General features: G+C 63.5%; 55 protein-coding genes and 1 pseudogene (2 of these 56 running past the window's edge). 30 read left to right on the forward strand and 26 right to left on the reverse strand.

Annotated features, from left to right (window positions below):
• Nucleotides 1-409, forward strand: partial view of a DUF5996 family protein gene (locus J1M86_RS00925; protein ID WP_206508396.1) — the end only. Its footprint begins 488 nt before the window's first position; 409 of the gene's 897 nt are visible here — the last part of the coding sequence; its start codon lies off the left edge, out of view; its stop codon occupies nt 407-409.
• Nucleotides 410-415: 6 nt separating this feature from the next.
• On the opposite strand, the gene J1M86_RS00930 is transcribed toward J1M86_RS00925, so the two are convergent.
• From J1M86_RS00930 to J1M86_RS00965, 8 genes are all read right to left on the reverse strand, one after another.
• Complete coding sequence (locus J1M86_RS00930; protein WP_206508398.1) at nt 416-1912, reverse strand: VWA domain-containing protein; 1497 nt, start codon at nt 1910-1912, stop codon at nt 416-418.
• The gene (locus J1M86_RS00935) at nt 1912-2958 is read right to left on the reverse strand and encodes a MoxR family ATPase (protein ID WP_206508400.1); all 1047 of its coding nucleotides are present in this window, start codon (nt 2956-2958) and stop codon (nt 1912-1914) included. The genes J1M86_RS00930 and J1M86_RS00935 overlap by 1 nt, the downstream gene beginning before the upstream one ends.
• Before the next feature lie 32 nt (nt 2959-2990).
• Entirely contained in the window at nt 2991-4262 is a 1272-nt protein-coding gene (mdo, locus tag J1M86_RS00940; protein WP_075840997.1) for an NDMA-dependent methanol dehydrogenase, read from the reverse strand.
• Between the two features lie 158 nt (nt 4263-4420).
• On the reverse strand, nt 4421-5242 hold the full coding sequence (locus tag J1M86_RS00945) for a CoA ester lyase (RefSeq protein ID WP_206508402.1): 822 nt from the start codon (nt 5240-5242) through the stop codon (nt 4421-4423).
• Nucleotides 5239-5721, reverse strand: a complete 483-nt coding sequence (locus tag J1M86_RS00950) for a MaoC family dehydratase (protein ID WP_331284339.1) — start codon at nt 5719-5721, stop codon at nt 5239-5241. Before J1M86_RS00950 ends, J1M86_RS00945 begins: the two co-directional genes overlap by 4 nt.
• Entirely contained in the window at nt 5718-6884 is a 1167-nt protein-coding gene (locus J1M86_RS00955; protein WP_206508408.1) for an acyl-CoA dehydrogenase family protein, read from the reverse strand. Before J1M86_RS00955 ends, J1M86_RS00950 begins: the two co-directional genes overlap by 4 nt.
• Before the next feature lie 9 nt (nt 6885-6893).
• Complete coding sequence (locus tag J1M86_RS00960) at nt 6894-8888, reverse strand: biotin carboxylase N-terminal domain-containing protein (RefSeq protein WP_206508410.1); 1995 nt, start codon at nt 8886-8888, stop codon at nt 6894-6896.
• Nucleotides 8885-10462, reverse strand: a complete 1578-nt coding sequence (locus J1M86_RS00965) for a carboxyl transferase domain-containing protein (protein ID WP_206508411.1) — start codon at nt 10460-10462, stop codon at nt 8885-8887. Before J1M86_RS00965 ends, J1M86_RS00960 begins: the two co-directional genes overlap by 4 nt.
• A gap of 118 nt (nt 10463-10580) precedes the next feature.
• On the opposite strand from J1M86_RS00965, the gene J1M86_RS00970 reads away from it, so the two are divergent.
• Entirely contained in the window at nt 10581-11210 is a 630-nt protein-coding gene (locus tag J1M86_RS00970) for a TetR/AcrR family transcriptional regulator (protein WP_206508412.1), read from the forward strand.
• Here J1M86_RS00970 and J1M86_RS00975 read toward each other — a convergent pair.
• Together J1M86_RS00975 and J1M86_RS00980 are read right to left on the reverse strand one after the other, a co-directional pair.
• Nucleotides 11188-11754 carry a hypothetical protein gene (locus tag J1M86_RS00975; RefSeq protein ID WP_241259391.1) on the reverse strand — a complete coding sequence of 189 codons (567 nt, stop codon included), beginning with the start codon at nt 11752-11754 and terminating at the stop codon, nt 11188-11190. The two genes, J1M86_RS00970 and J1M86_RS00975, sit on opposite strands and share 23 nt — an antisense overlap.
• Before the next feature lie 27 nt (nt 11755-11781).
• A complete protein-coding gene (locus J1M86_RS00980; protein WP_241259392.1) occupies nt 11782-12396 on the reverse strand; it encodes a TetR/AcrR family transcriptional regulator in 615 nt (204 codons plus the stop codon).
• 124 nt (nt 12397-12520) lie between these two features.
• On the opposite strand from J1M86_RS00980, the gene J1M86_RS00985 reads away from it, so the two are divergent.
• The 3 genes from J1M86_RS00985 to gdhA all read left to right on the forward strand — a co-directional run bounded on the left by J1M86_RS00985 (nt 12521) and on the right by gdhA (nt 15587).
• Complete coding sequence (locus tag J1M86_RS00985; protein WP_206508415.1) at nt 12521-13972, forward strand: MDR family MFS transporter; 1452 nt, start codon at nt 12521-12523, stop codon at nt 13970-13972.
• Between the two features lie 29 nt (nt 13973-14001).
• Nucleotides 14002-14142 carry a hypothetical protein gene (locus J1M86_RS00990; RefSeq protein WP_206508417.1) on the forward strand — a complete coding sequence of 47 codons (141 nt, stop codon included), beginning with the start codon at nt 14002-14004 and terminating at the stop codon, nt 14140-14142.
• 101 nt (nt 14143-14243) lie between these two features.
• Nucleotides 14244-15587 carry an NADP-specific glutamate dehydrogenase gene (gene gdhA / locus J1M86_RS00995; RefSeq protein WP_206508419.1) on the forward strand — a complete coding sequence of 448 codons (1344 nt, stop codon included), beginning with the start codon at nt 14244-14246 and terminating at the stop codon, nt 15585-15587.
• Between the two features lie 98 nt (nt 15588-15685).
• Here the strand turns inward: gdhA and J1M86_RS01000 are convergent, their stop codons facing one another.
• The 3 genes from J1M86_RS01000 to J1M86_RS01010 all read right to left on the reverse strand — a co-directional run bounded on the left by J1M86_RS01000 (nt 15686) and on the right by J1M86_RS01010 (nt 18303).
• Nucleotides 15686-16132 carry an Hsp20/alpha crystallin family protein gene (locus J1M86_RS01000; protein ID WP_206508647.1) on the reverse strand — a complete coding sequence of 149 codons (447 nt, stop codon included), beginning with the start codon at nt 16130-16132 and terminating at the stop codon, nt 15686-15688.
• A 191-nt stretch (nt 16133-16323) separates the two neighbouring features.
• On the reverse strand, nt 16324-17628 hold the full coding sequence (locus J1M86_RS01005; RefSeq protein WP_206508421.1) for a DUF2254 domain-containing protein: 1305 nt from the start codon (nt 17626-17628) through the stop codon (nt 16324-16326).
• Between the two features lie 99 nt (nt 17629-17727).
• On the reverse strand, nt 17728-18303 hold the full coding sequence (locus J1M86_RS01010) for a TetR/AcrR family transcriptional regulator (protein WP_206508425.1): 576 nt from the start codon (nt 18301-18303) through the stop codon (nt 17728-17730).
• Between the two features lie 76 nt (nt 18304-18379).
• On the opposite strand from J1M86_RS01010, the gene J1M86_RS01015 reads away from it, so the two are divergent.
• From J1M86_RS01015 to J1M86_RS01025, 3 genes are all read left to right on the forward strand, one after another.
• A complete protein-coding gene (locus tag J1M86_RS01015) occupies nt 18380-19003 on the forward strand; it encodes an NAD(P)H-dependent oxidoreductase (RefSeq protein ID WP_206508427.1) in 624 nt (207 codons plus the stop codon).
• A gap of 71 nt (nt 19004-19074) precedes the next feature.
• Nucleotides 19075-20568, forward strand: coding sequence for an amidase (locus J1M86_RS01020; RefSeq protein ID WP_206508429.1), 1494 nt, complete (start codon nt 19075-19077; stop codon nt 20566-20568).
• Nucleotides 20569-20588: 20 nt separating this feature from the next.
• On the forward strand, nt 20589-21248 hold the full coding sequence (locus tag J1M86_RS01025; RefSeq protein WP_206508431.1) for a TetR/AcrR family transcriptional regulator: 660 nt from the start codon (nt 20589-20591) through the stop codon (nt 21246-21248).
• On the opposite strand, the gene J1M86_RS01030 is transcribed toward J1M86_RS01025, so the two are convergent.
• Genes J1M86_RS01030 through J1M86_RS01040 form a run of 3 tightly spaced genes read right to left on the reverse strand, consistent with a single transcriptional unit; the run spans nt 21192 to nt 24543 of the window.
• A complete protein-coding gene (locus J1M86_RS01030) occupies nt 21192-22970 on the reverse strand; it encodes an FAD-dependent monooxygenase (protein WP_206508433.1) in 1779 nt (592 codons plus the stop codon). The two genes, J1M86_RS01025 and J1M86_RS01030, sit on opposite strands and share 57 nt — an antisense overlap.
• Nucleotides 22967-23893, reverse strand: a complete 927-nt coding sequence (locus J1M86_RS01035; protein WP_206508436.1) for a fumarylacetoacetate hydrolase family protein — start codon at nt 23891-23893, stop codon at nt 22967-22969. The genes J1M86_RS01030 and J1M86_RS01035 overlap by 4 nt, the downstream gene beginning before the upstream one ends.
• Before the next feature lie 14 nt (nt 23894-23907).
• On the reverse strand, nt 23908-24543 hold the full coding sequence (locus J1M86_RS01040; RefSeq protein ID WP_206508441.1) for a VOC family protein: 636 nt from the start codon (nt 24541-24543) through the stop codon (nt 23908-23910).
• 129 nt (nt 24544-24672) lie between these two features.
• Between J1M86_RS01040 and J1M86_RS01045 the strand changes: the two genes are divergently transcribed.
• The 3 genes from J1M86_RS01045 to J1M86_RS01055 all read left to right on the forward strand — a co-directional run bounded on the left by J1M86_RS01045 (nt 24673) and on the right by J1M86_RS01055 (nt 26616).
• Nucleotides 24673-25314, forward strand: coding sequence for a TetR/AcrR family transcriptional regulator (locus J1M86_RS01045; RefSeq protein WP_206508443.1), 642 nt, complete (start codon nt 24673-24675; stop codon nt 25312-25314).
• 88 nt (nt 25315-25402) lie between these two features.
• Nucleotides 25403-25894: a DUF2231 domain-containing protein gene (locus J1M86_RS01050; RefSeq protein ID WP_075840986.1), complete on the forward strand. Its 492-nt coding sequence runs from the start codon at nt 25403-25405 to the stop codon at nt 25892-25894.
• Nucleotides 25891-26616 carry a VIT family protein gene (locus J1M86_RS01055; RefSeq protein WP_075840985.1) on the forward strand — a complete coding sequence of 242 codons (726 nt, stop codon included), beginning with the start codon at nt 25891-25893 and terminating at the stop codon, nt 26614-26616. Before J1M86_RS01050 ends, J1M86_RS01055 begins: the two co-directional genes overlap by 4 nt.
• Before the next feature lie 22 nt (nt 26617-26638).
• Here the strand turns inward: J1M86_RS01055 and J1M86_RS01060 are convergent, their stop codons facing one another.
• From J1M86_RS01060 to J1M86_RS01070, 3 genes are all read right to left on the reverse strand, one after another.
• Complete coding sequence (locus J1M86_RS01060; protein WP_206508444.1) at nt 26639-27556, reverse strand: M56 family metallopeptidase; 918 nt, start codon at nt 27554-27556, stop codon at nt 26639-26641.
• Entirely contained in the window at nt 27553-27936 is a 384-nt protein-coding gene (locus tag J1M86_RS01065) for a BlaI/MecI/CopY family transcriptional regulator (protein WP_075840983.1), read from the reverse strand. The genes J1M86_RS01060 and J1M86_RS01065 overlap by 4 nt, the downstream gene beginning before the upstream one ends.
• 288 nt (nt 27937-28224) lie before the next feature.
• A complete protein-coding gene (locus J1M86_RS01070) occupies nt 28225-28821 on the reverse strand; it encodes a TetR/AcrR family transcriptional regulator (RefSeq protein WP_206508448.1) in 597 nt (198 codons plus the stop codon).
• A 130-nt stretch (nt 28822-28951) separates the two neighbouring features.
• Between J1M86_RS01070 and J1M86_RS01075 the strand changes: the two genes are divergently transcribed.
• The 9 genes from J1M86_RS01075 to J1M86_RS01115 all read left to right on the forward strand — a co-directional run bounded on the left by J1M86_RS01075 (nt 28952) and on the right by J1M86_RS01115 (nt 38556).
• Nucleotides 28952-30196 carry an aminotransferase class III-fold pyridoxal phosphate-dependent enzyme gene (locus tag J1M86_RS01075; protein ID WP_206508450.1) on the forward strand — a complete coding sequence of 415 codons (1245 nt, stop codon included), beginning with the start codon at nt 28952-28954 and terminating at the stop codon, nt 30194-30196.
• An 88-nt stretch (nt 30197-30284) separates the two neighbouring features.
• Entirely contained in the window at nt 30285-31703 is a 1419-nt protein-coding gene (locus tag J1M86_RS01080; protein WP_206508452.1) for an APC family permease, read from the forward strand.
• An 89-nt stretch (nt 31704-31792) separates the two neighbouring features.
• Complete coding sequence (locus J1M86_RS01085; RefSeq protein ID WP_206508454.1) at nt 31793-32344, forward strand: TetR/AcrR family transcriptional regulator; 552 nt, start codon at nt 31793-31795, stop codon at nt 32342-32344.
• 100 nt (nt 32345-32444) lie between these two features.
• Nucleotides 32445-34043, forward strand: coding sequence for a GMC oxidoreductase (locus tag J1M86_RS01090; RefSeq protein WP_206508456.1), 1599 nt, complete (start codon nt 32445-32447; stop codon nt 34041-34043).
• Nucleotides 34044-34063: 20 nt separating this feature from the next.
• Nucleotides 34064-35359 (forward strand): lipase family protein, encoded by a 1296-nt coding sequence (locus J1M86_RS01095; protein WP_206508458.1) that lies wholly within the window; start codon nt 34064-34066, stop codon nt 35357-35359.
• Nucleotides 35360-35538: 179 nt separating this feature from the next.
• A complete protein-coding gene (locus J1M86_RS01100; protein WP_206508462.1) occupies nt 35539-36414 on the forward strand; it encodes an SDR family NAD(P)-dependent oxidoreductase in 876 nt (291 codons plus the stop codon).
• Between the two features lie 39 nt (nt 36415-36453).
• Nucleotides 36454-37026 carry a TetR/AcrR family transcriptional regulator gene (locus J1M86_RS01105; protein WP_241259395.1) on the forward strand — a complete coding sequence of 191 codons (573 nt, stop codon included), beginning with the start codon at nt 36454-36456 and terminating at the stop codon, nt 37024-37026.
• 116 nt (nt 37027-37142) lie between these two features.
• Nucleotides 37143-37979: an alpha/beta fold hydrolase gene (locus J1M86_RS01110; RefSeq protein WP_206508465.1), complete on the forward strand. Its 837-nt coding sequence runs from the start codon at nt 37143-37145 to the stop codon at nt 37977-37979.
• Complete coding sequence (locus J1M86_RS01115) at nt 37972-38556, forward strand: TetR/AcrR family transcriptional regulator (RefSeq protein WP_206508469.1); 585 nt, start codon at nt 37972-37974, stop codon at nt 38554-38556. Before J1M86_RS01110 ends, J1M86_RS01115 begins: the two co-directional genes overlap by 8 nt.
• Before the next feature lie 90 nt (nt 38557-38646).
• Here J1M86_RS01115 and J1M86_RS01120 read toward each other — a convergent pair whose 3' ends face one another.
• A complete protein-coding gene (locus tag J1M86_RS01120; RefSeq protein ID WP_206508470.1) occupies nt 38647-39060 on the reverse strand; it encodes a helix-turn-helix domain-containing protein in 414 nt (137 codons plus the stop codon).
• A gap of 58 nt (nt 39061-39118) precedes the next feature.
• On the opposite strand from J1M86_RS01120, the gene J1M86_RS01125 reads away from it, so the two are divergent.
• From J1M86_RS01125 to J1M86_RS01145, 5 genes are all read left to right on the forward strand, one after another.
• Nucleotides 39119-39841 carry a carotenoid oxygenase family protein gene (locus J1M86_RS01125; protein WP_083668152.1) on the forward strand — a complete coding sequence of 241 codons (723 nt, stop codon included), beginning with the start codon at nt 39119-39121 and terminating at the stop codon, nt 39839-39841.
• A 212-nt stretch (nt 39842-40053) separates the two neighbouring features.
• Nucleotides 40054-41538 carry a class I adenylate-forming enzyme family protein gene (locus J1M86_RS01130; RefSeq protein WP_206508472.1) on the forward strand — a complete coding sequence of 495 codons (1485 nt, stop codon included), beginning with the start codon at nt 40054-40056 and terminating at the stop codon, nt 41536-41538.
• Between the two features lie 95 nt (nt 41539-41633).
• Complete coding sequence (locus J1M86_RS01135; RefSeq protein ID WP_075840973.1) at nt 41634-43511, forward strand: DUF3556 domain-containing protein; 1878 nt, start codon at nt 41634-41636, stop codon at nt 43509-43511.
• Nucleotides 43508-44941 (forward strand): NAD(P)/FAD-dependent oxidoreductase, encoded by a 1434-nt coding sequence (locus J1M86_RS01140; RefSeq protein WP_206508474.1) that lies wholly within the window; start codon nt 43508-43510, stop codon nt 44939-44941. Before J1M86_RS01135 ends, J1M86_RS01140 begins: the two co-directional genes overlap by 4 nt.
• Entirely contained in the window at nt 44938-46254 is a 1317-nt protein-coding gene (locus J1M86_RS01145; protein ID WP_206508476.1) for a CdaR family transcriptional regulator, read from the forward strand. The genes J1M86_RS01140 and J1M86_RS01145 overlap by 4 nt, the downstream gene beginning before the upstream one ends.
• A 2-nt stretch (nt 46255-46256) precedes the next feature.
• Here J1M86_RS01145 and madM read toward each other — a convergent pair whose 3' ends face one another.
• The 3 genes from madM to J1M86_RS26185 are packed head-to-tail and all read right to left on the reverse strand — an operon-like array spanning nt 46257 to nt 50313.
• A complete protein-coding gene (gene madM / locus J1M86_RS01150; RefSeq protein WP_206508478.1) occupies nt 46257-47021 on the reverse strand; it encodes a malonate transporter subunit MadM in 765 nt (254 codons plus the stop codon).
• Between the two features lies 1 nt (nt 47022).
• Nucleotides 47023-47424 carry a malonate transporter subunit MadL gene (gene madL / locus J1M86_RS01155; RefSeq protein ID WP_206508480.1) on the reverse strand — a complete coding sequence of 134 codons (402 nt, stop codon included), beginning with the start codon at nt 47422-47424 and terminating at the stop codon, nt 47023-47025.
• A 27-nt stretch (nt 47425-47451) separates the two neighbouring features.
• Entirely contained in the window at nt 47452-50313 is a 2862-nt protein-coding gene (locus tag J1M86_RS26185) for an AMP-binding protein (protein WP_241259396.1), read from the reverse strand.
• A 156-nt stretch (nt 50314-50469) separates the two neighbouring features.
• On the opposite strand from J1M86_RS26185, the gene J1M86_RS01170 reads away from it, so the two are divergent.
• Nucleotides 50470-51132: a GntR family transcriptional regulator gene (locus J1M86_RS01170; protein ID WP_206508482.1), complete on the forward strand. Its 663-nt coding sequence runs from the start codon at nt 50470-50472 to the stop codon at nt 51130-51132.
• Between the two features lie 40 nt (nt 51133-51172).
• Here J1M86_RS01170 and J1M86_RS26950 read toward each other — a convergent pair whose 3' ends face one another.
• Both J1M86_RS26950 and J1M86_RS01180 read right to left on the reverse strand, forming a co-directional pair.
• A complete protein-coding gene (locus J1M86_RS26950; protein WP_368857260.1) occupies nt 51173-51325 on the reverse strand; it encodes a DeoR family transcriptional regulator in 153 nt (50 codons plus the stop codon).
• Entirely contained in the window at nt 51285-52523 is a 1239-nt protein-coding gene (locus J1M86_RS01180; protein WP_206508488.1) for a Fic family protein, read from the reverse strand. Before J1M86_RS01180 ends, J1M86_RS26950 begins: the two co-directional genes overlap by 41 nt.
• 253 nt (nt 52524-52776) lie before the next feature.
• On the opposite strand from J1M86_RS01180, the gene J1M86_RS01185 reads away from it, so the two are divergent.
• Nucleotides 52777-53334 (forward strand): zeta toxin family protein, encoded by a 558-nt coding sequence (locus tag J1M86_RS01185; protein ID WP_241259397.1) that lies wholly within the window; start codon nt 52777-52779, stop codon nt 53332-53334.
• A 241-nt stretch (nt 53335-53575) separates the two neighbouring features.
• Complete coding sequence (locus J1M86_RS01190; RefSeq protein ID WP_307786495.1) at nt 53576-54856, forward strand: alpha/beta hydrolase; 1281 nt, start codon at nt 53576-53578, stop codon at nt 54854-54856.
• Between the two features lie 297 nt (nt 54857-55153).
• Here J1M86_RS01190 and J1M86_RS01195 read toward each other — a convergent pair whose 3' ends face one another.
• Nucleotides 55154-55576, reverse strand: a complete 423-nt coding sequence (locus J1M86_RS01195) for a phosphate acetyltransferase (RefSeq protein ID WP_206508491.1) — start codon at nt 55574-55576, stop codon at nt 55154-55156.
• 822 nt (nt 55577-56398) lie between these two features.
• On the opposite strand from J1M86_RS01195, the pseudogene J1M86_RS26955 reads away from it, so the two are divergent.
• Both J1M86_RS26955 and J1M86_RS26190 read left to right on the forward strand, forming a co-directional pair.
• Nucleotides 56399-57025: pseudogene (locus J1M86_RS26955) on the forward strand (SIR2 family protein); the annotation flags it as partial.
• A gap of 229 nt (nt 57026-57254) precedes the next feature.
• A protein-coding gene (locus J1M86_RS26190; RefSeq protein ID WP_241259398.1) for a hypothetical protein crosses the window boundary here: on the forward strand, nt 57255-57380 show its 5' end (the start). It continues 546 nt past the right edge of the window; the window shows 126 of its 672 coding nt (coding positions 1-126); its start codon is at nt 57255-57257; the stop codon falls past the right edge of the window.

The raw sequence follows: 57380 nt of genomic DNA on the forward strand, positions 1-57380 counted from the left end.
GCAGTTTCGCGCAGACTTCCGCGGCAAGTCCAGCCCGGTCCACTTCTTCTGGGGTGCTTTCGATCTCGCGGTGACTCGATTCTCGGGCCGACCTGCACCGCAACATCCCGGAGGTGTTCCGAACTGCCCGGATTGGGTGATGCACGAGGCATACAGCGACGAGGTATCGAGTGCCGGCTACTGGCCGGGCGGCGCGGAAGAAGGCATCTTCTACGCCTACGCCTACCCGCACCCGGAGGGTTACGACACCCATCCAGGCGTGGACGCACCGGCATTCTGGGACTCGACACTGGGTGAGTACGTACTTCCGTACCATCTGGTGCGTCAGGCACCCGATCCCGAAGCGATGCTCATGCGGTTCCTGGAGCAAACTCACCGCGCCGCCGAAGAGACAGCGGGGTGGAAATAACGTCCGTCAGCGCAGGGCGTTGCCCAGTTCGGGCGCCTGTTCTATCAGCTGACGGGCGTCACGGGCGGTGACGACGCCGTTGCACACCTTCGCGTAGTCGCCCATCGCGCACGAAGCCTGTGTCCAGTACCGCTCCTGCTCCGGCGTCACCCAGGCCAGGCGGTGGACCTTACGGGCCAGTTCCTCGAGCTTGTCCACCCGCGGCGGCAGCCCGTTGCATCGACCGTCACCGACGATGAGCACCGACGTCCGCGCGGTCACCTTCGATCCGTGTGTGGTGAGCAGCTCTTCGAGGGTTCGGCCGTAGTCGCTGCTCGCGGTGAGATCGAGTTCGGGGGCCGCGAGCACGGATGCGAGCGCGTCGTCCCCGGTGCTACGGGCCAGCAGGTCGGTCACGTCGACGGGACGGTCCACGAAGGCCAGCACCGTGCACCTGTTGGTGCGGTGCCGCATCGCCTGCGCGAGACGCAGGGTGAAGGCAGTGATCGGCCGTACCGACAGCGACACATCCGCCAGGATGAGCAGTCGCACCCGCTCCGGCACGGGCTTGTCCACCATCAGATGGAACGGCACACCGTCGGTACCCATACTGGCCCGCACCGTGCGGCGCATGTTCAGTCGACCGTTGGTAGCCTCGCGCGGACGAGGGCGCGGTGTACCGCGCATGCGGCGCAACACTTCCCGGCACGCGTTGTTGACCTCCGCCCGAGAGGGAATCTCGGCGGCGGGCGCCATCGACGGCGTCGCCACCTCTCGTCCGCTGCCGGCGACAGCTGCGACGAAAGCCTCCACCGCGTCGACCAGTCTCTCGAGCTGCGCTGCGGTGAGTTGTTCACCGCTGCTCTGGCCACCGTAGAACGCGTTGGGGTCGTAGGCGTCCAGCCAACCCAGAATCCCCTCGGGATCGTCCCATCGGAGCGTGCCCTGCGAGACCATCGCCTGGGCCGACGAGAGGTCACCGACCACCGCGGAGTCGGCATGGTCGACATCGACGGTGAAGGACACTCCGCGGCGGCCACTGTCGCTTTCGGTATCGACTGCCAAATTGGAGTCGCTTCCGGTGATGGAGAGATCGTCGTCGTCCTTGTGCGGGTTGAACCCTGCGTCCGCCTCCGGCGTGTCGAAGAACTCGCCGACCTCGGCTGCACGCTCGTTGTAGTCGGCGTAGCGCCCGGTCTCGTGATCGTCGTTCGAGATCTCGAGGTCCGTCGGCGCACCCGCCGGTGGTTCCGACCGGCTGGGCCGAAAATCGTCGAGTACCGTCACCGCTCGCGGACGAAACAGGGCCTCGAAGGCGGCGTCGAAGCCGTCCTGCTCGTGGGTGTATTTCGCGCACGTCGCCCGCAGGGCCGCTTCCAGCACGTCGATATCGCCCGCACCGAGCAGACCGAGGACGCGTCGCACCTCGATCACCTCGGCCGGCGAGGCAGCGACGCCGTATCGACGCAGCAGACGGCCGAAGACCGCCGAGATCAGGTCGAGTACGTATGCCGGAGTTCTCATTACTTACCGATCCCCCCACGATCCTTGCCACCGCGACCCCGGAATGCCGCCGTGGTGGTATTCGGAGGACGCGAGGCGACGCTCGGACGGGGCTGCTCCCGCGACGGTTCCACCGGGAGGTCGGCACGGCCGCGCACGAGGTCGACATCGCTGCCGTACTTGAGCAGAGCTGCCATCAGGATCTCGCGGGTGCGTTCGGTGTCATGGTCTTTCAAGAGCATGGCGGCTCGCGCGGCGTCGATGACCTCGGAAACCGAGGGGCTCTTTCGCAGTGGCAGCTCGCGTAGCGATCGAGCCAAGTCGACCACGTCGGCTACGGTGTTCTCCTCGACTTCGGGGGCGCGGGAGGACACGATTTCCCGCTCCTGCTCCATCGTCGGGAATCCTACGGAGAAGTGCAGACAGCGACGCTTGAGCGCCGCGGACAACTCACGAGTGTCGTTGGAGGTCAGGATGACCCACGGGTTGGATCGGGCGGTGAAGGTGCCCACCTCGGGGATGGTGATCTGCTTCTCCGCGAGAATCTCGAGCAGCAGCGCTTCCATCGATTCCTCGGTTCGATCGACTTCGTCGATGAGCAGCACGACGGGCTCCTCCGACAGGATGGCGTCGAGCAGTGGCCGTACCGAGAGGAACTTCTCGGAGTACAACCCGAAGTCCTTGCCTGCGAGTATCGCCGACGCCTCCTCGGTGCTCTCGGCATCTGCCAGTTCGACGCCGATGCGTTCGCGCAACATCTGCACGTGCAGTAGCTGTTTGGCGTAGTCCCATTCGTAGAGGGCACGGTTGTCGTCCAGGCCCTCGTAGCATTGCAGCCGGACCAGCCGGCGCCCGCCTGCGATGGCGAGCGCCTTGGCCAGTTCGGTCTTGCCGACACCGGCCGGACCTTCGAGCAGCAGAGGCCGATCCAATGCGAGCGCGAGATGAACCACGACGGCGAGATCGTCGCCCGCTATGTAGCCCGTCTCGCGCAAGCCGTCGCGGACGGTGATCGCGCTGTCGGAAAAGATCGAATCACTGTTGGTCTCGAAGCCGGCCGATGTCATGTCTGTGAAGCTCCCTGTCCGTTACTTGCGGGTCAGTAGGATTCGTTGATCGCGTGCGAAACCACGGGGATCATCGAGTCGACGGTTACTTCGCGGGGGTTGCCCGGTGTGCACCAGTCACCCTGGATGTGCTCCGAGATCCGCAGCACGGTCTTGTCGTCACCGGTGATGACGTCGCCGCGACCGGTGTACTTGCCGGTGTTCATCCGGTTCTTGTCGTACGAGTTGGTGGTCACCTGGCCGAAGTTGTCGGGGATTCCGACGTCCTTGGCCAACCGGATCGCAGCTTCCACCGCCGCGTCGGCGGCCTGCACGGTGGAGAGGTTCCTCGTGTCGACGCCGAGCGCTCCGGCAAGTTGTGCGTAGCGCTGGTAGCGGGAGGGAAGGTTGTACTCCCACACACGCGGCAGTGCGATCGCGTTGTTGAGGCCGTGGTGCGAGTCGAAAAAGGCACTGACCGCGTGCGAAATCGAGTGCACGATGCCGAGTCCGCCCGAGTTGAATGCCTGACCGGCGATGTACTGCGCGTTCATCATTCCCTCGCGGGCCTTGAGGTTGCGCGGCTCGTAGACCGCTTCCCGCAGGTTCTGCGCGACGAGTTCCACCGAGTACAGGGCGTTGCCCAGCGAAGGCGCGAAGTCGAGGCGGGAGACGAACGGCTCACTGCCGTGCGCCAACACGTCGAATCCGCAGTACGCGGTGAAGTGCTGAGGGCAGGTGTAGTAGAGCAGCGGGTCGTCGATGGCGACGGTGACGATGGACGCTTCGTCGAAGGCGACCCACTTGTGCGGGTTGTCCATATCGGAGGTGTCGGTGATGACGTATGCCCACGAGGTTTCCGAACCCGTTCCCGCCGTTGTCGATACGGCGATGTGAGGCGGGTTCTCCTTGTTCGTGGACTTGGCGAATCCCTCGAACTCGTTGATGTTGCGGCCGTCGTGGGCGATGACGATGCGCGCACCCTTTGCCGCGTCGTGGCTCGAGCCGCCACCAACGGAGATGATGCTGTCGCACTTCTCCTTCTGGTAGAGGGCCGCGGCCTCCATGACGTTGTAGTCCTTGGGGTTCGACTCGACCTTGTCGAACAGAACCACCTCGACGCCCTGGTACTCGATCTTGCCGATCAGTTCCTCGATGATGCCGGATCCGCGCAGGCCGGTGGTGACGAGCAGCGAGCGCTTGAAGCCGAGGTTCTTCGCCTCGACTCCGATGATGTCGTGCGCGCCGACTCCGAGGAGGGCGCGAGGGAAGGGGTGGAATTCCTTGATCGGGAAGTCCCAGATCTGATTGAGCTCGATAGCCATCGAATCCTCCTGGTGAGTGCTGTGTGACTCTGCTCACTCTGACGCTTCGATGTGGCGCACGACAAGACAATCTGCTGGGAACCGCCCGTCCGCGGGTCCGAACTACCCGATCGGATAGGACGGGGTACTGGCCGGACCACTCCCAGGACCTGACCGCATCACCGAGACTGCGCGGACGCCCCCCGGGCCAGGATCCTCTCCGCCTGCCGGAGCACCGGCGCGTCGACCATCTTGCCCTCGAATTCGAATACTCCCCTGTTCGAGGACACCGCGCCCAGCACCCTGCGCGCCCACGCGAGGTCCTCCTCCGACGGGGCGTAGGCCTCACGGATCACCGGCACCTGACGCGGATGGATGGCCACCTTGCCGTCGAAACCCACTGCGACGGCGTCGTCGGTTTCGCTACGCAATCGGTCGACGTTCTCGATGTCGAGTACCACCGAGTCGAGTGCGAGCAGGCCCCTCGCCTTGGTCGCCAACAGCGTCGATGTCCGTACATGACGAGCAACATCGCGGTAGCTGCCGTCGGAGAACCTGCTGGAGTTGCCGCCCAGGGCAGCCACCAGATCCTCGGCACCCCACATCGCACCGATCACGTTCTCCGCCGAGGCGATCTCGTTCACCATCACCGCACCCAGCGGGGACTCGATCAGTGCCACAACCTCGTAGCTTTCGAGTGCCCGCACCTGCTCGGCGCTCTCGGTCTTCGCCAGCATCACCCGGCGGTAGTCGGTCCGCGTCAGAACCTCCAGATCGGCCCCGAAATCACCCGTCCCGTGGGCGTTCACCCTGATCACGGTGCGATCGGGATCGAGCGAGGACGCAGCCAGCGCCTCGCGTGCTGCAGGTTTGTCCGCTGCGGCAACCGCGTCCTCGAGGTCGATGATCACCACGTCGGCGGCAGCTGCCGCCTTGCCGTACCGCTCGGGCCGATCAGCCGGACAGAACAACCACGCCGGTCCGGCGGGTTCCCACGTCACGACGCGCCCTCCTCGGCAGGTCGCATCTGGACCAGGGTCTTGCGCGTTGCGAGTGCGACGATGTCGCCGTGCTGATTGCGGCCCGTGTGCGTGAACGTCACGACGCCTTCACCGGGCCGGCTCTTCGATTCACGTTTGTCCGAGATCAGCGTCTCGGCGTACAGCGTGTCCCCGTGGAAGAGCGGCTTGGGAAACGACACTTCCGAGAAGCCGAGGTTCGCCACGATGGTGCCCTGCGTCAACTGCCCGACCGACAGCCCGACGAGGGTCGAGAGAGTGAACATCGAATTGACCAATCGCTCACCGAATGTCGTGGTCGAGCTGTAGGCGGCGTCGAGGTGCAGCGCCTGAGTGTTCATCGTCTGGGTGGTGAACAGCGTGTTGTCGGCCTCGGTCACCGTCCGACCCGGCCGATGCTCGTAGACAGCGCCGACCTCCATCTCCTCGAACCACAACCCGCGCTGCCGAATACGAGTCACAGCCCCAACCCCCGTGCGATGAGCATCAGCTGAACCTCGGTGGTGCCCTCGCCGATCTCGAGGATCTTGCTGTCGCGGTAGTGCCGAGCGACGGTGTACTCGTTCATGAAGCCGTAGCCGCCGTGGATCTGCGTGGCGTCGCGGGCATTGTCCATCGCCGCTTCGGAGCCGACGAGTTTGGCGATGGAGGCTTCCTTCTTGAAGTTCTTGCCGGACAGCATCAGTGCGGCGGCGTCGTAGTAGGCCGCGCGCGCGGCATGTGCGCGGGCTTCCATGCGCGCGATCTTGAAGGAGATCGCCTGGTTTCGGCCGATGGGCGTGCCGAACGCTTCACGCTCGCGGGCATATTTGATGCTTTCGTCCACACATCCCTGCGCGACGCCCACCGACAGGGCGGCGATCGCGATGCGTCCCTCGTCGAGGATGTGCAGGAAGTTCGCGTACCCACGGCCCTCGTCGCCGAGGAGATTCTCCTGCGGGACCCGAACGTCGGTGAAGCTCAGCGGATGCGTGTCCGAGGCGTTCCAGCCGACCTTGTCGTAGGCTGGCCCGGCCACGAAACCGGGTGTGTCCGCGGGCACCAGGATCGAGGAGATGTGCTTCTTGCCGGTCGCCTCGTCGACTCCGGTGACGGCGGTGACCGTCACCAGGGAGGTGATATCGGTGCCGGAGTTGGTGATGAACTGTTTGCTGCCGTTGATGATCCAGTCGTCGCCGTCCCGCTTGGCGGTGGTCTTGGTGCCTCCCGCGTCGCTGCCAGCACCGGGCTCGGTCAGCCCGAACGCCGCGAGGTTCTTTCCGCTCGCGAGCTGCGGCAGCCACGCCTGCTTCTGCTTTTCGGTGCCGAAGCGGTACACCGGCATCGCGCCGAGTGAGACGCCCGCTTCCAGTGTGATGGCGACGCTCTGGTCGACCTTGCCGAGTTCCTCGAGCGCGAGGCAGAGCGCGAAGTAGTCCCCGCCCATGCCGCCGTATTCCTCGGGGAACGGCAGCCCGAACAGTCCCATATCGGCCATTCCGGCGACGACCTCGTACGGAAACGAATGTTCGGCATCGTGTTTGGCCGATACCGGGGCCACCACGGTGCGGGCGAAGTCCGCGACAGTCTTCCGCAGCTGTTCGTACTCGTCCGGGAGCATTCCGGTGGAGAGATAAGAGTTCATGATGTGTCCTTAGGATTCGATGCGGTGGATGACTCGTGCGAGCAGTTGGTCGACGCGAACTTGGTCCCCGACGCCGACGAGCAGTTCGACGGTGCCGTCGGTGGGCGCGGTCAACGCGTGTTCCATCTTCATGGCCTCGACGACGACCACTGTCGCGCCGGCCTGTATGTCGTCACCATCGGCGAGCCCGACGGCGATGACCGATCCTGGCATCGGGCTGGTGATCTCGGCGTTCCCGCTATGGGCGTCGTCCTCGCGGACAGCGGCCTCCGCGACCACCCGCACCGACCAGGTTCCCGCCGATCCCGACAGCCACAGCGCGTCGCCTCCGCGCGCGAGAGCGAAGGTGGTTCGGCGGCCGCCGAGTACCACCGTCACCTCACCCGCCGCAGTGGATGCCGTGAGCGTGCGTGGCTCACCGTCGTCGACCACCACGGTCGCTGCTCCCGGAGTGCCCGTGATCTTCACGTGGGCGTCGCCGCCGCTGAACGCAAGCCGGAAGACCGTCGGCGCGTGCGCGCCGATCCGCCATCCGCTCGGTATCGACCACGGATCGGCGTCGCCGCTCGGCCACCCGGACACCCACAGCTGAGCGGCCGCGGCGATGACGTACTCCTCGGGCACCGCGGCGGGGACGAAGTCCGCGACTCGTCGATCCAGCAACCCGGTATCGAGTCGCCCTGCCTCGACATCGGTGTCCGCGAGCAGGAATCGAAGGAACTCGATGTTGGTGACGACGCCGTGGACGGCCGTGTCGGAGAGTGCACGGTCGAGCGCGCGCAACGCGGCGGGGCGGCTGTCGGCGTACGCGATCACCTTCGAGAGCATCGGGTCGTAGTCACTGCCGACAACGGTGCCGACGGACAGCCCGGAGTCGACGCGGATGCCGTCACCTGTTGGTTCACGCAGCCCCACCACGTCGCCACCCGTAGGCAGGAATCCGCGACCGGGATCCTCGGCGTAGACGCGGGCCTCGATGGCGTGGCCGGTGAGGACGATGTCGTTCTGCGCGAGGGTCAGCTTCTCCCCCGCGGCGACCCTGACCTGCCATTCGACGAGGTCGATTCCGGTCACCATCTCGGTGACGGGGTGCTCGACCTGCAGGCGGGTGTTCATCTCCATGAAGAAGAACTCGTCGGGACGGTCTGCGGAGACGATGAACTCCACCGTCCCGGCCCCCGAGTAGTCGACACTGCGCGCGGTATTGCAGGCGGCCTCGCCGATGCGCGCCCGAGCCTCGGCGTCGAGAAGCGGCGACGGCGCCTCCTCGATCACCTTCTGGTGGCGCCGCTGCAGGCTGCATTCGCGCTCACCGAGGTGCACGACGTTGCCGTGCTCGTCCGCGAGGACCTGGACCTCGATGTGGCGGGGTCGCAACACGAACCGCTCGAGGAAGAGCGTGTCGTCGCCGAAGGAGGACGACGCCTCGCGGCGGGCACTCGCGAGCGCCGCGGCGAGGGCCTCGTGTTTTTCGACCAGCCGCATACCCTTCCCGCCGCCTCCGGCCGAGGGTTTCACCAGAATGGGGTAGCCGATATCGCCGGCCGCGTCGATCAGATCGGCGTCGGTGAGTCCGGGGCGGGCGATGCCGGGGACGATGGGGACACCGAAGGCCGAGACCGCGTTCTTGGCGGTGATCTTGTCTCCCATCACCTCGATGGCGCGGGCGGACGGGCCGAGGAATGCGATACCCGCGGCGTGGCAGGCAGCCGCGAAACCGGCGTTCTCGGAAAGGAATCCGTAGCCGGGATGGATGGCCTGTGCGCCGGTTTCCACGGCAGCGGCGATCACCTTGTCGATGACGAGGTAGCTTTCCCGCGCCGACGCCGGCCCGAGCCGTACCGCGGTGTCCGCCTCACGTACGTGCCGGGCGTCGGCATCGGCATCACTGTAGACTGCCACGGATCGAATTCCCATGCGCCGCAGCGTGCGCATGACGCGTACCGCGATCTCACCACGATTGGCGACGAGGACGGTGTCGAAATTGCTTCTCACTTCACTCACATCCTGAAAACGCCGTAGGAGACCGGCTCGAGAGGTGCATTCGCACACACCGAGAGTGCCAGTCCGAGAACTTCTCTGGTATCGACGGGATCGATGATGCCGTCGTCCCACAGTCGAGCCGTCGAATAGTAAGGGTTGCCCTGCGATTCGTACTGCTCGCGGATCGGCTCCTTGAACTTCTCCTGGTCCTGCTCGGACCAGGGCTTTCCAGCAGCGTCGAGTTGGTCGCTGCGCACGGTGGCCAGCACCGACGCCGCCTGTTCACCGCCCATGACGGAGATCCGCGCATTGGGCCACATGAACAGAAAGCGCGGTGAGTAGGCGCGGCCGCACATCGAGTAGTTCCCCGCACCGTAGGAGCCGCCGATGACGACGGTCAGCTTGGGCACGCGCGCACACGCGACGGCCATCACCATTTTCGCGCCGTGCTTGGCGATGCCGCCTGCCTCGTAGTCGCGGCCGACCATGAAGCCGGAGATGTTCTGCAGGAACAACAGTGGGATACTGCGCTTGTCGCAGAGCTCGATGAAGTGCGCGCCCTTCATCGCCGACTCGCCGAAAAGGACGCCGTTGTTGGCGACGATGCCCACGGGGTGCCCGTGCAGATGCGCGAAGCCGGTGACGAGCGTCTTGCCGTATTCGGCCTTGAACTCGTCGAACTCGCCGGCGTCGACGATCCGCGTGATCACCTCTCGCACGTCGTATGGCGTCCGGGGATCGGTGGGAACGACGTCGTAGAGCTCGCTTTGATCCGCGATCGCCGGGCGCGTTGGGACTGTGCCCCAGGGACGTTCGGAACGCGGCCCGAGTGTCGAGACGATCGCGCGCACGCGCCGCAGCGCATCACGGTCGTCGTCGGCGAGGTGATCGGTGACGCCGGAGACCTTCGAATGCAGATCTCCGCCGCCGAGTTCCTCTGCGGTGACGACCTCCCCGGTGGCTGCTTTCACCAGCGGCGGCCCGCCGAGAAAGATGGTGCCCTGGTTTCTGACGATCACCGCCTCGTCGCTCATCGCCGGAACGTAGGCGCCGCCCGCGGTGCAGGACCCCATCACGGCCGAGATCTGCGCGATCCCTCGGGCACTCAGATTTGCCTGGTTGTAGAAGATTCGGCCGAAGTGATCTCGGTCGGGAAACACCTCGTCCTGCCGCGGGAGGAACGCGCCGCCGGAGTCGACCAGGTAGACGCACGGCAACCGATTCTGCGAGGCGATCTCCTGGGCCCGCAGGTGCTTCTTCACCGTCATCGGGTAGTAGGTGCCACCTTTGACGGTGGCGTCGTTGGCGACGACGACGCACTCTCGCCCCGATACACGACCGACACCCGCGATCATGCCTGCACCCGGTGATTCACCGTCGTACATGCCGTGAGCTGCGAGGGCAGCGATTTCGAGGAAGGGGCTGCCGGGGTCGAGCAACTCGTTCACGCGCTCGCGTGGGAGGAGTTTGCCTCGGTCGATATGACGCTGCCGTGATGTCTCGCTGCCACCGAGGGCGGCCCTCGCGAGTTCGTTCGCGAGTTCGGTGGCCAGCTTCTCGTGCTGTGCGCGGTGCCCGGCCGAGTCGATTGCCATGGGTCGTGCCCTCGTTTCGTTGGTCGGCGGGTCAGTTTCAGTTAATCTTGACTAACCGTATGAATAGTAAACTACGATTAACCGAGTTGTCGAGGACTTCATCGAAAGCGAGCACGAGATGACCGTCGATACCCGCGCCCCCACCAGCCGGGAAGTGAAAAAAGCCGAACGCCGAGCCGAGCTTCTCGCTGCCGCAGCCACGCTGTTCGCCGACCGCGGCTTCGCCGGCGTGCGGCTCGAAGACCTGGGCGCAGCGGTGGGCATCAGCGGACCCGCGGTCTACCGGCACTTCCCCAACAAGGAAGCGGTGTTGGTCGAACTGCTCGTCGACATTTCCGAGTACCTGCTCACCGGCGGGCAGCGGGTGGCGTCAACCGAGAAGACGCCCGCCGAGGTGCTGGGCGATCTCATCGACTTCCACCTCGACTTCGCGCTCACCTCGCCCGCACTGATCGAGATCCAGGACCGAGACCTGCAATCGCTTCCCGCCGCCGCGCACCGCAAAGTGCGCCGAATGCAGCGCGAGTACGTCGAGATCTGGGTGTCCGTGCTGCGCGGCCTCGATCCCACCCTAGAGGAATCGGACGCGCGCACCACCGCGCACGCTGCCTTCGGGCTGATGAACTCGACTCCGTTCAGCGCGAACCGCACGGTGTCCAAGCGGTCACGAATCCTACTGCGTGCCATGGCAACCGGAGCCCTCGGCATTGACGCCACCGGGAGCGTCAGTGGCCCGCGTATACCTTGATCAGCACGATGATCGCGGCCACGGCCGCTGTCCCGAACCCGGCGACCACAACGCGGAAGGTGAGCGGACGCCCCCGGAGTCGCTCCGCGACGAGCGGCAGCGTCGCGATACGAAATACCCCCACACCACCGGCGATCAACTGCGCCCAGGAAGTGGGCAGAATCCACAGCCAGGCGAGCGCCAGAATGATCGCCGGCACCGTGCCCGAGGACGCGATCGGCACGGCGTCGCGAACTTCCGCGAGGACGGACTGCTTCTTCTCTTCCTCCGTCTCGCCGTGCACCGCCTCCGGGAAGCTGCTACGGGCGACGATTTCGGCGAACACGTGCGCGACGAACGTCGTCGACGCCGTCGCGAGTACAAGCACGAAAGCGCGGCCGCTTTCGATCGATTCGGGTGAAGCAGCGACGACGGCCGTCAAGACGAGGATGTTGCCGTAGATGTACGCAGCGAGCCTCGCCGCCGCACGATCCGGGGGGAGCGGGCCGCCGGGGCGAGTGGCCAGACGCTTGTAGATCGCAGTGATCCGGGAAGTCACACTCATCCGGGCAAGCATATTGCGCACCCTTCGTCAGCGCACCACGCGGCGTAGTTCGGCCCGCGCGTTTGCATAGATCTCGCCGAAATCGGCGTCCTCGCCCGCATCGACGCGGGTGGCCCACTCGTCGAACGCGATCCGCAGTGTCATTCCGGCCGCCTCGACGAGCAACCGGGCGGGCGTAAGGAACTCACGGCCCCCGAGTTTGTCGGCGACCACGTCCGCCAGTCGGCACAGAGTAGTCGCGTCGAGGGCCATCGCCGCCGAGCGCAGGTGTGCGTCGCCCACGATCAGCCGACGTGTGCGCAGGACACGACTCTTGATCCCGTCCGAGGCCTCGACGAGGCGAGCCGCGGCGCGGGCGTAGATCGCCTCCATGCCGGCCAGGTCGACCTCGGGCGGCGCAACGGCCTCGAGCCACGCGTCGATCTCCGCGTCGATCTCGAGGTCGACAGCGAGGATCGACTCCTCCTTCGTCTTGAAATGCCGAAAGAAGGTGCTCGCGGAAACTCCCGCCGCTTTCGCGATCTCGTCGACGGTGGTAGCAGCGACACCGCGCTGCTCGAACAGATCGAGCGCAGCGAGGGATATCTCGTGGCGGGTCTCGCGGCGCCGACGCTCTCGAAGGTCCGGCACGTTCGGGTCCATCACGACCACTCCTTTTCGTTGGCGCCAACTTACCAGCGGAAATCATGTTGACAGTCACTGTCAATTGAACTCAAACTATCAACACCCACTTCGCCCGCAGTTTCCAGAAGGATCATCGACAGACATGCAGACAGACGCGATCGACTCATCGAAGAGCCAGACCGGCACCTCGGAGCTACCACCCGGCGCCGGCCTGCTCATCGGCATCCTCGTGGTGTCCTCCTTCGTGATGATCCTCAACGAGACGATCATGAGCGTCGCGCTGCCGCGCCTGATGACCGACCTCTCCATCACCGCGACCACCGCACAGTGGTTGACCACCGGATTCATGCTCACCATGGCCGTCGTCATCCCCACCACCGGCTTCCTGTTCCAGCGGTTCACGCTGCGTCAGGTATTCGTGGCATCGATGTCGCTCTTCACCGTGGGAACGTTGTTCGCCGCGACCGCACCGGGGTTCGAACTGCTCCTGACCGGGCGCATCGTCCAAGCCAGCGGCACCGCCCTGATGCTGCCGCTGCTGATGAACACCGTGCTCAATCTGGTGCCAGCCCACCGCCGCGGCCGCATGATGGGCGTGATCTCCATCGTCATCGCCGTCGCACCCGCGATAGGCCCCACGATCTCCGGCATCATCCTGCAGGCACTGGATTGGCGCTGGATGTTCTGGCTGGTTCTACCGATCGCGCTGGTCGCGTTCGCCGTCGGATTCCGCTTGGTCAAGAACGTGACACCCACCAGCAAGCCCTCGTTCGACGCCGCGTCGGTCGTGCTCTCGGCCCTCGCCTTCGGCGGTCTCGTCTACGGCCTGAGCAGCATCGGGCATTCGGCGGAGGGCTCCTCGGTTCCGGTATGGATCCCGCTCGTCGTGGGCGCCGTCGCGCTCGCTGTGTTCGTGCAAAGGCAGATTGCGCGCCAGGACTCCGACCGCGCCCTGCTGAACCTGCGCCCGTTCTCGACGCCGACGTTCAGCATCGGACTCGGCATGCTCACGATTTCCATGATGGCCCTGTTCGGGGCGCTTATCCTGCTGCCGCTCTACCTCCAGAACATCCGCGGCCTCGACACTCTGACGACCGGTCTGCTGCTGCTTCCCGGCGGGCTGGCGATGGGCGTGCTCGCGCCGTTCGTCGGTCGGGTGTTCGACCGCGTCGGACCGCGACCTCTCGTCATCCCCGGCTCGATCGTCGTCAGCCTCGCGCTGTGGCTGATGACGCTGCTCGACGCCGATTCCGCGCTCCCGATGGTCGTCGCCATCCACTGCATCCTCATGATCGGGCTCGCGACGATCATGACGCCGCTGATGACCTCGTCCCTCGGGTCGCTGCCGCCGCAGTACTACTCCCACGGCAGCGCAATCTTCAGCACCATTCAGCAGCTGGCCGGTGCGGCTGGCACGGCCCTGTTCGTCACCGTCATGTCGACGACGGCCACCTCACGGATCGCCTCGGGAGTCGGGGACGTCGCTGCGAACCAGGACGGAATCCACACTGCCTTCCTATGCGGTGGCGTCGTCTCGCTCATCGCGGTCGCAGCGTCCTTCTTCATTCGCAAGCCAACATCGCAGCCGGGTTGAAATCGTGGGCGAACGGTTATCCGCCCCCGATGACGACAAATGAGCAGGACAAGAACGACAACAGCGACGACTATGACGAGCCGAAGGCCGGTCACCCCGGCCCCACCGACACCGGCAAGGACGGCGGAATGGCGACGCGTGAGCTGGCCCCCGAGCTCACCGAGGACTGACTGCAGCACGATCCGCACTTCGAAGTCCGAGGACCATTGTCGATGACAATTGTCAGCGTGGTCCGGTATGTCCTTTATCCACCGGCAGTTAGGCGAACCCTGTGTCCACCCGCGAATTAGTGGAATCGATCTACGAGCAGGTCCGCACACGGAATGCCGGTGAACCCGAGTTCCACCAGGCGACCGCCGAAGTCTTCGATTCGCTGCACGTCGTGCTCGATCGCCATCCCCACTACGCCGACGCCGGACTCATCGAGCGCCTGTGCGAGCCGGAGCGTCAGATCATCTTTCGGGTGCCGTGGACCGACGACAGCGGCGCCGTGCACGTCAACCGTGGCTTCCGGGTGCAGTACAACAGCGTCCTCGGCCCCTACAAGGGTGGCTTGCGGTTTCATCCCAGCGTCAACCTGGGAATCGTGAAGTTCCTCGGATTCGAGCAGATCTTCAAGAATGCGCTGACGGGTCTGCCGATCGGCGGCGGCAAGGGCGGCTCGGACTTCGACCCCAAGGGACGGTCGGAGGCCGAGGTCATGCGCTTCTGCCAGTCGTTCATGACCGAACTGCACAGCCACATCGGAGAACACACGGACGTTCCGGCAGGCGATATCGGCGTCGGCGCGCGTGAGATCGGTTTTCTCTTCGGCCAGTACAAGCGGCTGACGAACCGCTACGAGTCCGGGGTACTCACCGGCAAGGGCACCGGATGGGGCGGGTCGCAGGTGCGGCGCGAAGCGACCGGCTACGGCGCGGCATATTTCGTCAACTACATGCTGGAGACCCACAACCGATCACTGGACGGCACACGGGTGGTCGTGTCCGGGTCCGGCAACGTCGCGATCTACGCAATCGAAAAGATCCAGCAGCTCGGCGGCCACGTCGTCGCTTGTTCGGACTCGTCCGGATACATCGTCGACCCCAAGGGCATCGACCTCGAGGTCCTCGAGGACATCAAGCAGGTGCGACGCGGCCGCATCAGCGAGTACGTCGACGCCCACTCGCATGCGAGCTTCACCGCGAACGGGTCGATATGGGACGTACCGTGCGACGTTGCCCTACCGTCGGCGACCGAAAACGAACTCGACGACAAGGCCGCAACCGCGCTCGTGAAGAACGGCGTCAGCGTAGTCGCCGAGGGCGCGAACATGCCGACGACACCGGCCGCGGTCAAGGTGCTTCGAGACGCCGGCGTCGCCTTCGCGCCGGGCAAGGCGGCCAACGCCGGCGGTGTGGCGACATCGGCACTCGAGATGCAGCAGAACGCATCCCGCGATTCCTGGGCCTTCCAGTACACCGACGACCGGCTCGCCGACATCATGGGCAAGATCCACAGCCGTGCCGTGGAGACGGCCGAGGAGTTCGGGATGCCCGGAGACTACGTGCACGGCGCGAATATCTCCGGCTTCATCACCGTCGCCGGCGCAATGATCGCGCAAGGCGTCATCTAGGACACACGAAATACCTGCACGGGTTGGAGCTTCCGTGCAGGTATTTGCATGTCGTACGTGTCAGGCTGCGCTGACGGAAACGCGGGAGAGCAAACAGATCAGGTGGACTGCGCCTCGATGGTCCGGGTTCCCTTGTCATCGGCGCGGGCGATATCGACTCGGCGCGGCTTCGCACGCTCAGCAAGTGGGATGGTGACCGACAGGACGCCGTTGTCGTAGGAGGCCGAGATGCGGTCGGGGTCGACTCCTTCCCCGAGAGACAGCTGACGCCGGTAGGTTCCCGCGAACCGCTCGGACGAGAGCCATTGCACCCCTTCGCTACCCGGGGCCGTGCGATGCGCGGTGATGGTCAGCGTCCCGCGATCGACGTCGACATCGATCGAACCCGGGTCGACACCCGGCAGATCGGCACTGAGAACATAGTGATCATCGACCTTGTAGAGATCCATCGGCATGAACCGTGGGGCACGGTCCGAACCTGACGACGCACCGAGCATGTTCGCGGTGAGTGAATCGAGGTCACGGAACGGATCGAAGCGAAGCACAGCAACCACCTCCTGCAACCGATGCACCCGCCCCTGTGGCGGATCGCTCTTCACTGTGCGAGTCATAAATTAGCACTCGCACCCACCGAGTGCCAAGAGTTCTTCGGCAGAAATTTTCGGCCAATGATGATGTGCGGCAGGGTTGCCCGTCCAGCCCTTCGGGACCGACTGCACGGAAAACACGTGCCGGATCAGGCTTTCGCGGTGATCGCCGAGGTAGCCGCGTCGATGCGCAGCCGGCATTTGTCCGCATCGACCGAGTCCACCTCTGCCGACCCGTACGCGTTGCGCAAAGCCGCCAGCTGCTTCACCACGGCTCCGCGAACCTCCTGGTGAACGGTCGCCAAGCCGATCCGCTCGCCCAGTTCGACCGCGGCGATCACGGCCAGCGGGTTGCCGAGCCCGTACTGACGAATTGCGTCGAAGACTTGGTCGACCAGTTCCGAGACGCTCGCACGCGAGATCGTCAACCGATAGTTCCCGTCGCCATCGTTGCGGCCGAGCAGAGGCCTGGGACGGGTGCTCAGCGGCACCAGGCCGACGGCAAGTTCGGCGAGTGCGTTGCGGGCTGTGTACGGGTCGTTGGTGCTCGGCGACATCGCCCGCACTGCCATCTCGGTGAGCTGCTGAACCGCGAACTCGATATCCTGCGTCGGTGTGCGGGTATTGCCCAGAACCACGGCGCCGCGAATTTCTTTCGCGATCTCGTCGCCGGTATTGCCGCTGACTGCGGCTATGCATTCTCCTTCGATCACATGACTTCCGGCACGAACACGCAGTTCGACGACGCTGTCCGCTTTGCATGCGGCCACGACCAACGCCTGTTCGTCGATTCTGACGACGAAGCCCGAAGCCTCGGAGTCCACATCGACGGCGGTACCGGGCAACGCACGCGCCTCGGTGGCGGCGTCGGGCGAGTCCTTCGGGTACATGGCGTCGATGACCGCCACGAGCTCTCCGCGCACCCGCGCCGACAGCGTCGAAACCTGGATGGAGTCGGCGATGTGATGGATGAAGTAGACGAGAACCGCCACGTCGATGACAGCGAGGAGTACGGCCACGTTGACCGCGATGTCGGGGACGAAGCTCACCCCATCGCCCGATTCGGAACGAATGGAGCGCAGAACCATCAAGCTGTACAGGAAGGTGGCCCCGAAGATGCCCAGGACGAACTGATTGCCTCTGTCGGACATGAAGTTCCGAACCAGTCGCGGACCGTATGTCGAGCTCGCCGTGGCCAACACCGCAATCGTGATCGAGAACGAAGTCGCCGCCACCGCCAGCATCGATCCGCCGATGGCGCCGAGAATGTCGCGACTGCCGCTCGCACCGACCCGGTACAGCAGAAAGCCCCACCCGCCGAGCTGCTTGTCGTCGATGAAGCGGTCGAGATAGATCAACGACTGGGCCAGCACGAGCGCGGCGATTCCCAGCAGCGCGGGCAGGAACCAGAACGACTCACGGGCGCGCAGGATCTGTGTTCGAAATGCCGTCATAGGTTGTCCGTCGAGTCGTAGTTCGTCAGTCGGCACACATTTTCGCAGCCCAGCCGACGATATCCGACTGCGCTGCGGCCGAGCGGCAAACTCGCAGCTTCAGGTCTTGCCGATGACCGCAACGATCAGCGTCGCGAGTTCATCCTTCGCTTGGTCGGCCGAGAGCGCTCCCGATACCGCCGCCTGCGAAAGCGCCTCCGCAGCACCGAAAATTGCCGTCATCGATGGCTGCGTCAACCGGTCTGCACTGCAGACAGGCGCGAGGATCGTCCGACATCGGTCGGAGTAGGCCTGCTCGGACTCACGTTTGACTTGCTCGAGCTCCGGCGAACCTTCCAGCGCGGCCAGCACCCCCGTGAGTTCACGCCCCTGAGCCAACGAACACCCCACGTACGAGTTTGCGATGGCATTCGCTCGCCCGACCAAGGACTCCTCAGCGGCTTCGAGGTACTCCTCGAGCATTGCCGTTTGGCGATCGTCGAACTCCCGAAAAAGCGAGGCCAGAAGGTCGGCGCGCGAGGCGAAGTGGCTGTACACCACCGGCTTCGCGACACCGGCACGTTCCGCAAGCCGACCCAGCGTCAGAGCATCCGCGCCCTCCTCTCGCACCAGACCCCAGGACACGTCGATCAGTTGCTCGTATCTGTCGGCGCGGGACAGTCTCGTCCGAACCATCGGACACCTCCTTGCGCTATGTACTAAAAGTAACCTACTCTTGGTATATATCCGTTGGCCAACAGAAGGACCTTCCATGACCAGCCTCGTCGTAGTGTCCCACCCCGACCCCAACTCCTTGACCCACCACGTTGCCCGAGCCACTTCCGATGCGATCCACGCCGCAGGCGGCATCGTCGAAATCGCCGACCTCGCTGCCGAGAACTTCGATCCGCGGTTCACCGAGGCCGATCTGGCACTCTTCAAAGGCAAGGCCGATGCCCCCGCAGATGTACTGGCCGAGCAGGAACGAATCGATCGCGCAGACCACCTGATTCTCGTGTTCCCGATGTACTGGTGGTCGATGCCCGCACTGCTCAAAGGCTGGATCGACCGCGTCTTCGTTGCCGGCTGGGCCTACGAATTCACCTCGGGAAGCGCATTCGAGAAGAAACTGGACCGCCTCACCGTCCACCTGATCCCGGTGGCAGGTGACGACGCAGAGAGCTTCGAACGCCACGGTGTCTACGAGGCTTTCCGGACACAGATCGAACGCGGAATCGTCGAATACTGCGGTGCCACGGTCGGATCGACCACCTTCGTGCACGAATCGGATACCAAGTCTCGCGGCGCCCTCGCCGCAGAAGTCCGCGACCTCAGCGAGAACATCGCCGCGCGCGTCGCCGGTCTCGAACGCGTCGGTACGGCTGCCTACTCGTAGTTGCGAGAGAAGTCCGATATATCCAAACCAAGTGGTTGACATATCTCGGCGCACGGATACGCTGCATCAGCATGCGCCCCGATGAATACCAGCGTTTCGATGCACTCGGTCTCGCCGAACTCGTGCAGACCGGTCAGGTAACGCCCACCGAGTTGCTCGACGCCGCGACCCGGCAAGCCGAGGCGGTCAACCCGGCACTCAACGCCATCGTGCGGCCGATGCAGACGCAGGCACGCGAACGCGTGAATCACGAGCTCACCGGGCCTTTCGCCGGGGTGCCGTTTCTCGTCAAGGATCTCGCCCAGGATGTCGCCGGACTTCCGTCGAGCAGCGGTTCCGCCTCGCTTGCCACCACCCCGGCGACCGAGCATTCGACCGTCGTACAGCGATGGCTGGACGCCGGCCTCGTCATCTTCGGGAAGACGAACACCCCGGAGTTCGGGGCGAAGGGGATCACCGAGCCCGAACTGTTCGGTCCGGCGCACAACCCTTGGGATCTCGGTCGTACGCCGGGCGGATCGTCCGGAGGATCCGCCGCGGCAGTCGCAGCCGGGATCGTTCCGGTGGCGGGGGCCAACGACGGCGGCGGATCCATCCGCATACCCGCTGCGTGCTGCGGTCTCGTCGGCCTCAAGCCGAGTCGCGGCCTCCTGCCGATGGGCCCGGCTCTCGGCGAAATGATGCACGGCGCAGCAGTTCAGGGCGTCGTCTCACGGTCGGTACGCGATACCGCAGCCATGCTCGACGTACTCGAGGGCGGCGAAACCAGCGGCCCGTTCCAGCCTGCCATCCCAGACGAATCGTTCCTCTCCCGGTTGGACGACGCGCCGCGCGGCCTCCGAATCGGCCTGTGCGTGAAATCGTCGATCAACCCCAACCCTCATCCGGAGTCGGTCGCAGCCGTCGAGGCAACGGCGAAAACACTCGAGGACCTCGGCCACCATGTCGACATCCTCGACAGCCCGCCGTTCGACGACGAGGCGCTTGCCCGCGACTTCCTGTTGACGTGGTTCGTCGTCCTGGCCTGGGAGTTGGACGAGGCGAAGCGTCGAACAGGTTGCAGCGAAGACAGTTTCGAATTCGACACCAGAATCATTGCCGCCATAGGACGGGCCACACCCAGCGTGGACTATGTCGACGCGGTCGCGCGTCGCCACGACCACACGCGGCGACTGTCGACGTACTTCGAAACGTACGATCTACTCCTGACGCCGACGCTGGCGGATCTGCCGCCGCGCATCGGAGAATTGGACACTCCGATGCTTCAGCGCCGGGCGGGGTCGCTGCTGCTCAAGACGCGCACCGCCGGCTTCCTGCGACACGCCCCCCTCGTCGAGCAGATGATCGACAAGAACCTGCGTTGGGTTCCGTACACGCAGCTGGCGAATCTGACGGGACGTCCGGCACTGACTGTTCCGATGCATTGGACACCGGACGGCCTTCCGATGGGCGCGCAGTTCACCGGCCAACTCGGCGACGAGGCCCTGCTGCTGCAGCTGGCCGCCCAGCTCGAACAAGCGCGCCCCTGGTTCGACCGTCGCCCGCAGATCTCGAAAACCGTGTGACTCACGGCTACCATCCCGGCATGAACACTACGAGCACGGGATCGGACGGGCGAACGCTGCGACATCAGCATCGCCGTCCCGAGCTGCTCGCGCGAATCACCGAATTCGTCTTGGAGAAAGGCACTCTCGACTGGTCACTGCGGCAGGCGGCAGAGGCAGTCGGCGTCACACACGCCACGTTGCTGCGTCACTTCGAGTCGAAGGATCTGCTGCTGGTGGAGATCGTCGACAAGATCCGGCTCGACTTGCTGGCGCGTATCGAGACGCATTTCGCTGATGGTCCGTCGAACGGTTCGATCGCCGACGAGTTGCGGCGGCTGTGGCGACTGCTGTGCGAACCCGCCGAGCGGCGGCAGTTCGCGCTCCTGTTCGCCCTCATCGCTGCTCGCCGAGGCGAGGGTGACCCCTTGGGAAGATCGGCCACCTTGCTCGTCGAGGACTTCCTCTCGCCGCTCGCGGAACGATTCCTCGCCGACGGCCACTCCCCCGCCCGAGCCCGCACGCTGGCCACCTCGGTTCTCGCCCAGATCCGCGGCCTACAACTGGACCTCGCGGTGACCGCCGACCAAGACCGAGTCGACGACGCCTTGGACCTGTTCGCGGACAAGGTGTGCGGTGGATACTCAGGCGCACTCGGTGAAGTAGGCACCCCACTGCCGGCTCAGGAAGCCGACCAGTGAGTGCCGGGCGTCCTCCGCCGACATCGTTGTACGCCAAGCCACATGGCCGTCGGGACGGACGAGCACAGCACCTACGTCACCGACCTCGTACAGTGCGATCAGAGAGTCACGATCGATTCCGGTGGGCGCATCGACGGCAACGAGCGATACGCCTGGTCCGAGGTCTGCGATATCCTCCACCACCGGCGACCATGAACCGCCATCAAAGGTGAACAGCGACAACGAATTCGGATCAAGCACGTCATGGGCCGAAACGAGCGTTCCATCGACCGAGAGAACCGCATGTGGCAACCGGGCACCCGGGTACGTCGTGGGCACGTAGTCGACCACGTCCTCTGCGGGCTTCGTGGTGGGGTCCCCGGCGATCAACGGACTGCTGTAAAGGTAGCCGAACTGCAAGCCGGTGGACACGAAGTGCTCCACCTGGAGCGGAATTGCGTCGGCGATCTGCTGCCGCAGCCGGGCCGAGCCGGGGACGTCCGGTCTCAGCAATCGTGAGCGGTTCATCTGCATACGGGTCGCGGCGGTGGCGAGTGGAGCAAGCAATCGACCGGAGATCTTGTTCAGTGGTGGCCGACTCATGGCCGCGGTGGCGCGCGCCAACATCTCGTTGGTGATGCCCACCTTCTTGCCGATGGCGTCCATGCGGAAGTGGTTCGTCACGCTCTGTTCGGCAAACTTCTCCACCACCGGGCGGCGCTCGGTGTCGTAGGTGTCCAGTAGGGACGGCGAGGCAGTGCCGGAGAGGACAGCGTCGAGCTTCCACACCACATTGTGCGCGTCCTGGACGCCCGAATTGAGGCCGAACCCGCCAGTGTGGGGGAAGCGATGTGCCGCGTCACCGAGCAGGAGGAGGCGACCACTCCGGAAACGGTCGGCGGTCTGCGAGGTCATCACCCATGCACCCGTCGACTCGAGATCGAATTCATTGTCGCCCAGCACCTTCGGCAACATCTTGCGCCAGAAGCCGCGGCTGTTCACAGCGATCTCCTGGTCCGGATGCAGGTACGCGGTCATCAGAATGTAGCGGTGGTCGGCGTGCGCGATCAGGACGCCACACAGATCGGGGGTGTAGATCCAACTCAGCAGCGGCCGGGCGTCGTCGGGAAACAGAGTTTTGGATGTAAAGAACGCGCTGCCCATGTTTGCCAGCACGGGGCCGGACAATGCAATTCCGGCCGCCTCGCGTATCGCACTGTTCGCGCCGTCGCAGGCGAGTACGTACTGGGCCCGCAACTCTGAAGGTACTCCTGCCAGAGTGACGCGGGCATCAGTGGCGAAGCTTTCGACGGACTGCACGCTCACACCGCGCCTGAACTCGATCAGTGGCTCGGCTTCGACAGCGTCCCACAGCGCGGGCATCAGAATGTGTTGCCCGATGTGCGAGACCATGAACGGGCTCTGGCTCTCGACGGCGGCTTTGCGCTCGGGATCGGAAAGCAGGTCGATCGAGCCGATGGTCTCGTCGGACAGGCCGCCGTACCAGCTGATCAGATTGACGGTCTCGTGCGGTGGCGACATCGCTGCGATCGACTTCGCCAGTTCGGGGCTGTATTCGTTCCATATCTCGAGCGTGCGGGCGTTGATCACGTGCGCGGCGGGATGGAACAGTGGGCTGCTGCGGCGCTCCACCAGGATACTTCGAATACCTCTGCGTGCCAGCAGAAGTGCGGCCGTGGTACCGGCGGGCCCGGCGCCGACGATGACGATCGAGGCGGTCATCGGACTACGGTCTCCTGTGTACCCAGGTCGATCGAACCGTCTGCGGTTCGAATGGTGGCGGTCACGACGTCGTCGACGGAAAGGTACTTCGGATTCTTCGCTTGTCGTGCGAAGAAGAACTTCCATTTCAGATCAGGCGGGATCAGTTCACCGATCTTCTGTATGACCTTCGATGGTGCCGAGATGGCGGTTCCGATCGGGGTTCCGGTGAGCAGTACGTCGCCTGCAGTCATGTTCTGGAAGCGGGCCAACCTGGTGAGTGCATCCGCTGGTGGGGTGATGAGGTCGTTGCCGATGGTCTGATCCTGGCGGGTCTCTCCGTTCACCGCCAGCGTCATGTGCAACTCCGGCAGCCGACGCAGTTCGTCGTTGTCCAGGAGTACCAGGCGCGGCCCGAGCGGGGTGAAGGTGGGATACGACTTGCTTTCGTACACCTGCACTTTGGTCAGCTGAATCTCTCGTGCCGAGACGTCGTTCGCGACGACGAAGCCCGCGACGTACGCCGACAGATTGTCGTCGGTGACCGTCGTTCCGATCGGGATGTCCGCACCGACGACGACGCCCAGTTCGATCTCGTAATCCAGAAGAGCGACCTCAGGTGGCTGACGAATGGGATCGTTCGGGCCGCTGATCGAGGCCGAGGACTTGCGAAAGAAGGTGGGCTGGAGAGTCTTCGGATCCGAACCGGCATCGATCGCGTGCGACCGATAGTTGAGCAGCTGCGCCACCACACGGCACGGGGTAGTGATGGGCGAGACCAGCTCGAGCTCGGCGAGGTGCGTCCCCGTACCCGACGCAGCATCGATGGCTTCGCGGTCGGCCAGTAGCTCGCGGGTGGTGTGCGCGGCGGTGTCGATCCGAACTGCGAGGTCACCGTCGAGACGCCACCAGCTGTCGATGGTTCGAATGATGTTGACAGGCATGACTTACGATCCCCCTACAGAGTTTTCGGAGTGATGGTCTTCTTGTTCGCAATCACAGCGCGCCCCGGTCGGGTTCCGGCCTCGCGTCGGCGCAGTTCCTCATGGGTTGCGCCGTTGCGGAGCCGGCTGAGCAGGTAGTCGGGGTCGATGTTGACGCCGATCGGATTCTTCGCGAACTCCTCGGTGAAGAAGAATGCGGCAGTGTTCTCGGGATCGAAGTTCTCGACCTGAAACTCGAGGCGGATTCCATCGGGATCTTCGTAGTAGAGCGAGATCGTGGGCCCGTGGTTGATCGACCACACAGGGAAGATGCCCTCACGCTTGAGTCGCACATAGTTCTCCAGCAGTCGCTCCAGCGAGACGAACGTCAGAGCGATGTGGTCGATCCCGTATGCCTTACGCCGGAGCTTGGCCAGCGGAAACATGAACCTCAAGGGCTTGGGGACGGCGATGATGGCGAGACGATGAGACTCGTCGTCCCAGGTCAGAAACGTGATCCCATCGTCCTGGTACGCGATCTCGGCACCGAAGACCACTCCGTACCACCGCACCATCTGCTCGGTGCGGGTGGACTTGACCACCCAGTGCGCAATGTAGTCAGGAGCCAACCGTGGCGGCTTCCGACTCTGCGCGTCCTGCGTCGTGCTCATTGAACGACCTTTCCTGGTGATCGTTGTGTGCGACCGAGGCTACGGAGACTTTGACTGCCAGTCAATATATTGATTGATAGTCAATTTTCTCTGAGATCACACGCCTGTCGGTGCACTACTGTGGCGTTGGTGTCACCGAACGCATCCTCCGGTTCTGAGCAGTCTCGGCGCGCCCGCCCTCGACGAGACCGTCGTCAGGCCCTGATCGACGCAGCCATCGAGCTGATGTCCGAAGGCAGTTCCGACATCAGCGCGGCGGCGATATCCCGTCGCGCAGGCGTGGCACACGGACTGCTCTTCTACTACTTCACAGACAAGCACGGCCTGGTTGCAGCCGCCCTGGCGCACGTGCTGTCGAAGTTGACGCAGGCCCAGGACCCCCTGGACGAGGAGCGAACCGAGCGGGCCCGCCTCGAGGGTTTCGTGCGACGTCACATCGAATTTCTTCGAGATCACCGCGCCTTGTATGTACGCGTCGTCCGGGAGGACGAACTCGGCGACAGCGGTGTCGAAACCGCGTTGAGGCAGGCGCGGGCCGAGGGTGAACGCCAGATAGCGAGGATGGTCAACCTCCCGGATCCGCAGCCTCCACTGGTGAGCGCTGCGATCTCCGGATGGACCGGCTTTCTCGATCGAACCGCGGATGTCTATTTCGATTCTGCTGGTGTCGATCTCGACGAGTTGGTCTCGTTGGTGGTCGATGCGTTCGAGGCGGTGGTCGATTCCGCAACGCGTCGTAGCCGCGGAGGTAGCGAGCCGGCGACCGAATAGTCGGCGCAGTTGCACCCGGCGCAACTACTACACGCCGTGTAGCATAAAACCGGTGCGATTCGGCGCCCCCGGACAACAAGGAGTTCGCGTGTCGACGTTCAACGGCCTACCTGTACATATCTTGCTGGTCCATTTCATCGTCGTTCTCGCACCACTGACGGCTATCCTTGCGATCGGTGCGAGCATCTTTCAGCCGGTGCGAAGTCGACTCGTGTGGCTCATCGCCGCGCTCGCGGTCATCACCCTGATTCTCACACCCCTGACCACCGAAGCCGGTGAGTGGCTGGAGGAGCGGGTGCCCGAGACCGCTGCGGTCGAAATCCATGCCGAACTGGGCGATTCGATGACTTTCTTCTCACTGGGTCTTGTCGTGGTCGCCGCTGCCCTCGTCTTTCTGCACTTTCGCGAACGACGCGAATCAACGGTCCCGCGGTGGCAGTCGCTGGTCGTGGTACTGCTCGCCGTAGTAATTGGAGCAGCGACGATGGTTCAGGTGTATCGTATCGGCGACACCGGCGCCACCGCGTCGTGGAGCGATTTCGCTGATTCCCAAGTTGTGCAAGAGGACTCGGAAGAATGACAAACGATCGAACCGGCCCCGAACCCCACGAAGCGGAACCCCACGGCAATTTCGCGAGTCGTCTCAACTGGTTGCGCGCCGGCGTTCTCGGCGCGAACGACGGAATCGTCTCGACGGCCGGGCTGGTAGTCGGTGTCGCTGCTGCGACCACCGACCGAGGTCCGGTGTTCGCAGCTGGCGTCGCGGGGCTCATCGCGGGTGCGGTGTCCATGGCGCTCGGTGAGTACGTCTCCGTCAGCAGTCAACGCGACGCCGAACGATCACTCTTGGACAAGGAGCGGCGAGAACTCCGCGACGAGCCCGATCAGGAACTCGCCGAGTTGGCCGAGATGTACCAGGCCAAGGGCCTTTCCACCGAGACTTCGTGGACCGTGGCTCGCGAGCTCACCGCACACGATCCGTTCGCGGCGCACGTCGACATCGAACTCGGCATCGACCCCGATGCTCTGACCAACCCGTGGCATGCCGCTGTGTCCTCTGCCCTTGCGTTCGTCAGCGGTGCACTTCTTCCCCTGCTGGCAATACTCCTGGCGCCGATGAACATTCGAATTCCGCTGACGTTCCTCGTCGTACTGGGGGCCTTGGCTCTCACCGGCACGGTCAGCGCCGCTTTGGGCGGCGCCCGCCGCGGACGCGCGGTGACCCGCATCGTCGCCGGTGGCGCTCTGGCAATGATCGTCACCTACGGTGTCGGTCAGCTGGTGGGGGTCGCGGGAATCTAGAGGCCCCCGCGGTCGAGAGTGGTCACCGCAGAACGGACGTGGGCGCCTCACCCGGCTCCGGGAACAACACATCCTGGGTAACGTCGAGCAGAGCCAACGACACCACCGAAAACAGCATCAGCACAACCACGCCGGCGATGACGACGACCACACGCTGGCGGCCGGGCGGGGGGCCGCTCAGAGCCCGCACCCGCGCGAGAACATCACCGCCGGTACCGGGTAGGGCGTAGGACGCAGCGCCTCTTTTTCGATCCGCACCGAGCAGCGCGGTCCGTGCGAGTGCGGTCATCGTCACGGCGCGGCCGTGCCTCGCGGCGATTTCGTCGGCGTGACGTTCCGCGGCATGGCGCACGCGGTCGACCACCGGACGCAGCAACGGATCGATCACGGCAGCTACCTCGCAGATCTGCGTCCACATCGAATGACGAAAACGCAGGTGCGCTCGCTCGTGTTCGATCACCGCCCGCAGTTCTGCACCGGACAGAGCGTCGACGAGACCGGTCGTGACCACCACTGCGCCACCACCCGACGGCACCGCGAACGCGTCGGGCTCGGGCGAATCCACGACGACCGTGCCACGTCTACTCCCCGCCTCCCTACCTGCAGCCTCCCTACCTGCAGCCTCCCTACCGAAGGCCGATGCCACGCGCGCACTGGCGACCATCTTTCTCAGATGCGCCATCGCGAGGATCAGGCGCCAGAGAAGAAAGCACACCGCCAGCACGCCGACTGCGCGGATCGGAAGAGCCGTCAAGGACAACGACACTGTGGCCACGGCTACGAGCGAGGCGACGACCGAAAGCGCCGACGCTGCAGCAAGCGTGGGGAGCGCGATCACCGCCCAGGGTGGGGTGAGATCACGATCGACGCGACGGCAGTAGACGTGCAGTGCCGCGGATGCAACCCACGGCAGAGCCACGGCGACCCCGAACCCGCTCACGACGGATCCGGGTCCTGGTTGCTGCGATCACGGGCGAGCAGCTCACGCAGGACCGCCTCGTCGTCCGGGCCCAACGCCGCCACGAAATTGGCCAGGACGTCGGCGCGCTCCTCCCTGGCGTCGAGTTCGCTACGCATCCGGATCGCCGCGCGCAGTGCGGGCAGATCCTCGTACGGGGCCTGCAGGGCATAGATGAACGAGCGACCTTTTCGCCGACGAGTCAGCAGTCCCTTTTCACGGAGCCGAACCAGCGCCGTCATCACCGTCGTATGGGCAAGATCGGCGCTCAGACGCTCGCGGACATCGGACACCGACAGCTCCTGGTGCTCCCCGAGAAGACGAAGAATCGACTCCTCGAGCTCACCAGAACCCCTACGCACGACCTCGGCCACTTCTCACGGTTTCCAGATTACGCAACCACACGCTCGAAGAGCGCTGTGGAGGACAACGAGCTTTCTGCGACGCCTGCGACAACGGTTAAGGCTGTCATTATCATCGCCAGGAAGGGGTTCGAATGACCGAGGCCACCGGAGAATCCGTGCAACTAGATAGTCCCACAGGAACAGTTCTCATCGACCCGATCCTGACCCTCTACAACGCAACGCTCGCATCCCCGATCTGAGCATTCGGAAGCGCGACAATCTCATTTTTCTACGTGCTGCGCACGTTCACGAGGACTGAACCAGGCGCGCCAGCAACGACTCAGCGAGAGCGAGCTGGCGCTCGGGTGGCATGTCATCCGGGTTCATCACCGCCTGCAGGCTGAGCGCGTCGATCAGGACCTGAATCTCGTCCAGAATGACGTCATCCGAAACACGGGTACGAATCCGACCTTCGAGCCTCCCCTCGTCGAGAAGCCTCGACCACCATCTGCGAGCCTCGGCAATCGATTGGCGTCGAACATCGTTGAGCGCGGGCGACGCGACTGCCGCTGCCCAATAGCTCATGTCCAGACGAGCCTCCCGATGCCTTTCCTCGTCGAGCGGAAGCGCTTCGAGCAGCAGCAGGCGCAACGCATCGAGTCCCGATCGCCCGTCGAGCTTCCGCGCCCAACGTTCGGCCACCTGCGCGTACGCCCGTCGGTGGACAGAGATGACGATGTCGTCGCGGCTGTCGAAGTAGTGGTCGATCACCCCGTTGGACACGCCCGCCTCCCTTGCAACCTCGCGGATCGTCATGCCGTTGAGACCGCTACGGACGATGACGCGTGACGCTGCTTCGATGATCTCGACGCGACGCTGACTGTGGTCGACAACCTTCGGCACTGGCGCCTTCTCTCTTTTATCGGACGTCTGACCTATTTTACGCGACCGGAACACCAACGAAATCTATTTAGGACAGCTGTCCTACAAACTTGGCGAAAGGCATCAGAATCACCGACCACTGAAGGACACCATGACAATCGCCATCTCACCACGCACACTCGACGCGGATGCTGCACTGCGCGCCCGGGCAGCGGCGGTCATTCCACGCGGAATGTACGGCCACCTCTCCGTCCAAAAAGTACTGCCCGAGGGATTTCCGCAGTTCTACGCCCGCGGCGAAGGCGCCATGGTGTGGGATGTCGACGGAAACGACTATGTCGACTTCATGTGCGCCTTCGGGCCGATGGTGGTCGGATACGCGAACGCCAAGGTCGACGCGGCCGCGGGCGTTCACCAGCGCCTGGGCGATGCCATCGCCGGACCCACTCCGGTGCTCGTCGAAGCCGCCGAGAATCTGGTGGACACGGTCGCTCACTCCGACTGGGCAATGTTCGCCAAGAACGGCGCCGACGCGACCAGCATGGCCGTCGTGATCGCGCGCGCCGCGACCGGACGCAAGAAGCTGCTCAAAGCCACGTCGGCATACCACGGCGCGACCCCGTGGTTCACCCCGATGCCTGCCGGTGTGACGGCCGAGGACCGCGCCAATATCGTCGAGTTCACCTACAACGATCTCGAATCCGTCAAGGCCGCAGTTGATTCGGCCGACGGCGATGTCGCTGCCATCATCCTCACGCCGCATCAGCACGACGCCATGGTCGACCAAGAGGAGGTGCGGCCCGAGTTCGCACGCGGGGTGCGAGAACTCGCGACGAAACTCGGCATCGTCCTCATCCTCGACGAGGTCCGCACGGGTTTTCGCATCGACATGGCCGGCAGCTGGGAGCCAATCGGAGTGCGACCCGATCTCACGGCGTTCAGCAAGGCCATCGCCAACGGTTACGCGTTCTCAGCCGTGACCGGAATCGACGCTCTGGCCGATGCGGCATCCGAGGTCTACGTCACGGGTTCGTTCTGGATGGGCTCCGTCGCCATGGCGGCGTCGATCGAGACAACACGCATTCTGCGCGAGGGCGGTCTGGCCGAACTGACGCGCGCCGGTGCCGACTTCAGAACCGGGCTCGCACGGCAGGCAGCGGACCACGGCTTCGACCTGGTTCAGACCGGTCCGGTCTCGATGCCCATGCTGCGGTTCGGCGATGACGACGAGCTCACCACTGCTTTCGCGTTCACCGCCGCTGCGGTGCGGCACGGCGTCATCCTTCATCCCTGGCACAACATGTTTCTCTCGTCGGCGCATACGCCCGTAGTCATCGCCGCCGCGCTCGAGCGCACTGATGCCGCCTTCACCGATCTCGCGCGCACAAGGCCATGAACCTGCGCCTCGGTCTGCCATCCACCAAACCAACTCCAGGAGCACATATGTCGACCACAAGAGTTTCATCCCCCATCAAGGCGTCCAGGTGAGCACGCAGCCCCAGCTACGGGGCAGCCTGACCACCGGGCGCATAGTCATGCTCGTCGTCGCGGCCGCGGCTCCCCTTGGAGTGGTGATCGGCAACGTGCCCATCGGCCTCATCCTGGGCAACGGAGCCGGTCTCCCGGTGGCCTTCCTGATTGCCGCAATTCTCATCGCGTGCTCCGCTGCCGGGTATGTGGCGATGAGTCGAGCCGTCCCGAGCGCCGGCGGCTTCGCGGCGTTCGTCACGGCAGGTCTCGGCCCCCGCCTCGGCCGCGGTACCGCATACGCGATCGCCGTCGCCTATTTCGCCGGAGTGCTGGCACTGGCAACCGGGTTCGGATACTTCTCCAATCTCATCCTCGCCGGACTCGGCATCGAACTGCCGTGGTTCGCGTGGACCGTAGCGGCAATGACCGTTGTCGCCGTCTTCGGCCGCCGATCGGTCGATTCATCCGCCAAGCTTCTCCTCGCCTTCATGATCGCTGAGTTCGCCATTCTGGTGGTGCTCGACATCGCCATCCTCGTCAAGCACGGCCTGCCTGCACTGCCGCTCGACGTCTTCTCTCCCGACCAAGTCTTTTCGGGGCAACTCGGGCCGGCGCTCATGGTGGGCTTCACGTCGTTCATCGGCGTCGAGTCGGCCATCATCTACGCCAAGGAGGCCAAGGAACCCGAACGGTCTATTCCGCGAGCAACTTTCGGTGCTATAGCTGCGATTGCCGCGTTCTATGTACTGACGACCTGGCTGGTGATCGGAAGCATCGGCGTCGACGACGTGGTCGCCTCGGCCACCGAAAGCGAAGGGTCGTTCATCTTCATGCTGACTGCCGCGAACGCGGGCAATCTCACACTGACAATCATGCAGATCTTCTTCTGCACAAGCCTGCTCGCATGCCTTCTCGCCCTTCACAATGCAACTACGCGCTATGTGCACACTCTCGCGGGCGAAAAGGCACTCCCCCGCACTCTGTCGGCAGTCCATGCACGCCACGCATCGCCACATCGGGCCAGCGACGCGGTCGCAGGCCTGACCGCGATCGTGCTCCTGGTGTGCGCGGTGATGGGGGCTGAACCATACATCGGCCTCGGCACGTCACTCACCGGTCTGTTCACCGTCGGCGTCATCGGACTTCAGGTACTCGTGTCGATCGCGGCGATCGTCTACTTCCGTCGCCGGCGTGATCCACGGATCTGGACCACCCTGGTCGCACCTATGGTCGGCGGCGTCGGTATCGCAGTGGGCGTGGGCTTCATCATCGCCAATTACTCCACCCTGACCGGAACCAACTCGTTGGTGGCCAACAGCTTGCCTGCGGTTCTCGGCATCGCCCTGGCCGCAGGGGTCCTTTGGGGAGTCCGTTCCCAACCAGCAGCGGGCGAGACCGAGTCGTACGAGTCCGAGGAGATCGCAACGAGATGAGCGAGTAGGAAAACAGCCAACCTGCAGGGTCGAGATGGTCCTCTCTCGGAATTCCGCAAGGATCCGGGAATGGCAGTCATAATTGGATCATGCGCTCGAGACAGAAGATCTTGGATGCGACGCTGGGGTTGATCGCCGAATCCGGTTTCGAGGACGTCACTATTGCGGCAGTGGCGCGTGCTGCGGGTGTCACGCGCCAGACGATCTACACGATCTTCACCACGCGTGAGGACATGATCTCCGAGGCGATGGTCGGACTCGTCGTCGAAGTAATCGGCGATATCCGTAAGAAGTCCGACCAGGCCGAGACGCCGACGGAGTTCGTCGTCGAGACAATCGTCGCCAGTCGCAATCTCATTCATCGGGAACCGGTACTGAACTCTTTGCTGCGCTCGGGAAATGCGAACCCACTGTTCGACGCGGACATGATGGATCGAGCCGCACCGGTGGTTCGCCAATTCCTCGACGGGTACATCGAACGCAACCCAGGTTTCGATTCGGCACTGTTCGAAGACATCGAGGGCGTGCTCGTTCGGGTGGGCCTGTCGGTCATCTTGTTCGGCGACCCGTCGATACACGACGACGACGGTCTGCGCCGCTACCTTCGGCGATGGCTGGTGCCGGTCCTGCCGTTCGACTGACGGTACAAACTTGACACTGGAACCAACTTCTGTCTAGTTTTGCACCGCGCACATGTGACCCGAGTCTCTATGCGTGCATGTCCGCAACCATGGGGGGAACGTGTCGAATCTCAACCGTCGGTCATTTTTGGGTGCAACTGCGGTTGCGGGCTTGGCTGCAATCTCGGGCACAGGTATTGCTCGGGCAGCCACCGGCAGCAGTGGACGGCGCACACAGGTACCGCTCACCCGTGAAGACCACCGTGTGATCGTCATCGGGTCAGGGTTCGGCGGTGGCGTCGCCGCGTTGCGCCTGGCCCAGGCGGGCGTACCGGTACTGGTACTCGAGCGCGGAAGGCGTTGGCCCACAGGCCCGAATGCCGATACCTTCCCTGATCCGACCGCGCCGGACAAGCGGATGCTGTGGTACGGCGGGGGTCCCAATCTATTCGGTAAGCCCGTTCCCTTCGATCCGTACGTCGGTCTGCTCGAGGCTGTCTCAGGTGACAACATGACCGCGCTGTGCGCAGCGGCTGTGGGCGGCGGATCCCTGATCTATCAGGGCATGAGTCTGCAGCCGTCCCAGGCTGTGTTCGAGGAACACTTTCCGGTCGATCTCGACTGGACCACGCTGAACGCAGTCCACTACCCTCGCGTCGCGCGGATGTTGAAGCTCGAGTTGGCTCCTGATGAACTGATCGCAACTCCCAACTACCAAGCAGCGCGGGTCTTCGCGGACAATGCGCGTCGAGCGGGCCTGCCGGTGTCGAAGATCCCGATGCCGATCGACTGGAACTACGCCCTCGACGAGACGCGTGGGGTGATGAAGCCGTCGTACACCAACGGTGCGGGCGGATTCGGAGTGAACAACGGCGGCAAGCATTCTGTGGATGTCACCTACATCGCGGCGGCCGAGGCCACAGGCCTGGCCACCGTGGCAACGCAACACAATGTCACCGGAATCGAACGCGCAGCCGACGGTCGTTGGACCGTGCTGGTGGACAGGATCGATTCCGACGGAACGGTGTTGGAGAACAAGATTCTGACCACCGGCGCGCTGATCATGGCGGCGGGAAGCCTGAATACCACCAAGATGCTCGTTCGTGCGAGCGCCACCGGGGCCATTCCAGATCTGCCGGACGAACTCGGGCAGGGCTGGGGCACCAACGCCGACCGTATCTACGTATGGTCCAGCATCGAGCAGCAATTCGGTGCGCCGCAGGGCGGCCCGGTGGTGTTCGGCAGCTTGAACTGGGACGACCCGCGTACTGCACACACCGTGATTCAGGCATCGATACCACCGCTGTCCGTCGATGCCCGCAGCACCGTGCTCGTCGGATACGGAGTCAGCAACGGTCGCGGTCACTTCGGCTACGACTCCGCGCGAGATCAGACACAGCTGCACTGGCCGGCCGAGGGAGACTCCATCATTCAGGTCGGATCGATCGATCCGACAGTTCGTCGAATCGCCGGTTCGGGCAGCATGCTGACCGACACGAATGCGCTGTTCCCGTCCACCTGGCATCCGTTGGGCGGGGCCAACATGGGCCCGGTGTGCGACCTCGACGGTCGAGTGCACGGCCAACCCGGACTGTATGTGCTCGACGGTGCGCTCATGCCCGGCAACACCGCCGCCTGCAACCCGTCCATGACCATTGCCGCGCTCGCCGAACGAGCCCTGGACAACATCGTCGCCCGCGATCTCGACACCGCCATCTGATCTTCGACAGAGAGAACCAAATGCGCTTGTATCGCAGCATGATTCGCGGCCTCGTCGGCACTGCGGTCCTTGCTACCTCGATGATCGTCCTCGGTACCTCGGCAGCGCATGCCGATCCCCTGGATGAGTTCTACGTGCCGCCGTTGCAGCTCGTCGATGACCCAGGGGCCGTTCTTCGGACACAACCGATGTCACTGTTCGCTGCTCTGCCCGGTGTGGACGGTGCGTATCCGGTGCAGGCACAGCGAGTCATGTACACCTCACGCACTCAGGACGACGCACCTATCGCGGTCACCGGTACGTTCATCGAGACCGAGGTGCAGTGGCGGGGTGCCGGACCGCGCCCGACGATCGTCGTTGCACCGGGCACGATGGGCCAGGGCGACCAATGCGCTCCATCACGCTCCTTTCCGACCGCGATCAATGCTGTAGCGCAACCACTGTCGATCTCGTTCAACCAGGAGTTGCTGTCGTCGACTCTATGGGGGTCGATGGGTGCGAACGTGTTCGTCACCGACTACATCGGATTGGGAACGCCCGGTGTGCACACGTACGTGAGCAGGCCGGAGGGGGCCCATGCGGTTCTCGACGGTGCCCGTGCCGCGAACGAACTGTCCGGTGACCCGAATGCACCGATCGGTATCTGGGGTTACTCCCAGGGTGGCGGAGCTGCGGCGGCCGCCGCCGAACTCGCGGCGGAGTACGCGCCCGAACTCGACTTGAAGGGAACGTGGGCCGGGGCACCTACCGCCGATCTACTCGACGTGCTGGGGAAGGTCGACGGGACGCTGATCGGCGGCGTCATCGGATATGCGTTGAACGGACTCGTCGAGCGAGACCCGACTCTGCGCTCGCTCGTCGACGAGAGGCTCACCGATCATGGCAAGGCGGTTCTGAACGAGCTGTCGACGGAATGCATCGGCGACACGATTCTCGAGCGACCATTTCTGCGCACGGAGTCGTTGACAAAAGACGGCAAGTCGTTGCTCGAGAATGTGCGCACCATTCCCGAGGCCGGACGTATTTTCGACGAGCAACGCATCGGCGAACGCACACCGAACGCTCCGGTCCTGATCACCAGCGGAATCAACGACGACACGATTCCGTACGGCCAGGCCAGACAGTTGGCGCTGGACTGGTGCGGCCAGGGCGCGTCGGTCGATTTCCGTAGCAATCAACTGCCCCCGATTCTGCAAGGTGTGGTGCTGCCGAACCACTTCGGGCCGCAGCTGATCGACGGTTACGGCGGTGGAGCTGCCCAGTTCCTGATGGACCGGTTCGCCGATGTCCCGCTGGCAGCATGCACCTTCGACTGATCTTCGACCGTTGGCGTTGGCGGGGAGTGCGGAGCTTCGTACAGCGCAACAGAAGCTACCCGGACGCGGCCCCGCTATCGTTTTTGGACCTGCCCTCGACAGGTCTACAGCCATGAATGCCCAGGAACGGGGCGAGCATTTCACTTGACAATGTCACAGGAGTGGCCCAGGGTATCCATATGACAACGTCACTTCAAAACGAACTCATCGTCGTGTCAGGTGCATCCACAGGCATGGGAGCAGCAACCGCGCGCGCATTGGCCAAGCAGGGCTACCACGTCCTGGCCGGCGTCCGACGCCCGCGCGATGCAGACACGATCCGCGCAGAGAACATCGAACCAGTCATCCTCGACATCACCATCCCCGAACACATCGATGCGCTCGTCGACCGAATCGACGCCGACCCTGAGATGCGAAGTCTGCGTGCGATCGTCAACAACGCCGGCATCGCAGTCAACGCTCCGGTGGAGACCTTGCCTCTCGACCAATGGCGACTTCAGTTCGAGGTCAACCTCTTCGGCCATATCGCGCTCACACAGGCGATGCTGCCGTTTCTGCGTCGAAGCCACGGCCGCGTCGTCAACATCAGCTCTGTGGGCGGAAAGGTCGCAATGGGTACATACGGTGCCTACGCCGGCGCGAAGTTCGCACTCGAAGCAGTCAGCGATGCCCTTCGACGAGAAGTCGCATCACATGGCGTTCAGGTGGTCGTCGTCGAACCTGGCGGTGTGAAGACCGAGATGACGGGCCACGGCATCGAACGCGCACGGGCATTTGTCGAGGAGATGTCACTGGACCAGCGCCAGCACTACGGCCCGCTCATGCACGCCATCATCAATCAAGCCACCGCGTTCACTGAAACCGGCGTCACCTCCGACGCCGCCGCGGTCGTCATCGCCAAAGCGGTCACAACACGGAAACCCAAGACTCGCTACACAATCGGACGTGACGCCGCAATGCTCACTCGCTTGGCCAAGATCCTCCCCGATCGCACCCTCGACCGCGTCGCCGCAGCGAACCTCCGGCCACATTTTCCGAAAGAGCCCGCACGCTGATCGCTGCTCCGTCGGCATGACAGTGTCGACTACGCTCGAATGATGGTCTCACGAGCCGAATCCGCCGCAGCGACACGAGCGGCGCTGATCGAGTCGGCGCTCGAACTGCTCAATTCTGGAGGGCCGGAGGCAGTGACCCTTCGAGCGGTAGGAGCTAGGGCGGGCGTTTCCAGGGGAGCGCCCTATGGACACTTCAAGGACAAAGAACACTTGCTCACCCAGCTTGCACTCGACGCATGGGGTGAGGTCACCCTCGCGCTGGACAGACTGATCGCCGACACCGAAGTCGACCCGGCCACCCGACTCGAACAGGCGCTCCTCACCTTGATCACCATAGGTCGCGAACGCCCACACCTGTACATTCTCATGTTCGCCCCACCCGCTGGTGACCCGACCGTTGCCGCCCAAGCGGTCGGAGCATCGCAGGACCGATTCCTCGCCATCGTCGCAAGCGTGGTGGGTGATCAGGATGCGCGTAGGTACGGCGCACTTCTCCTGTCGAGCGCGCAAGGTATTGCCAACATGGAATTGAGTGGCCACCTCGGCCAAGAGAAATGGAATACCACCGGCGAAGAACTCGTCGCAACACTGGTTCAGGCCGTCCAGCGGTAGCTGCGACACCGCAGTGCGGACGCAAAAAATTTCGCCCGGTCCGGTGGCCTTGACTTCAAAAGCTATTGGCATTAGCTTGTAGCTATGCCTATTAGCCACTCGGATCTGGAGACAAGATGAACGAACACCTGAGCATCAACGGGAACACGCTGGCCTACGAACTGACCGGTGAGGGTCCGCTCGTAGTTCTCGCGCACGGCATCGGCGACAGTCGGCACGCCTACCGCTTCCTCGCCCCTGCACTGGTGTCGGCCGGGTACCGGGTAGCGAACGTCGACCTTCGAGGTTGCGGTGAATCCAGTCTCGGATGGGACGGCTACAGCCGCACCGACATCGCTGGTGACCTGGTGACGCTCGTGCGTCACTTGGGTGGGCCGGCCGTGATCATCGGCCATTCGATCAGCGGCGGGGCCGCCACCGTTGCCGCCGCCACCGCCCCCGAGTCGATCACCGGGGTCATCGAGCTGGCGCCGTTCACGCGCGCTGTGTCCTACTCCGTCGGTGGACTGCTCACGAACAAGAGCTACCGCAGCGCGGTCATGCTGCTCGGCCAGACCGTGATGACGGGCAGCCTGAAAGCCTGGGAGAAGTACCTCGACCTGGCGTATCCGACCAAGCCCGCTGACTGGGATACCGAACTGGACCGCATCAAGGACACGCTCCGCGAGCCAGGCAGAATGAAGGCCCTTCAAGCGATGTGCAAGTCCAAGCCCACCGACGCCGGCGAGCAGCTGAAGAACGTCCGCTGCCCCGTCCTGGTCGTCGAGGGCAGCGCGGACCCCGACTGGACCGACCCCCGCGCAGAAGGAGAGAAGATCATCGCCGACCTGCCGACAGGCCTCGGGGAGCTCGCCGTTCTCGACGGCGTCGGGCACTACCCGCACGCCCAAGCGCCCGAGCAGACACTTGCGCTTACGCTGCCCTTCCTGGCTCGGACTCTCCCCCGTGCCTAGGGCCGGGCTCGCGCCGTCGTCGGTCACCGAAGCCGGGGCCGAACTCGCCGACGAGGTCGGCTTCTCGCGCCTGTCCATGGGCCTGCTCGCCGAGCGACTCGGCGTCAAACCCCCCTCGCTGTACAAGCATGTCGACGGCATGGTCGACCTCGCACACCGGATAGGTGTGCTGGCCACGACCGAACTCGCCGATGTCATTCGCGATGCCATCCAAGGGCGGGCTGGCCGCGATGCCCTCGAGTCCGGAGCGCGAGCCATGCGTGTCTGGGTCCGAGAACACCCGGGCCGGTACGCCGCCGGCAATGCGGCCGAGATCACCGGTCCCGATGATCCGCTCATCGCAGCGGCCAATCGAGTCATGGACTCCTGGAGCGCCATGCTGCACGGCTACCACATCGAACCCTCACAGCAGATCCACGCCCTACGCATGTTGCGCAGCCAGCTTCATGGCTTCGTCACCCTCGAAACAGCCGGCGGGTTCCAGGTCAGCACCGACGTCGACGACAGCTTCGACTGGATCATCGGCTTCATCGACCGCGGACTCCAGGCACCGCCCCCTCAAACGAAATCGTCATGAGTGCCGTCGCATTTGTCGAACCATCGGGCATTCCTGTCCACGTAGCCGCTGAACTGATCAAATCGCAAAGGCCACAACCACTTCAGGTGGTCACGTATTTCGAAGCAGAGAAGGCAATTCGTGAGCGAGGTCCAAAGCGACCCTGAGTGCAGGGGTGTCGAGTGACGAGTTGACGAGCAGCGCCTCGGCCTGGCGCACGCGGTACGCGACGGTGTTCGGAACGACGTGCAGCTCTCGCCCGGCAGCGACGCGGCTGCGCCCGTGTCTGAGATACGACCCGAGTGTCTCCCGTAAAGCGACGGTCTTCGCATCGTCACCGGTCAGGCCGTCGAGGGTATGCCTGAGGAACAGCGCCGTCGCCACTGGGTCGCTGGTCAGGGACGCCGTCATCGAGACGTCGTCGTAGGCCCATACGCCGGCACTCTCGTGGAGTCGACCCACCCTCAGCGCTTCCCGGGCCGCCACTACGGCGTCTCGCAGGCCGTCCGCTCCTCGGCCCGTCACTCCCAGGCCGACAACGCCATGCGGCAGGGTCTGCGCGGCAGACCTCTTCGTCTCACCACTGCAATTGCGTTTCGACTACGTCGCGCAGGGCAAGCCCGGCGTCGTCTGGAACGACGACGAACTTCCCGGGGGAACACAATTGATCCTGCTCGATCGACGCACCCACGACATCACCCGCCACGAGATCGGCGATTCCTCGCTCCCATCGCATTTCTACAATGCGTTCGAGATCGGCGACGAGGTGGTGGTGCGAGGGCACCGTTCCACGCAATTCGGAACCCCGGTCGATCGTCTGAACTCACCGATGCACCCGCACGAATTCCTCGGAGCCGAAAGCTACCCGTGGGAATGGCGCGTCGACACCGTGACCGGTGCTGTGAAGAGCATCCAGATCAACGACATAAACGGCGACCTTCCTCGCATCGACGACCGACTCGTCGGGCGCGAGAACAGATTCGGCTACTACATGTCGGAGAAGATCACCCGCCACGATCATCTGCGCGGCACCGACCAGTTCTACGGTGCGCCTGCGCCCCTCGCGGGCCCCAGCGAGCCGGTGTTCGTTCCGCGCGCGAACAGCACGGGCGAGGACGACGGATATCTGCTGTCGTTGTGGTGGCATCCGTTGACGCGGCTGACCGAGGTACTGGTGCACGACGCAGCCAACCCTTCCGATCAGCCGCTCACCCGCATCAAGCTGCCGGTTCGTATCCCCAACGGCTTCCACGGCAGCTGGGCCGACGCGGCCGTACTGGACGGGATCGTCGCCGAGCCCAGCTGACAGTGCGTCGTGCGCGGAGAAAGTGAAATGGTCGTTCCGCCATCATGATCGCCGACAAGGCCGCCGGGCTGGCCGAACTCGGTCCCGACGCCGGCGAATCTTGTGCTCCGGGGACAACAAGGCTTGGAAAGTCTGGCCTCGTAGGCCGTATCGATCCATGACACAGGCAATTAGTGTTCTGGATCACAGCACCGACGAGGGGATCGCACATCGTGTCCGGCATTGACTACTTTCCATGGAACGCAGGATCTGAACGAGCTGCGAGGCCGTGTGTTCGAGACGACGAAAAAGCACTGACCTACGGCGAGTTCTCGACGCGCATAGACCTTTTCGCCTCCGCTCTGGTGGCCGACGGAATCGAAGCAGGCGATGTCATTGCGGTAATGCTTCCCAACCGCGTCGAGTTGCTGGTTGCCATTATGGCTGCGTGGAGGATCGGTGCAGTAGCGACGCCGGTCAACCCCACCTTCACCAGCATCGAGGCGAGCTACCAGGTGGGCGATGCGCGTGCGATTCTGACCATCGTCGAGGACGGGCAGCCGCCGATTGCGGGGGTAGTCACCCGGTCGATCAGTGACTTCGACTCCTCCACAGCCGAACACGGCCAGCACGGAAACGACATTCCGCACCCGGACGACCTGGCTTTGTTGATCTACACCTCCGGGTCCACCGGACGCCCGAAGGGGGTCGAACTGACCCACTCCAATCTGCAATACATGGCCGGTGCGATGGCCAAGCACTTCGAGCTGACCAGTGACGACCACAGCCTTCTCATCTTGCCGCTGTTCCATGTCAACGCGATCTGCGTGAGCGTGCTCGCCCCGCTGTCGGTAGGCGGACAGGTCAGTATCACCGGCAGATTCTCACCCTCACGATTCTTCGACGACGTCGCACGGCTGCGCCCAACGTACTTCTCGGCGGTCCCGACGATCTACGCGCTGCTGACCGCTCAACCAGACGACATCGTCTCTGACACCTCCTCACTTCGATTCGCCGTATGTGGAGCCGCACCCATCTCCAAGGAATTGCTCGACCGAGCCGAGTCTCGATTCGGGTACGCCATCATCGAGGGCTACGGGCTCACGGAGGGGACGTGCGCGTCAGCCTGCAATCCTCCCAGCGGGGTGCGCAAATTGGGAACGGTCGGTCCTGCGCTGCCTGGCCAAACCATCGCAATCGCCGATGAGCTGGGAACACTCCTGCCAGTCGGTGCCGTCGGAGAGGTTCTCATTTCCGGCCCGAACGTCATGCGCGGCTATCTCGACCGACCCGAGGAGACCTCGCGCACAGTCGTCGAAGGTTGGCTGCGCACCGGCGACGTGGGCCGCCTCGACGAGGACGGCTACCTCACTCTCGTCGACCGCATCAAAGACATGATCATCCGCGGCGGCGAGAACATTTATCCCAAAGAGATCGAGAACGCACTGACCTCCCATTCCGAGGTTCTCGAAGCCGCCGTAGTAGGTGCGCCGGACGAGGTCTACGGGGAAGTCCCCGTCGCGTACGTCGTGACCTATCCGAACTCGAATGCAACGTCGGCGAGCTTGCTCGACCATCTGCGTGATCGGGTCGCGAAAGTGAAACTCCCCGTTGCCATCAACGTGGTCGACGCCTTGCCGCGGAACCCTGTCGGCAAGATCGACAAGCCCGGTCTTCGCCTGGCGCTACGCACACCCACGGCCGAACCCGTGAGCTGAACACAGCCGTCCACATCTCTCCACAAGACCACTCACTGGGTGACCCAGTCGAGTCGATAGCTGCTGCCCAATTCCCTTCCGAAACAGGAGTACTCATGGGATTCAAAGAAGGAAACTTCCCGCAAGTCGACCCCGCCACGTTCCTCGATCTACCATTCCGCGAGCGTCTGCGGGCCATGTCGACCCACTGGGCCGACCACGGCTTCGGCACCCCGAAAATGGTCCACACGATCTACATCCTGAAACTGCTCGTCCTCTACATCGGTATCGGCGTTGCAGTAGCCACCCTCACTTCCGGCCACAGTCCACTCGACATCTCGGCCTGGTGGAATCAACCGATCGTCTACCAGAAGCTGCTGCTCTGGACCCTCCTACTGGAAACGGTAGGGCTCGGCGGATCCTGGGGTCCTTTGGCCGGGCACTTCAAACCCATGATGGGCGGCGCCCTGTTCTGGCTTCGTCCGGGAACCATTCGCCTTCCACCATGGCCGGGCAAGGTTCCACTCACCGCAGGCGACACCCGCACCGTGTTCGACGTCATCGTATACGCCGCAGTTCTGGTGAATATCGTTGTTGCTTTGGCTCTTCCCGGCATTCACACGAGTTCGATCGACGCCGCTATCGCGGACAACAACGGCCTGGTACGTCCGGCACTGATGATCTCGCTCGCGGCATTGCTTGTGGTGATCGGACTGCGAGACAAGGTCATCTTCATCGCGGCCCGCGGTGAACAGTACTTCCCGGCGGTGCTGTTCTTCGGATTTTTGCCCTTCGTCGACATGATCATCGCCCTCAAACTGCTCATCGTGACCGTGTGGGTCGGTGCCGGAATCTCCAAGCTCGGCCACCACTTCTCCATGGTGATCCCACCGATGCTGTCGAACACGCCGTGGATTTCGTCGAAGGCGCTCAAGCGAGCCCACTACCGCAACTTCCCCCATGACCTTCGCCCGTCCAAGGTCGCCGGTGGCGTCGGGCACGTCCTCGGAACTCTGGTCGAGGTCGCTACGCCTCTCGTGCTGCTCTTCACCACCAATGCTGTTGTTGCACTTGCCGGTGTCGCACTGATGGTGGCATTCCACCTGTTCATCACCTCCACCTTCCCACTTGCCGTTCCGCTCGAGTGGAACCTGCTCTTCGCGTTCGCCTCGGTGTTCCTGTTCCTCGGGTTCCCCAATGCCGACGGCTACGCCGTGTGGGACTTCTCCTCCCCCGCATTGCTCGCACTCATCGTTGCCGCTCTGGTGTTCTTCCCCATCCTCGGAAATCTTCGACCCGATCTGGTCTCCTTCCTTCCGTCGATGCGGCAGTACGCCGGAAACTGGGCTTCTGCGACGTGGGCATTCGCCCCTGGCTGCGAGGAGAAGCTCGATCAGTTCATCAAGCGTCCCAGCCAGAACACTCGCACGCAGCTCCTGGCGAGCTATCCACCCGAGGTCGCCGATGTGGTGATGCACCAGCTCCTCGGCTGGCGTTCGCTGCACAGCCAGGGACGTGCCCTGTTCTCGCTGATGATGAATCATCTCGGGGACGACATCGATACCTACACCCTGCGCGAGGGCGAATTCTCGTGCAATTCGATCGTCGCGTTCAACTTCGGAGACGGGCATCTGCACGACGACAAGCTCATCGCAGCAATTCAGCGCCGATGCAACTTCGCTCCGGGCGAGTTCCTGGTGGTGTGGATCGAATCGCAACCGATTCACAAGAACTACCAGGAGTACCAGGTCATAGACGCCGCACTGGGCGTCATCGAACGCGGTACGTACAAGGTTGCCGATGCCATCAACGAGCAGCCTTGGTTGCCGAACGGCCCGATCCCGGTGAACGTAACATGGACGCTGGATATCGACGCCAACCGCGCCGCGACCGACCCTGGCACCGTAGAGGAACCGAAGATGCGCGACACCACCTCAACCGAGTCCGGAGACTCCGTTGTCGCACCCACGTCGCAGCGCGGTAATCGAGTATGAGCACGGCCGTCGTCGTCGGCAGCGGGCCCAATGGGCTCGCTGCCGCAGTACGCCTCGCCCGCGCCGGCGTGGACGTTCAGGTGCTCGAGGCAGCCGACACGATCGGTGGTGGAACGCGCAGCGGCGAGCTGACGGTACCGGGCGTGATCCACGACCTGTGTTCAGCGTTTCACCCGATGGGCATAGGGTCTCCGTACCTCGCCACTCTCGACCTCGAACGCTACGGCCTCAACTGGAAATGGGCCGACGTCGATTGCGCACATCCCCTCGACGGTGGTGACGCCGGGCTCATTCATCGCTCCATCGATGACACCGCCGAGGGCCTCGGCCCCGACGGGCGTCGCTGGAAAGCGATGTTCGGAGACATCGCTCGTAATTACGACGTCCTCGCGGCAGACCTCATGCGCCCCATCGCCAACGTGCCCCGGCACCCTTTGCCTCTCGTAGCTTTCGGCCCTCGAGCCCTACTGCCGGCGACGGTGGCTGCGCGGTGGTGGCGGACAGAGAAGGCGAAGGCCCTGTTCGGGGGCGTTGCCGCGCACGCGTACTACCGGCTGGACCGGCCCGCCACCTCGGCCGTCGGGCTGATGCTGACCGCATCCGGGCATCGCTACGGGTGGCCGGTGGCAGAGGGCGGTTCGCAATCGATCTCACAGTCGCTGGCCTCGATGCTGCTCGACTGGGGCGGCAAGATCGACACCGGAGTCACCGTTCGCACAGGCTCCGACATCCCACAGGCCGACGTCGTTCTTCTCGATACCTCACCCGGCGCCGCGCTGGGTATCTACGGTGACGCCGTACCGAGTCGTGTTGCGAAGGCCTACAGGAAGTTTCGACGAGCACCGGCAGCCTTCAAGGTCGACTTCGCGATCGACGGTGATGTTCCGTGGACCAACTCCGAGTGTGCCCGTGCCGGCACCGTTCACCTCGGTGGATCGTTCGAAGAGATCGCAGCAAACGAAAAAGACGTGACTCAGGGAAGAATGCCGTCACGCCCGTTCGTTCTTGTCGGTCAGCAATATGTCGCCGACCCGACGCGATCGGCCGGGTCGATCAACCCTCTGTACGCCTACGCGCACGTGCCCAACGGGTACACCGGAGATGCAACGGAAGCCGTGACAGCCCAGATCGAGCGATTCGCACCGGGCTTCCGTGACATCATCGTCGCGACAGCCGTGACATCACCAGCTGATCTACAGGAATCGAATCCCAACTACCTCGGCGGCGACATAATCGGAGGCGCGAACACCGAGCTGCAGGTGGTACTCAGACCCCGAATTGCCCTCGATCCTTACAGTATCGGCATCCCTGGGGTCTATCTCTGCTCTGCATCGACCCCACCCGGAGCCGGCGCACACGGCATGTGCGGCTTCAACGCCGCCGAATCGGCGCTGCGATACCTGCAGAAGTCCACGGGGGCCTTTCGATGACAAGCCCAGGCGCCCAGGACCGCCGAGCCGTGGCACGTCGACGACTGGCCCATGTACCGGAAACAGCGGCTGACGACGTCCTAGTCGCTGTCGCTGGCATCGCACGGTCGTTGGCGGCCCGGGAAACCGAAGTCGTGCGCTCCATGACCAATCTTCTCGCGCATGACATCGACCAGCTCGACGAAGATCCGGTCCTGGTCGAACTGCTCGAAGCGTCCGTGCACGGGAACATATCCACCATCATTCATGTACTGGCCAACGACATACCCGTCGACCATCTGCAGCCCACAACAGCTGCGGTCGAGTACGCCTTGCGCCTTGCCCAGCGGGATGTCCCGTCGAATTCACTGGTGCGGGCGTACCACATGGGGCAGAACGAGATGATGCGCCAGTGTTTCGCTGAAATACACAAGCTCGAACTGGACGCCGGCCTCGACCTTCCTGTCCTGGAACATATTTCCGACGTAATCTACAACTACATCGACTGGATAACCCTGTTCGTCTTCGATGCCTACGAGAACGAACGTAGGCGGTGGATCGGCGCCCAGGGCAACGTGCATTCCTCCACAATTCACGCACTGCTGGCCGACAAGGGCGAAAGCTCCACGGCGTTCGAGAATCAGACCGGATATCGGCTCGATCAGAACCACCTGGCGCTCGTCGTGTGGAACAGCGCTCCCGACGCGACCACCACCCTCGGCTCGATAGATGAAATTGCCCGCCGCACGGCTTCTTTCGTCAGGTCCGATGGGCCACCGATCATCACCGCGATCGACCGACGGACAGTGTGGGCATGGATTCCGCTCGGCTCGCGGACGTCTGCACTCGACACCACGGAATTGTCCTCGGTACTGGACCTCGACGAGTCGACCAGGCTCGCTGCAGGGCTACCTGCACATGGAATTCAGGGGTTTCGTCGCTCGCACGAGCAGGCCCGTGCGGCGTACTCGGTCGCGACCGTTCCGGGTACCCCCACCCGCTCCGTCGTCGGGTTCGGCGACAAGGGCGTTGCGATTGTGTCCTTGCTCGCCCAGAATCTCGACTCGACCCGTGCATGGGTGTGGGAGAGACTCGGGGTACTGGCCGAAGACACACCCGGCGCTGCCGTGCTCCGGATGACCCTGAACGCATACTTCTCGCACGATGAAAGTCATCTGCGCGCGGCTCAATATCTCAATCTGCACCGCAACACCGTGAAATATCGGATCAACAAGGCGCTGGACCAGCACACGGTGAGCACCGACAAACTGGACCTGGCATTGGCCCTGCAAGTCTGCGAGTTCCTCGGCCCCACGGTACTCAAACCGGCCTGACCTCACCCGCCGACGACTGCCCTCATCACCACGTAGAACAGGGACGGACCGAGCAGGCAGCCGACTCCGGTGTAGAAGGTTGCGGTCATGGCTCCGTACGGCACCAGACGCTTGTCGGTGGCTGCGAGTCCGCCGGCCACACCGGATGTGGTTCCCATGAGCCCGCCGTACGCCATCGCCGATTTCGGATTGTTCAGACCGATCAGTCGCGCGATCATCGGGGTACCGACCATCACGAAGACCGACTTCACCAAACCGGCAGCCACGGACAGCGCGATCACCTCCGAGCTCGCACCCACCGCTGTTCCGGTCACCGGACCCACGATGTAGGTCGCAGCACCGGCACCGATGGTCACCAAGGACGCCGCGTCCCGGTAGCCGAACGCTGCGGCGATGGCCGCGCCGACGACGAAGGACACCGTCACGCCCAACACGATCGACAGCACGCCCGTCACGCCGGCTCGCTTGATCTCCTGCAGGTCGACGCCGTAGGCGGTGGACACGATTGCCAGATCGCGGAGCATCGAGCCGCCCATCAACGCCAGCCCGGAGAATATTGCGATATCGGCCAGCCCATTGTCTCCGCCGGTCGACACACCGCCCCAATAGGCCAGTGCGAGGCCGAGAATGATCGCAATGGCGGATCCGTGCAGTCTGCCTCGCGTCAGCGTCTTGGACATCCAGCCCGACAGCAGCATCAAGGCTCCGACCACCACGAAGGCCAGCAGCAGGGCGTTCTTCTCGAAGACTGAAGTGAACAGTTCCATCTCAGGCCTCCTGCATTTCTTCTTCGGTCATCGGAGGCAACGGTTCGGCACGTTCGCCGATCCGCGCCAGCAACGGAACCAGTGCGGCACCTGCGGCCAGTGCTCCGAGTCCTGCCAGGAGCGCCATCGGCCCGCCGGTGATCGCCGCCGCGACGTTTTGGATGGATGCCATCGCGACCACGATCGGAATGTACATCGCACTCCAGAACAGGATTCCCTGCTCACTTGCTTTCGGAAACTTGCCTTTTCGGCGCAACCAGTCGGTGGCGAAGATCAACATGATCATCGCGAATCCGACTCCGCCGACGTTGGCGTCCACACCCAGCGTCACGCCGAGCAGTTCGCCGACGATAGTGCCGGACAGCATGCAGAGCGCCAACGCTGCAACTCCATAGAGAACCATCTTGTACTCCTGAGGATGAGAAGGGATTTAGGCGTCCACGCCGTCGAACAGACCGGCGTAGCTTTTACGAAGTTCCGCCTTTTGCACCTTGCCCATGACATTGCGCGGCAAGGCGTCGACTACGCGCACCGCGCGTGGATGTTTGAAACGGGCGAGATCACCGGCGATATGGTCCATCAATTCGCGGTCCTGCGGCAGCTCACCCGGACTCGGAACAACCAAAGCCACTACGGTTTCGCCGAACTCGGGGTGCGGCACGCCGATCACAGCGGACTCGAGCACCATGGGATGGCTGTCGAGCAGCTCCTCGATCTCCTTGGGGTAGATGTTGTATCCCCCCGAGATCACCAGGTCCTTGTCCCGTCCGACGATGCACAGGTAGCCGTCGTCATCGATGAGTCCGAGGTCGCCGGTAATGAAGAAGCCGTCCGAACGAAATTCCGAGGCCGTCTTCTCCGGCATCTGCCAGTACCCGGAGAAGACATTGGGACCGCGAACTTCCACGATTCCGACACCACCGTCGGCCAGCACATTCCCGGTCTCACGGTCGACGATTCGGATCTCCGTGCCGGACAGGGGTTTACCCACGGTTCCCGGCTTGCGCGGTCCACCCTCGAAAGGGTTGGTGCTGTTCATACCGGTTTCGGTCATGCCGTAGCGCTCGAGGATGGCGTGGCCGGTGCGAGCGGCGAAGGCCTCGTGGTCGCTGGCCAACAGCGGCGCGGACCCCGACACGAACAACCGCATCGACGCGCAGAGCTCCGGTGTGAGCCTCTCGCTCTTCGCCATCCGGGTGTAGAACGTGGGCACGCCCATCAGTACGGTGGCCTGCGGAAGCAGGTCGATGACCACATCGGCGTCGAACTTGGGCAGGAAATGCATGGAGGCACCGGCCGCCAGCGTCATGTTCGCCGCGACGAACAGTCCGTGGATGTGGAATATCGGCAGGGCGTGAATCAGCTTGTCTTCGGCGGTGAACTGCCAGGCATCGAGCAACGCCTCGCAGTTGGAGGCCAGGTTGCCGTGAGTGAGCACCGCTCCTTTGGAGCGCCCTGTGGTGCCGGAGGTGTACAGGATTGCAGCAGGATCGGCGGCCGCGGCGTCGACGACATGCGTGTCCCGGTCCTCCCCACTCAGGAGCGTGCCGTCTGCGGACTCCCCGAGGGTCTCGAGGACGAGGTCGTCCTGATATTCGGCGTACTCACTGTGCCGATCGGGTGCGCAGACGAGCACCCGAGGTTGTGCGTCGCCGAGGAAGTACCGCATTTCCGCGCCGGTGTACGCGATGTTCAGCGGGAGAAAGACTCCGCCGATCTGAAGTGTCGCCAGGTACAACGCAATAGCCTCGGGCGACTTCGGCACCTGCATCGCAACTCGGTCTCCAGGCTCGACGCCGTCGGCGCGCAGGCGGGCAGCGATCCGGTGGACAATGTCGGCGGTGTCGCGGTAGCTGATCGAGCGTCCGTCGGGTAGCTCGAACAGCGGTGCGTCCGGCCGGAGCCGCACCTGTTCGGCGAACAGTCGGTAGATGGTTGTGTCATGTGCCATCGGTGGTATCTCTCTCTTGTCGGTGGGGGTATCTGAGTCGGTGAGTGCTTGGATTTCGGTGAGGGCGTCTGCGAGCATCTCGAGCGGCCCACCGACTGCGACGTTGCGACGTCGGACGAAATCCTCGTGACGGTGTTCGAGCTGGTCCGGTTCGTACTGGTAATTGACCATGGCCCCGTAGGACTGCCGCCATGCCTGCGGGGACGGGTTTGCCGGCCAGTTCAGTCGCCAGGCCCTCGCCCCGTTCCCCAGATGGAAGCGGGCCACAGCGTCCACCGGGCAGCCATCGGCACGTCGTTCGACGGTCAAATAGGTGAGCAAGGCTGGAAACAACATGCTCCGAAGCTCTTCGATGCGGTCTTCGTCGAGCTGCGCCGGATCCTCCAGCGCCGAACCTTGGATGGCATCGAGCTGCTCGACGAGCGAACGCAGCTCTGCGTCGCCGGACGCCTTGACGTCGAGCCAGCCGCGAAACCCCGGAATCGGTGAGAGCGTTACGAACTCACGCAGATGCGGAAGCTGCTGACTCACCTGTTCGATGACCTGCTTGATCAGCAAACTCCCGAACGAGACGCCGGCCAGCCCGTCGAGCGCGTTGTTGATCGAGTAGAGCGCGGCCGTGTCCGCCATCGACGGATCGAGTTCCTCGCCCTGCTCCAGCAGCGGACCGATCCGGCTGGGGGTGCCGCGAACGAGGGCGACCTCGACGAAGATCAGAGGGACGTCTCCCGTCGCAGGATGGAAGAACGCGTAGACGCGTCGGTCTGCGGGTTGCAGCCGCCGACGAAGCTCGGTTTCGGTCGCCATGGGGTGGACCGTTTCGTAATGCAGCAGATTCCGGTGCAGCTCGGGAGGCGAGTCCCAGGTGACCTCCGTCATCCGGAGGAACCCACGGTTGAACCAGGACGTCAGCAGATGGTGGAAGTCGTGATCGAGGGGCCGCAGGCCAGGGTGGCCGCGCATCAGTCGGCGCAAGTCCGCGCGCATCTCGACCAAGGCGAGAGTTGCGCCGGGCGCGTGGTTGATGCGGCGAAGCAACTGTTGACGGGCGGGTTCGACGGCGCTGAACAGTTCGATCACCTCCTCACCGGCGTCGGCGTCGGATGGGTTGCTGCGCGCACTTTCCCACCGATGGAACGCGGACCGAACCCTGTCGTCATCGATGCCATAGACCGAGGTGACGTGCTCGAAGAAGCCCAGCTTGTCGGAGTCGTCGAGGTCGACATATGCGCTCAGCGCCCTGGTCGCCACTGCGCGTATGGATGCCTCACCCACGTCACCCATCAGAATTTCGCACGCGGCGAGCAACCTGTTCAGCGATCGACCGTCTTCGGATCCCATGTCGAACCCTTTCGTGGGGCTGTGACCGCGACTCCTGAATGCGTGAGCCACGCCATATACATATGCTTGGGTGATATATATAACAGCGACCCTAGCGGATAGATGTGAGCCACACCACCCCCCCTGCGTCGGATAATCTTGGTGGAGGAGGCACACATGATTCGAGTTCCCGAGTCTCAGCGAGTGCGGGACGCGCTGGAGAACGCCGTTGTAGACGGCCACTACCGGCCTGGTGAACGCCTGGATCCAGCTCAGCTGGAGAAGGAGTTCGGCTGCTCCCGCACCCCGATTCGCGAGGCATTGCAGGCGCTCGAGCGCTCCGGTTTGGTGCAGATCCGCCCGAAACAGGGCACGTACGTCACCGAGCTGGGTATTTCGGAAGTGGCCGAACGCTTCGAGGTCATGGCCGAGCTGGAAGGGATGGCGGCGCGGCTCGCGGCCGGCCGCATCGAACGCGAGGCCTTGGCCGAACTCGACCTCGCGCTTCAGGAATGCGAGGAACACGCGATCAGTGGTGATGCAGACGCTTACTACTACGCCAATGCGCGCTTCCATGGCATCATCAACGACTCCTGCGGAAACGACTACCTCAGGCAACAGGCACAGGCGCTGAAGCGAGTTCTCCAGCCGTACCGACGATTACAGCTGCGCGTACCCGACAGGATGCGGCGATCGATGGCCGAACACAGGACCATCGCCGACGCCATCTCCAGCGGTGATGCAGGTGCCGCCGAGACCGCCGCTCGTGACCACGTACTGGTGCAGATCAAAGAATTCAGCAACCTGGTGCGGACGTGGCGTCAGCTCTCGGCGAGCTGAGGGGACCAACGCATGCGCCAGTACGCCGTCCGTCTCGCGTTTAAATCGACTCGGCTTCAAGTATTTTGAGCAAACCCTCTTCTGGCACCCAAGCAAATTGCCGGCTTATCTTGGTTCGATGCAGCAATCCCCGTCGCTCCAAGTCGTATAAGTCATTCCTGGCAGTTTGCTTGGACACCGAGTGGTAGTTCATGTGCGATTCCGCCGTATAATAGTTCGACGGATCTCTGGTTGCCGATTGAAGCAGGGCGGCTTGCCTGTGATTGAACCCGCCAGGCCCACGAGCCAGCAATGTGCGAGCTCGTTGCAATTCGAGCGTTTTTCGATTCAAGTACTCGTCGAGCTCCCCCAGCGCACGTTGTATCACCTGCAGGTGATACAACAAAAAAGTATGTCAAGTCGCCTTCGTCTTGCTCGGTGTAAAGGAAAGACCTGGCGTACTTCGATGGTGCCTGCTTGAGAATCCTCGAAATTGCTAGATGTTCGGTCAGCCAGTAACCCTGCTTGAGCATGCTCCAGTAGAACAGCGCCCTAGCCGTGCGGCCGTTCCCATCTTCGAAGTAGTGGTCATATCCCATCATGAAGTGGACGACTAGAGCCCTGACAACCGGCGGGATGTAGGGGTCTGCCTTGGAATCACCATTAGCGAAATCGCACAATGCCTGTATTCTTGTTGGCAATTCCTCGACTGGGGGCGGTCGATGTAATACGTTCTCATCTTCACCGAATATCTTGACCCGATCATTCGGATCGGGATTACTCTGAATTTTTCCAGCGCTATCAGGGTTGTCCAGAGTCTTGCCAGTCACTATGCGGTGGATTTCGCATATCCGCTCTGGGGTAAATGGCTCGTGCCGAATCTCCCGCACACGCTGCATTGCCCAATAGTTGTTGAGAATCATCTGCTGGCTCCGGTTTTTTGGAGCCTCCCCGTATGCCAGCATCCGCTTCGCTTCTTTTCGTGAGGTCGATGCACCCTCCAACTGACTGGAACTGATTGCCTCCTCAACCAGCGACTGAATGACATACCGGTCACGGGTGGTCTTGTTCATCACCTCGTCGGGCAGTGCGATCTGACCGCTGGCACGTTGGGAGACCTCATCGAGTGCCCGGAGCAGTTCGCCTGGCAGCGCATAACTCAAGGACAAGTCACCGACCCGCCGGAGGGGCACTGGACGGCGCATCGACCTGCGCCTCATCTTGAGGGCGAGCCACCATTCTTGATGGGTCATGCCGTCCGGTGGGGTCTTGTAGCGGAGTTTGTCCCAATCCAAGTAGTCGCGGTCATCGAGATCCTCTCCCGACATCATGACTGCCATGAACCTGTCCATGTCCTCGCGCAGCGTGGCCAACAGGTCAGTGAACGCTGGCGGGGGTGCAGGTGCCTTCATGGCCTCATCCAAGTTTCAACGAAACATCAAAACCCGCTGGGCTTTGATGTTTCGATATGGCGTGTCGTCGATGATACAACGAAAGTCCAATTTCCTTTGACTTTGACTGTCGCAGCTTGTCGTCATCGTGGGACACGCACATCGAGTCTGTAGCACGGTGCTACAACAGAGAACATGGCCAGAACCAGTCAACTGAGTCGTACTCGGAAATCGACGAGGACGGCAACCTCATCGTTCATCCCGCTCACGGCTGATGCCATTACTGCATCTCCTTGCTGGATCCAACGGTGCAGGTAGATCCACCTACGCGCGCGATGTGCTGATTCCGGCCACCGGACTGCCATTCATCAACGCCGACGAAATAGCCCTCGAACGCTGGCCCGACGCGCAGGCCGAACACGCCTACGAGGCGCCGCGGATCGCCGAAACCCAACGTAGGGAACGGATCGCCCAGCAGCGTTCCTTCATCACCGAAACAGTGTTCTCGCACCCGAGCAAAGTGAAGCTGGTCTCCGACGCCGTAGGTGCCGGCTACCTCGTACATCTGCACATCATCATCGTTCCCGTCGAACTCACGGTGCAGCGCGTCACCGAACGTGTCCGCCGCGGTGGACACGCTGTACCCGAAGAGAAGATCCGAGCCCGCTACGAACGCGTATGGGACCTTCTCGGCACCGCAATCGACGTCGCCGACGTGGTCGACGTGTACGACAACGGCAGCGCACAGATCCCGTTCCGCACGTGTGCACATTTACCCACGGCACACTCATTGGGCCCGCGAGTTGGCCGAAATGGACACCCGCTGCGCTGAAGAACGCCGGACACACCACACCGCCCCAACTAAACCGGCAGTCCGTCCGGTCGCGTCGGGCAGGACCCCAACTCTCCTACTCTTCAACGTATTTGAAACTCTTTGATTTTCGTGGTGCCGAGGGGGTCGCAGCGCGTAGTCGTCGATGAAGAGCACCTCGATCGCGGTCAACCGTTGGACCTTGACTGCATCGACATGAGCAGCACTGACGGTTTCAGTGGACACACGTACACTGGATTACGTGGGGACGAGAACTCTGAGAACACAGGAGTGGGGCGGACTCGGTGAGCTTGCCCTTCGCGAGTTGGCGTCGGCCGCGGGTGGTATTCGCGCAGTCCACTCGGCAATCGCACGACGCACGTTTGCTGCTGTGCGGCTCGGCGTCGGCCCCGCTGTTCTACCGACACAGCTGATGCACGACGCCATCGCCGCCGGCACCTACGCGAGCATCGAGGCCGCCTGCACCGGCGCAGCCAAAGCAGTCGGCGCGCTGACGAGAGGCGACCACGTGACCGAGGACGACCCCCGACCGTCGCCGTCGCACACTGCGCTCGGCGCGCAGACCATCGCTGTACTGCACGGTCTCATCGGCGACGACATGGAGCGAAGCGCCCGGGTCCTTGCCTACCCGATGGCGATACGAGTCGACGGACGCCCTGTACCCCCGCAGTACCGAGCTCTGGCCGCAGCGTTTCCCCATGCAGGAGCGCATCTCGTGGTGTTCCTGCACGGGCTCGTCGAGACCGAATCGGCATGGCGACTCGGCGGGCGGCCCACGTACGGGGAGCGACTCGACTCCGAAGCCGAAACCACCTCAATCTTCCTGCGTTACAACACCGGACGTCGCATTGCCACGAACGGCGCCGACCTGTCGACCATGCTGGAACAGCTCGTAATAGCCTGGCCTGTACGGGTTCACCGCATCACACTGGTCGGGCACTCCATGGGCGGCTTGGTCTCACGCAGCGCCGCTCACCAAGCTGCCGAGAGCGGCCGCCGGTGGGTGGACCTGTTGACAGACGTATTCACCCTCGGGACGCCACATCTGGGTGCACCGCTTGCACACGGCGTTCACATGGCCGCGGCCGCAATGGCGCTGGCGCCCGAGACCCGACCGTTCGCGAAACTCCTGGCGCGCCGAAGTGCCGGAGTCCGTGACCTGATCCACGGTTCCATCACCAAAGAAGATGGACATGCCCGCTACGCCGACAGCTTCGACGTCGGCGCGGCTACGGATATCTCGGTCCCGGACCGGGTGCGACATCATCACGCGTCCGCCGTCGTCACCGGAAGCCCGCGGAACCCGGTCGGGACCTTCGTGGGCGACGGCCTGGTCCGCACCGACAGCGCCGGAGGCCGAAACAAGCTCCGCAACATAGGTCTTCGCCCGGACGATGGTCTGGCGATCAACAGCGCGCACCACTTCACCCTCCTGAACGACGAGAGGGTGTACAGCTGGATGCGGCGCGCACTGGTCGATGACCCGATGACAAACGCCTCGGATCCCGGCTCCGCGTCCTGATTGGTCGGCGGGCGAATAGGGGAAGGGTCCGTTCTGGGTCCGCACGGCTGCCGATGAACTTCGGGAACCGATCGAAGCTCCAGCGCAGTACACGCGGTACGGATCAGCGTGGCAACGCACTCAGCCGCCGCTGCCGGCGGCCCCGATGGACGAGACTGTCGCAGTGTAAGGCATCACACCTGCATGAGAGACGGCCCCAACCATTGTCACAGGCCAGGGCCGTCTCGTGGAACCTCCTCACGGGATCGAACCGTTGACCGCGTCCGACAATCCGGATTTCTGCACTGCTGCCGTGGTCTACTTGTCGGCGAGACCTATTGCCGCTGAGAGATATTCACGCGAATCTCGAAATGTCTGCGCGACGCCGCGTCCCGCGACGGCTCTGTACCGACTGATCTGATCGTCATCGAGAAGATCGAGGACGGTGCTGGAATCCGCGTGCATCCAACCGCCGTCTCGCACCAATTCGTGGGCGCGCTTGCCTTGCAGGGCTGAAATTCCCTCGACCCTGATTCCATTCGGATCGGTCGACGCTGCGATGTAGTAAGCCTTCTTGCCGGGGTAGCCAGCCTTGACCTTCGAACGCAACCGCAAGACGGCATCGACCGCGTCATCGATGGCAGATGACTGCTCGTCGGAGCCCGATTCGGCAGCAGAGACTCGCGCAATCTCAGCATCCAGTCGAGCAAGCAAAGTGGCGAGGTACTCAAGATCGCTCATCGACTCATGATGCCCTACGACAGTGGACTCCTGAACCAGCACCCGACGACGTTCACAATTCAGCTCCAGCACAATGTTCACCCACGAGCAGGCCCCCGGCGTCCGAGCTCAACCCAGCGGTCTGCCGCCGAGGCTGGCAGCGGGTCTCCTCGACCCGCTTCGAACTACAGATCGACGCACTCCGAACCTCCACAGATCTGGTGATATCACCGTGGGCGGAACCGATCTGGGCTACCTCGGCGCACTGCTCGGGTTTGCTGCACGCACCGTTGGTCCGGCGGTCCCGCGGGATGGTTAATACGAAAGGCCCTGTCCAAGAGAGACATCACCAATGAACTCGTTGTGATGGTCGACTATCACGGCCGAGCACGGAATCGTCTCACTGCCAAACCGGACGTCGGGCGATCTCGAGGCGGGCGCTGGCGCGTTCTCAGTGGAGCACCCGAGGCGGAGCGATAGCCGATGGCTTACGCACGAACCGACCCGTCGAGCTTGTAGATCATAAACTGTCGGCAAGTTTTTCTCGGCGAAACACGCACAGAAACGACGGGCTACCGTTGATCAATTGGGTCGCCACGGCCAGAACTCCACCGGAACACAGGACGTAGAATGCCGAGAACGACGAACGGAAGCATTGATGGCTAGCGCTACACCACCGCCCGGACGACGAGTCCGCTCGTACTCGGGCGTCTCGCCCTGCCACCCCGACATGCAAGCCATTGATCCCTGCGCCGTCGAGCTCGGCCGATGACGCAAGAGGACGCCGTAGCGTCGGTATCTCCCAAGAACGCGCTGTCCCCAAGAGCGATGCTGTCGATGGCGATGCACGCGCAGCCGGGCGTATACGCACTGCTCCTGGGATCCGGGATCTCGACGAGCGCCGGCATCCCTACCGGTTGGGGCGTCGTCAAAAGTCTGGTGTCCAAACTTGCGACCGCCGAGAATCCCGACGATTCGGAGTCCCATGTCCTCGCTGCCGAAGATCCCGAGGCTTGGTGGTCCACGCATGCCGGCAGCGAGCTCGGATACTCCTCTTTGCTCGCTGAAGCCGCGCCATCGGCGTCGGCTCGTCAGGAACTGCTGCGCGAGTACTTCGTTGCGACGGAGGAGGAACGGGAAGAGGGGAACAAGGTCCCCGGGCCCGCGCATACTGCTGTCGCCGAGCTGGTGAAGCGTGGAACAGTTCGGGTCATCTTGACCACCAACTTCGACCAACTGATCGAGCAGGCACTCGACGCAGCCGGGGTCGAGACGCAGGTGATCAGCCGCGCGGATGCCCTCAAGGGAATGACCCCGCTCGCGCACGCCGCAGTGACCGTCATCAAGCTGCACGGCGATTACACCGAACTCGACACGAGAAACACGTTGGACGAGCTGACTACGTACCCGGAACAGTGGATGGATCTGCTGCACCAGGTCTTCACCGAGTTCGGGCTCGTCATCTCGGGATGGTCCGGTGAGTGGGACAAGGCTCTGGTGGCCGCGCTGGAGGCTGCGCCCCGTCGATACCCGCTCTACTGGGACAGCAGATCGGCGAAAGGGCATGGTGCGCGTCAGCTTCCGACCGCACTGCACGGACACCAAGTCCCGGCTTCGTCGGCCGATCAATTATTCAGCGAGCTCGCAAGCAGTATCGACGCGCTGGACCGGCTCGCGGGAACCACCACTGACAACCGCGATGGCGGTTGCACGTTTGAAGCGATATCTACCGAACCCCGTGCTGCGGATCGATCTTCACGACCTGGTGATGAGCAAGGTCGACACTGTAAACACCGTGATTCGAGCAATCCCCTATCCCAGTGCA

The organism is Rhodococcus sp. KRD197 (assembly GCF_017168235.1).
Classification (GTDB): Bacteria; Actinomycetota; Actinomycetes; order Mycobacteriales; family Mycobacteriaceae; genus Rhodococcoides.

What these genes read in the sequence shown, in the direction of transcription:
- J1M86_RS01135 (WP_075840973.1), top strand. Translation starts at nt 41,634, where the DNA reads ATGGGATTCAAAGAAGGAAACTTCCCGCAAGTCGACCCCGCCACGTTC.
- J1M86_RS26185 (WP_241259396.1), bottom strand. Translation starts at nt 50,313, where the DNA reads ATGGGATCCGAAGACGGTCGATCGCTGAACAGGTTGCTCGCCGCGTGC.
- J1M86_RS01040 (WP_206508441.1), bottom strand. Translation starts at nt 24,543, where the DNA reads ATGAGCACGACGCAGGACGCGCAGAGTCGGAAGCCGCCACGGTTGGCT.
- J1M86_RS00955 (WP_206508408.1), bottom strand. Translation starts at nt 6,884, where the DNA reads ATGAACTCTTATCTCTCCACCGGAATGCTCCCGGACGAGTACGAACAG.
- J1M86_RS01100 (WP_206508462.1), top strand. Translation starts at nt 35,539, where the DNA reads ATGACAACGTCACTTCAAAACGAACTCATCGTCGTGTCAGGTGCATCC.
- J1M86_RS01185 (WP_241259397.1), top strand. Translation starts at nt 52,777, where the DNA reads ATGCCATTACTGCATCTCCTTGCTGGATCCAACGGTGCAGGTAGATCC.
- J1M86_RS01170 (WP_206508482.1), top strand. Translation starts at nt 50,470, where the DNA reads ATGATTCGAGTTCCCGAGTCTCAGCGAGTGCGGGACGCGCTGGAGAAC.
- J1M86_RS26950 (WP_368857260.1), bottom strand. Translation starts at nt 51,325, where the DNA reads ATGAACTACCACTCGGTGTCCAAGCAAACTGCCAGGAATGACTTATAC.
- madM (WP_206508478.1), bottom strand. Translation starts at nt 47,021, where the DNA reads ATGGAACTGTTCACTTCAGTCTTCGAGAAGAACGCCCTGCTGCTGGCC.
- J1M86_RS01195 (WP_206508491.1), bottom strand. Translation starts at nt 55,576, where the DNA reads ATGAGCGATCTTGAGTACCTCGCCACTTTGCTTGCTCGACTGGATGCT.
- J1M86_RS00975 (WP_241259391.1), bottom strand. Translation starts at nt 11,754, where the DNA reads ATGAGTGTGACTTCCCGGATCACTGCGATCTACAAGCGTCTGGCCACT.
- J1M86_RS00990 (WP_206508417.1), top strand. Translation starts at nt 14,002, where the DNA reads ATGACGACAAATGAGCAGGACAAGAACGACAACAGCGACGACTATGAC.
- J1M86_RS01015 (WP_206508427.1), top strand. Translation starts at nt 18,380, where the DNA reads ATGACCAGCCTCGTCGTAGTGTCCCACCCCGACCCCAACTCCTTGACC.
- J1M86_RS00980 (WP_241259392.1), bottom strand. Translation starts at nt 12,396, where the DNA reads ATGGACCCGAACGTGCCGGACCTTCGAGAGCGTCGGCGCCGCGAGACC.
- J1M86_RS01095 (WP_206508458.1), top strand. Translation starts at nt 34,064, where the DNA reads ATGCGCTTGTATCGCAGCATGATTCGCGGCCTCGTCGGCACTGCGGTC.
- J1M86_RS01180 (WP_206508488.1), bottom strand. Translation starts at nt 52,523, where the DNA reads ATGAAGGCACCTGCACCCCCGCCAGCGTTCACTGACCTGTTGGCCACG.
- J1M86_RS01085 (WP_206508454.1), top strand. Translation starts at nt 31,793, where the DNA reads ATGCGCTCGAGACAGAAGATCTTGGATGCGACGCTGGGGTTGATCGCC.
- madL (WP_206508480.1), bottom strand. Translation starts at nt 47,424, where the DNA reads ATGGTTCTCTATGGAGTTGCAGCGTTGGCGCTCTGCATGCTGTCCGGC.
- J1M86_RS00965 (WP_206508411.1), bottom strand. Translation starts at nt 10,462, where the DNA reads ATGGCAATCGACTCGGCCGGGCACCGCGCACAGCACGAGAAGCTGGCC.
- J1M86_RS00985 (WP_206508415.1), top strand. Translation starts at nt 12,521, where the DNA reads ATGCAGACAGACGCGATCGACTCATCGAAGAGCCAGACCGGCACCTCG.
- J1M86_RS01140 (WP_206508474.1), top strand. Translation starts at nt 43,508, where the DNA reads ATGAGCACGGCCGTCGTCGTCGGCAGCGGGCCCAATGGGCTCGCTGCC.
- J1M86_RS01010 (WP_206508425.1), bottom strand. Translation starts at nt 18,303, where the DNA reads ATGGTTCGGACGAGACTGTCCCGCGCCGACAGATACGAGCAACTGATC.
- J1M86_RS01105 (WP_241259395.1), top strand. Translation starts at nt 36,454, where the DNA reads ATGATGGTCTCACGAGCCGAATCCGCCGCAGCGACACGAGCGGCGCTG.
- J1M86_RS01145 (WP_206508476.1), top strand. Translation starts at nt 44,938, where the DNA reads ATGACAAGCCCAGGCGCCCAGGACCGCCGAGCCGTGGCACGTCGACGA.
- J1M86_RS01020 (WP_206508429.1), top strand. Translation starts at nt 19,075, where the DNA reads ATGCGCCCCGATGAATACCAGCGTTTCGATGCACTCGGTCTCGCCGAA.
- J1M86_RS01025 (WP_206508431.1), top strand. Translation starts at nt 20,589, where the DNA reads ATGAACACTACGAGCACGGGATCGGACGGGCGAACGCTGCGACATCAG.
- mdo (WP_075840997.1), bottom strand. Translation starts at nt 4,262, where the DNA reads ATGGCTATCGAGCTCAATCAGATCTGGGACTTCCCGATCAAGGAATTC.
- J1M86_RS00930 (WP_206508398.1), bottom strand. Translation starts at nt 1,912, where the DNA reads ATGAGAACTCCGGCATACGTACTCGACCTGATCTCGGCGGTCTTCGGC.
- J1M86_RS01110 (WP_206508465.1), top strand. Translation starts at nt 37,143, where the DNA reads ATGAACGAACACCTGAGCATCAACGGGAACACGCTGGCCTACGAACTG.
- J1M86_RS00935 (WP_206508400.1), bottom strand. Translation starts at nt 2,958, where the DNA reads ATGACATCGGCCGGCTTCGAGACCAACAGTGATTCGATCTTTTCCGAC.
- J1M86_RS01055 (WP_075840985.1), top strand. Translation starts at nt 25,891, where the DNA reads ATGACAAACGATCGAACCGGCCCCGAACCCCACGAAGCGGAACCCCAC.
- J1M86_RS01075 (WP_206508450.1), top strand. Translation starts at nt 28,952, where the DNA reads ATGACAATCGCCATCTCACCACGCACACTCGACGCGGATGCTGCACTG.
- J1M86_RS01005 (WP_206508421.1), bottom strand. Translation starts at nt 17,628, where the DNA reads ATGACGGCATTTCGAACACAGATCCTGCGCGCCCGTGAGTCGTTCTGG.
- J1M86_RS00970 (WP_206508412.1), top strand. Translation starts at nt 10,581, where the DNA reads ATGACCGTCGATACCCGCGCCCCCACCAGCCGGGAAGTGAAAAAAGCC.
- J1M86_RS01035 (WP_206508436.1), bottom strand. Translation starts at nt 23,893, where the DNA reads ATGCCTGTCAACATCATTCGAACCATCGACAGCTGGTGGCGTCTCGAC.
- J1M86_RS01030 (WP_206508433.1), bottom strand. Translation starts at nt 22,970, where the DNA reads ATGACCGCCTCGATCGTCATCGTCGGCGCCGGGCCCGCCGGTACCACG.